The sequence below is a fragment of the Pseudonocardia sp. OZ21 genome (genome assembly GCF_059359135.1).
In genome coordinates this window covers 54,889-112,366 of the sequence record NZ_JCADBN010000003.1, presented here as the reverse complement: position 1 = coordinate 112,366, position 57,478 = coordinate 54,889, and the positions used below count along the sequence as shown (strand labels likewise).

Here is a 57,478-nt window from a genome sequence, read left to right as displayed (position 1 = left end):
GACCCCTACAAGGCGGCGCTGCAGACCGCGATCGGGTCGCCGAACGCTCCCGACATCTTCTACAACTGGGGCGGCGGCAACCTGAAGGGCTACGTCGACGCGGGGCAGGTCGCCGACCTGACCGCGGCGCTCGACGCGAAGCCCGACGTCAAGGACGCCTTCCTGCCCAGCGTGATGCAGGTCGGCACGATCGACGGCAAGATCTACGGCGTCCCGATGCAGGGTGTGCAGCCGGTGTCGTTCTTCTACAACAAGGACGCCTTCGCCACGGCCGGCATCGCCGCGTTCCCCACCACGTGGCAGGGCTTCCTCGAGACCGTCGACAAGCTCAAGGCGGCAGGGATCCAGCCGATCTCGCTGGCCGGCTCGCAGCCGTGGACCGAGCTGATGTACCTGGAGTACCTGCTCGACCGCAACGGTGGCCCGGACAAGTTCCAGGCGATCGCCGACGGCAAGCCCGGCGCGTGGAGCGACCCCGCCGTGATCACGTCGCTGACGCAGATCAAGGACCTCGTCGACCGGGGCGCGTTCGGCAGCAACTTCTCGGCCGTGAACTACGACAACCAGGGCTCGCAGGCGCTGCTCACCAGCGGTCGTGCGGCGATGGAGCTCATGGGGTCGTGGGAGGTCACGAGCCTCAACGACAACTTCCCCGACTTCCTGAAGGCCGACAAGCTCGGCTGGGCCGACTTCCCGGCCGTCGAGGGCGGCACGGGCGACCCGAAGAACCTCGTCGGTAACCCGAGCAACTTCTACTCGGTGGCCGCGGGCTCGAAGGACGTCGCGGCGGCGACCCGGTTCATCGTCGACAACATGACCAGCCCGGCCTACGTCAAGGGCATGATCGACGTCGGCCAGGTGCCGGCGATCAAGGGTCTGGACCAGCAGGTCGCCACCGGGCAGTTCGCGGCCTTCAACCAGTACTCGTACTCCGCGGTGCAGAACGCGCCGACCTTCACGCAATCCTGGGACCAGGCGCTCGCGGCCGACGTCTCGCAGGCGATGCTGACCAACCTCTCGCAGGTGTTCCTGGGCAGCATGACCCCTGAGCAGTTCGGCCAGGCCATGGACGCGGCCTCGAAGTGAGTCGTTCGACCTCGCACGTCGATGTGGCGCGGCCCGGCTTCGGCTGGGTCGCGCCCGCGCTGGTGTTCTTCGGGCTGTTCGCCCTGATCCCGATGCTGGCCCTGATCTACCTCAGCTTCACGTCCTACGACGGGCTGAACCCGCCGGTGTTCGTGGGTCTGCAGAACTGGCAGACGCTGGCCGGGGACCAGCTGTTCCTCGACTCGCTGCGGCTGTCCGGGATGCTCACCCTGCTCTCGTGGCTGCTGCAGACAGCTGTCGCGCTGCCGCTGGGGGTCTACCTGGCAGGCAAGCAGCGCACGCGGGCCGTGCTCGCGGCGATCTTCTTCGTGCCGCAGCTGATGTCGGGCGCGGCGATCGCGGTGCTGTGGGGCACGCTGTTCGACCCGAACTTCGGGCTGGCGAGCGTGCTGGGCCCGCTGGTCGGGGTGCCGGACGGCAACTTCATCGGCAGCCCGTCGCTGGCGTTCTACGTGGTCCTGTTCGTGATCTCGTGGCAGTTCATGCCGTTCCACACCCTGCTCTACCAGGGCGCGACCCGCGCGATCCCGGAGTCGCTCTACGAGGCGGCCACGTTGGACGGTGCGGGCCGGTGGCGGCAGTTCCGGTCGATCACGGTGCCCCAGCTGCGGGCCACGATCATCACCTCCGGTGTGCTGATCGTCGTCGGGTCACTGACGTACTTCGAGATCGTGCTGATCCTGACCAACGGCGGCCCCGGTACGGCCACGCGGATCCTGCCGCTGCACATGTACGTCGAGGGCTTCCGCAGCTTCCAGATGGGCTACTCCGCCGCGCTCGCCGTGGTGCTGCTCGTGATCGGCACGGCCCTTTCGCTCGTGATCACCCGCGTCACCGGATATCGGCAGATGGCCAGTCAGCGGGAGGGCCTGTGACAGCGACGACACCCTCGACCGAGCGGCCTGCCGCTCCGCCGAGCACTTCCAGCGGGCCTGCGGAGCCGGCGCGCAAGCGGTCCCGGAGGTCGGTCGCCTACCGGCGGCCCAACGTGGTCGGCGGCCTGGGCGCCGGCGTCTGGTTCGTGATCGTCGCGGTGCCGCTGTACTTCCTGGCGGTCACGAGCTTCCGCGCGTCCGGGGCGTACCTCACCGACGGTCCGTTGGCGCTCCCGTCGAGCCTCACCGCCGACAACTACATCACCGTCCTGACGTCGCAGTTCCCGCGCTACTTCCTCAACAACCTGCTGGTGACGGTGGCGTGCGTCGCGATCGTGATCGCACTGGCGCTCCCGGCGGCGTACGCGATCGTGCGCAGCCGCAGCAGGCTCGTCTCCACCGGGTTCTCGGTCGTCCTGCTCGGGCTGGCGGTGCCGGCCCAGGCGGTGATCGTGCCGCTGTACCTGATGATCACCCAGCTGCGGCTCTACGACTCGCTGCTCGCGATCATCCTGCCGACGGCGGCGTTCGCGCTGCCGCTGTCGATCGTGGTGCTGACCTCGAGCCTGCGCGACGTCCCGAAGGAGCTGTACGAGGCGATCACCATCGACGGGGCGGGCACGGTACGCACGCTCTTCTCGCTGGTGCTCCCGCTGTCCCGCTCCGGGCTGGCGACGATCGGCATCTTCACCGCGCTACAGGCCTGGAACGGGTTCCTGTTCCCGCTGGTGCTGACCCAGAACCCCGACGTCAGGGTGCTCACGCTCGGCCTGTGGGACTTCCAGGGCCAGTACGGCACGAACGTCCCGCTGGTGACGGCCGCGGTGACGCTCTCCCTGCTCCCTCTGCTGGTGGTCTACCTGCTGGCCCGCCGCTTCCTGCTCGCGGGCCTCACGGCGGGCGCCGGCAAGTGAACCGCCCCGAACGCCGAACTTCCGAAAGGACGTCATGAGTACCGACGTGTCCAGCACGAGCGCGGCGACGCGCAGCGACGACCCCCGGGTCGCCGAGCTCGTCGCCCGCATGACGCTGGAGGAGAAGCTCGCCCAGCTGGTGGGGCTGTGGGAAGGGCGAGGCGGCTCCGGGGAGGGCGGCGACGTCGCCCCGATGCAGGACGCGATGCAGGACGAGCAGAGCGAGTTCGAGGCGTTCGCCGAGCACGGGCTCGGGCAGCTGACGCGCGTGTTCGGCACCACGCCGATCGACCCGGTGCAGGGCGCCAGGACCCTGGCGGCGAAGCAGCGCTGGCTCACCGAGAACACCCGGCTGGGCATCCCGGCGCTGGTGCACGAGGAGTGCCTCACCGGGCTCGCGGCGTGGAAGGCCACCACCTTCCCCGCGCCGCTGTCCTGGGGCGCGAGCTTCCACCCCGAGCTGGTGCAGGAGATGGGCGCGGCGATCGGGCGCTCCATGGCGGGCCTCGGCGTCCACCAGGGCCTCGCCCCCGTGCTCGACGTCGTCCGTGACGCCCGCTGGGGCCGGGTCGAGGAGTGCATCTCCGAGGACCCCTACGTGGTGGGCACCATCGCCACCGCGTACGTCCGCGGCGTCCAGAGCACCGGCGTGGTCGCCACGCTCAAACACTTCGTCGGGTACTCGAACTCCCGCGCAGGGCGCAACCTCGCGCCGGTGCACGCCGGGCCGCGCGAGGTCACCGACGTCCTGCTGCCCCCGTTCGAGATGGCCGTGCTCGACGGCGGCGTCGGTTCGGTGATGAACTCCTACGCCGAGATCGACGGCATCCCGGTCGCCGCCGATGCCGGGCTGCTGACGGGTGTGCTGCGGGATCGGTGGGGTTTCGAGGGCACGGTGGTGGCCGACTACTTCGCGGTCGCCTTCCTGCACACCCTGCACGGTGTGGCTGCCGACCTGGGTGACGCGGCTGCGCAGGCCCTCGCGGCCGGTATCGACGTCGAGCTGCCCACGGGCACCGCCTACCTGGCCCCGCTGGCCGCGAAGGTGCGCGCAGGCGAGCTGCCCGAGGAACTGGTCGACCGCGCCGTGCACCGCGTGCTGGCCCAGAAGGCCCGGCTCGGCCTCCTCGACGCGGTCTTCGACGAGACCAGCGTGGACGCCGAGATCGACCTCGACCCGCCGGAGCACCGGGCACTGGCCGCCCGGCTGGCGGAGGAGTCGGTGGTGCTGCTCGGCAACAACGGCATCCTGCCGCTGGACCCGGGAACCGCCGCCCGGATCGCCGTGGTCGGCCCGAACGCCGACGACACGGCGGCGCTGTTCGGGTGCTACAGCTTCGTCAACCACGTGATCGCCCTGCACCCCGGCACGGAGCTGGGCTTCGACGTCACCACGGTGCTCGACGCGCTGCGGGCCGAGCTGCCGTCGGCGACCGTCGACCACACCCGGGGCAGCGACGTCGACACCGCCGACACCACCGGGTTCGCCGCCGCCGTGGCCGCAGCCCGTGACGCGGAGCTGTGCGTTGCCGTGGTCGGCGACCGGGCCGGCCTGTTCGGCCGGGGCACGTCGGGCGAGGGCTGCGACGCCGAGTCGCTCGACCTGCCCGGCGTGCAGCGTCAGCTCGTGGAGGCGCTGCTGGACACCGGCACCCCGGTCGTCCTCGTGCTCCTGACGGGCAGGCCGTACGCCGTCGGATGGGCGCTGGACCGGTGTGCCGCCGTCGTCCAGGCGTTCTTCCCGGGTGAGGAGGGCGCGGCCGCGATCACCGGGGTGCTCTCCGGGCGGGTCAACCCGTCGGGGCGGCTCCCTGTCACCCTGCCGCGCTCGGTCGGTGCCCAGCCCTACAGCTACCTGCACCCGAAGCTCGGGGGCGCCAGCTCGGTGAGCAACATCGACACCGAACCGGTGCGCCCGTTCGGCTACGGGCTGTCCTACACCTCGTTCGAGCACACCGACCTGCGCGTCGCCGCGCAGCAGGTGCCGACCGACGGGGCGATCGAGGCCACCTGCCGGGTCACCAACACCGGCGACCGGGCGGGCACCGAGATCGTCCAGCTCTACGCCACGGACGTCGTCGCTGCGGTGACGCGCCCCGTGGTGCAGCTGCTCGGCTACGCCCGAGTCGACCTCGAGCCGGGGGAGAGCGTCGAGGTGACGTTCGACGTCCCCACCCAGCGGCTCGCGTTCAGCGACCGGCGCATGGTGCGGGTGGTCGAGCCCGGTGCGATCGACCTCTTCGTCGGCACCAGCTGCGAGGAGCCGGTGCTGACGGGTGCGGTGGAGCTGACCGGCCCGGTGCACGAGGTGACCACGGCCGACCGCAGGCTGGTCGAGGTCGCGATCACCCGCAGCTGATCAGGCTCCCCTGATCCACGTCCGCTCCCCCGGGCGCGGCGGCGGCTCGCCTCAGAAGCGGCCGCCGCCGCCACGGCGGCCCCGCGTCGCGGACCCACCGAAGCTGGCCGGACGCCGGTTGCCGCCTCCACCGCGGCTGCCTCTACCGGGGCCACCCCCACCACGGTGGCCACCGCTCGCTCCGGCCAGGATTCCGCCGAGGATCAGGCTGCCCAGGTCGAGGCCGCCCGCTCCGGTCATCGACGGTGACGGCGCGGACCAGCGGGAGACGTCGGCCTGGGCGAGCCGCAGGGCTTCCTGCGCGAGCGCGTCGGCCTGCTGCGCCTCGCGGAGCGCGACAACGGGATCACCGCCGCTCGCCTGCTGCAGGTGTCGCTGCGCCTCGGCGAGCCGGGTGCGCGCCTCCGTGCCGACTGCGCCCCGGCGGGTGGCGATGAAGTCGCCTGCTGCCGCCACGGCGGATCGGGCGGTGAGCAGGGTCTGGTCGAGAGCGGCAGCGGCCCGGCGGGCCCGTTCCTCGGCCATGCGTGCCTGGTCGAGTCCCTGGTCCAGCGCCGTGCCTGCTTCGTCGAGCAACCGGAGCGCGGAGATCGGGTCGGGTTCAGCGGCGTTCGCCGTCTGGTCGGCGGCGGCCACCGTGGCCTCGGCCCTGGCGACTATCGCCGCCAGCCCTCCGGCCGTGGCCGTGGCGGCGAGCGCCCTGGCCTCGGCGAGATCCTGCATCACCTCCACCCGGGCGGCCGGAACGCGCGCCGCCGCACCGGTGAGCTCGGCCTCCAGCCGCCCGATCCCGTCGAGCAGGGTCTCGGCCTGGGTGACCGCATCCTCGGCGGCGCGGCCGGACACCACAGCGGCAGCGGGCCCGGGCGGCCCGGCGAGCTCGGTGTTCGCCTCGTCGAGCTCCGCTCCCGCGGCGGCGAGCAGCTGTCGGGCCTGGTCGAGGTTGCCGGCCACGGGGGTCAGCGCGGACGGCGCATAGCGTCCCTGCAGATCGGTCCAGGCCGTCTCGGTGCCGGGCAGCCGCGCGGTCACGGCGTCGAGGCGGCCGCCCAGCCCGGCGACGTACTCCGGCGCCTTCGCCTCGAGGTCGCGCAGCCGGTCGAAGGCCTCGACCTGGGCGTCCAGCCGCTCGTCCGCGGTACGGCAGCCCCTGATGATGGCCGCGTACATCGTGCGCTTCGCGGCCTCGGCCTCCGGCTGGTCGTCGTCGAGCCGCTGGCGGATCTCGAACGCCGCCAGCATCTCTGCGCGCGACTGCTCCAACGCCGACGAGAACGCGGCCACCGCGGCGTCGCCGAAGTGGGCGCGGGCGGCCGACAGCTCCTGCTCCGAGGTGCGCACCGCGTCGTCCACCTCGATGAGTGCGGTGCTGGCGCGGTAGGCGAGGTCGTCGGTGGGGACGTTCCCGAACTCGTCGTCGCGCGGCACGGGCGGTGCTCCGGGCGCCGGCGCGGCGGCCGGGGTCCTCCTCCGTCGCCGGGCCAGTGCGTACGCGCCGCCGCCGACCACGACGGCGCCGCCGACGACCAGCAGGCCGACCGGCACCCCGCCGCCGGCCGAGGAGTCCGCGGTGCGCAGCCCGTCCGCGAGAGCGACCGCGGCCCCCGCCCAGTCGTTCGCGGCGAGGCGCGGCTCCACGTCCGTCCTGCGGACGCTGTCCGTCGTGGACTCCGACAGCGGGAACCCGTCGGCGATCGAGACGTAGTAGGCGCGGTCGCCGGTGGCCACCGCGAGGAGGACGTCCTCCGGGCCGAACTGGGACAGCTGCGCGGTTTCGTCCGCCCAGTCCTGTGGTGCGGCACCGTCGAACGAGTCGACGTAGACCACGAAGAGATCGATGCCGTCCTGGGAGCGCAACTGCTCGATCGCCCCCGCGACCTGCGCCGTCTGCTCCGGAGTGAGCGCCGCCGCCTCGTCCGTGACGCGGTCGACCAGACGGAACGGAGGCTCGGCCAGCGCCACGCCTGCGCCGGCGATCAGCAGCGCGACGAGCACTGCCGGGATAGCGAACAACCTGCGCACGGCGACCTCCGCGGCTCGGGGACGTTGCCATCATGTCGCGTCACCTCGACCCAGCACGGTCCACTCGCCGTGGATTGGCCATGGTCGCTGCTGCTGAACCACACAGGATGGAGGTCATGGCCGTCGTCGATCTCCGTCCGCTCCCCGTCCGTCGGCAGCCGGCACGGCGTATCCCGCAGTTGCTGATCGGGCTGACCCTCTACGCCACGAGCATGGCGATGCAGATCCGTGGGGCGCTCGGGCTCAACCCCTGGGACGTGCTGCACCAAGGGCTCACCGAGCAGACGCCGATCGGCTTCGGTGCCATGACCGCGGTCACGGGCGTGCTGGTGCTGCTGCTGTGGATCCCGCTGCGCCAGCGTCCCGGGTTCGGCACGGTGGCGAACGTCGTGGTGATCGCGGTCGTCGTCGACGTGGCACTGGCGGTGATCCCGGCGCCGTCGGCGCTGCCGGCCCGGATCGGGCTGCTGGTGGGCGGCGTCGTCCTCAACGGGGTGGCGACCGCGGCGTACGTGGGCGCGCGGCTGGGCCCCGGTCCGCGGGACGGGCTGATGACGGGGCTGGCGGCCCGAACCGGCTGGTCGGTACGTCTGGTTCGTTCTGCGATCGAGGTGACGGTGCTCACAGCAGGCTGGCTGCTCGGCGGCACCGTCGGAGTGGGCACCGTGCTGTACGCGCTGGCGATCGGCCCTCTCACCCAGGCGTTCCTGCCGCTCCTGGCGGTGCGGGAGGGTCGCGGGACGGCCGATACCTCCTGATCGGGCCCGGGTGTGGCCTCGGCGGACGCCCCGGAGGTGGCCTCTACGCTTTTGTTGAAGGCTCAGCGATGGCCTGCCAAGGGCCGCAAGGCACCGGACACGCCGACCTTCGACCCTCTCAGCGATCGCCAAGGAGATCTGTATGAAGATCGGTTTTGGGCTTCCGAACCAGGTCCGCAACGTCCGCCCCGAGACGATTCCGCAGTTCGCGTCCGCCGCGGAGGAGGCCGGATTTTCCACGCTCGGCACCGTGGGCCGCTACGCCTACCCGGGCGTGAGCGACACGATCACCCTCGCCGCGGCGGCCGGCGCCACGAAGACCATCGGCCTGTTCAGCCACGTCATGCTCGCGCCGGTGTGGCCCGGTGAGCTGCTGGCCAAGGAGCTCGCCGGCATCGACGGCGTGTCCGGTCACCGGCTCACCGTCGGGATCGGCGTCGGCGGGCGTGCGGACGACTTCGCCGTGGACGGTTTCGGCATGGGCGGTCGGGGCAAGCGGATGGACCGCGACCTCGAGGTCTACCGGAGCGTCTGGAAGGGCGAGCCGGTCGGCGGTGGCCCCAACCCCGCCGTGCCCGCGGGCACCCGTGAGATCCCGCTGATCTTCGGCGGCATGAGCCCGGTGGCGTACGCCCGGATGGCGCGCGAGGGAGTCGGGTACGTCGGTGGCTCGGCGCCGGTTTCGATGGTCGCGCCGTCCTTCGAGGGCGCCCGCGCAGCCTGGAAGGAGGCGGGGCGCTCCGGCGAGCCGCGGATCATCGCGATCGGCTACTTCAACCTCCTCGCCGAGGACGAGGGCCGCAAGAACGTCAAGGACTACTACAGCTTCCTCGGCGACGACATGTCGAACGGGATGGCGGGCGCCGTGAGCGCCTCGCCGGAGGCGATCAGGGAGGTCGTCAAGGCGTACGAGGACCTCGGGGCCGACGAGTTCATCCTCATCGCGACCACGGACGACACCGACGAGGTGAGCCGGCTGGCCGAGATCGTCTTCTGACGGTCCCGCCGGGCGCAGCCAGGTTCAGGAAAGCCACTTTCAGGCCCTCACAGGGCAGGAAAGTGGCTTTCCTGAACTTCGGTCAGTGCACGACCACCACGGCTTCGGCTGCTGTCGACGGCTCCATGTCCTCCAGGCGCCACGGCCGCACGACGGTGACGAGGACGACCAGCGACAGCACCAGGCCGCCCGCGACGACGAGGCTCATCCCCACGGCGTTGTTTCCGAGCACGCCCACCAGTGGCGAGACGAGCGCGCCGACTCCGAACTGCACCGCGCCCAGCAGGGCGGCGGCGGTGCCTGCGGTCTCGCCGTGGCGCGACAGCGCGACGGCCGGAGCGTTGGGCAGCGCGAGCCCGACCGCGAACAGCACCAGCCACAGCGCGAGCAGCACACCGAGGAGCCCGTCGAGGTCGAGCAGGGCCACCGCGAGCAGGAGCAGCCCGGCCCCCGCGCCCGCGGCCACCGCGGTGAGCAGCAACTGCCGGGGCTCGAAGCGGCGCAGCAGCACGGGGTTCAGCTGAGTGGCGGCGATCAGCCAGATCGCGCCGCTGCCGAAGATCAGTCCGAACTGCTGCTGGCTGACGCCGTACTGCTCCTGGAAGACGAACGACGCGCCGGAGACGTAGGCCAGCACTGCCGACAGCGCGAGCCCGGCGACGAGCACGAGACCGACGAACGTCCGGTCGCGGAACAGCCCTCCGTAGGTGCGCAGCGTCCCGACCACGCCTTCGATCTGTCGGTTTTCCGGCGGGAGCGTCTCCGGCAGGGCGCGGGCCGCAACGGCGATGAGCACCAGCCCGAGTATCGCCAGCAGCGCGAAGATCCCGCGCCACGAGGTGAAATGCAGGATGAACCCGCCGAGGGTCGGTGCGATCACCGGCGACACCCCCATCACCAGGATCAGCCGGGACAGCAGGGTCGCCGCGGCGCGGCCGGAGTAGAGGTCGCGCACCATCGCCAGCGCGATGACGGCGCCCGCAGCCGCGCCGAGGCCTTGGAGCAGGCGCAGGCCGCCCAGCACCTCGATGGTGGGTGCGATCAGCGAGAGCGCCGAGGCGAGCACGTGCACCGCGGTGCCGATCAGCAGTGGGGTGCGCCTGCCGTACCGGTCCGACAGCGGGCCGACGACGAGTTGGCCGAGCCCGAGCCCGAGCAGCGTGCCGGTGAGCGTCAGCTGGACGATGGTCGACGTCGCGTGCAGCTCGGCGCCGATGGTCGGCAGCGCGGGCAGGTACATGTCGATGGTGAGGGGTCCGAGCGCGGTGAACGCGCCCAGAACCAGGACGAGCCGAAGCCGCTTCCCCCGGGTGTCCGGTACGGCCGTCGGGACACGATCGGGAGCTGGTGTCACGGAGTGCTGAAATGCCCCGGGCGGAACGACTGTTCCCACTCGGAGATCAGGTGTGATTCACCTCATGGCGGTCAGTAGCGCCAGCGCAGCCCGGCCAGCACGTCGTCGGGGGAACGGCCGTCGGCGGCCGCGGCATCGGAGCGCCGGACGGCGAGGAACGCGCCCAGCAGCTCGTCGCCGAGCACGGCCGTGATGCGCGGGTTGGTGCGGAGCGCGTCCTCCTGCTCCGCCTGAGTGGACGGGAGCGCGGCGACCCCTCGGGCGGCGCGATCCTCGGGACTCCACGACCCCGGATCGGACTGGACGGGAGGGTCGAGCCGCAGCCCTTCGGCCACCCCGGCCGCCCCCGCCGCGAGCAGCGCGGCCACCGCGAGGTGGGGGTTGGCCGACGCGTCGGAGGTCTTCAGCTCGATGTTGGCGTGGTCGGTCCCGAGCAGCGGGGTGCCCGGCACGTAGCGCAGCGGCGCCTCCCTGTTCTCGACGCCCCACACCGCGTACGCCCCCGCGAAGAACCCGGGGCGCAGCCGGGCCAGTGACCCGACGCTGGGAGCGCTGATCGCCGCGATGGCGGGCAGGTCCCGCAGGAGACCGGCGACGTAGGCGGCGCCGTCGGCGCCGGGGCCCTCAGCCGTGCCGGCGAGGAGGTTGTGCCCGTCGCGCCACAGGGAGCTGTGGATGTGCCAGCCGTTGCCGGCAGCGGCCGTCGCCGTGAGCGGCGCGAAGCTCAGCCGCACCCCGTGGCGCCGGGCGGCTGCACGCAGTGTCTGGCGGGCGAGCAGCTGCCGGTCGGCTGCGGTGACGGGGTCGGTGGCGGCCAGGGACAGCTCCATCTGGGCGGGCCCGTACTCGGCGTGCAGCTGCCCGATCTCCAGCCCGTTGGCGGCGAAGTCGCGCAGCACGTCCGCCACGAACCCGTCGACCGCGACGAGCGCGTGCGGGCTGTACGCCGGACCGGGATGGGCGGGCTCCAGCTCGTCGGGACCGCCCTCGGCGTAGACCCCGAACTCCATCTCGTACCCGACGAGAGCGGTCAGCCCGGCTGCCGCGAGCGCCTCGACCTGCCGCTCCAGCACCCCCCGCTGGTCGTAGGGCCACGGGCTGCCGTCGGCGTTGACCAACCGTCCCGGGGTCCAGGCCAGCGCGGGCTGCCCGACGAGCCGCACCAGCCTCTCGAGCACCGGCACGAGCCGCACGTCCCCCGACGGTGAGGACAGGCCCTCGTGGGCGAACGTGATCGCGTCGGAGCTGTCGAACACCGCGAACAGCGTGGTGACACCCACGCCCACCTCGGCCACCCGGGGCAGCGCCGCGACGGGCACGATGCGCGCTCGCGGGATGCCGTTGTTGTCCGCCCAGCTGATCATCACGCCCGCGACGCCTGCGTCGGACAGTGCCGCGGTGACGCCTCGGACGTCGAGCGGTGCGTCGGTGGAGGTCATGACGGCAGAGTCCTCCGCCGTCGCGCAGCGCGCCACTAACGTGGCGATCATGCGGATCGACGAGCTCCCCACACCCGCGTTGCTGGTCGAGCGGGCGGCGCTGGACGCCAACCTCGACACGATGAGTGCCGCGCTCCCCGGGGCCCGGCTGCGCCCGCACGTGAAGGCACACAAGTGCACGGCGCTGGCCCACCGGCAGCATGCCAACGGCCACGCCGGGTTCACCTGCGCCACGGTGCGCGAGTGCGAGGTGATGGCCGCCGCGGGCCTCGGTGCCGACCTGCTGCTGGCCAACGAGGTGCTCGACGCGCGCAGGCTCGGAGCGCTCGTGCGCGAGGGGGCGCGGGTCACCGTCGCCGTCGACTCGCCGGAGACGGTCGCCGCGGCAGCGGCGGGCGGGGTGCGCGAGGTGCTGGTCGACGTGAACGTCGGCCTGCCCCGGTGCGGCTGCCCGCCGGAACGGGCGGGTGAGCTGGCCGACGCCGCCCGCCGCGCCGGGCTCGAGGTGCGCGGGGTCATGGGCTACGAGGGCCACCTCATGCTGGTGGCCGATCCGGCCGACCGGGCGCGGATGACCGGGGACGCCATGGCTCTGCTGGTGGCTGCCGCCGCCGACGTGGGCGGGGAGATCATCAGTGCCGGCGGTACCGGCACGTACGTGGACAACACCTGGGCCACCGAGATCCAGGCCGGCTCCTACGCGCTCATGGACACGGCGTACGGGGCCGTCGTGCCGTTCGGGCAGGCGCTGTCGGTGCTCGGCACGGTCGTGTCCGTGGCGGCCACGCATGCCGTGGTCGACGTGGGGCTCAAATCCCTCGGCATGGACCACGGTCTGCCCACCATCGCCGACGCCCAGGTGTGGTTCTGCTCCGACGAGCACACGACGTTCGCCCCTGCGACACCCGTGCGGGTCGGTGACCGCGTCCGGGTGCTCCCGGCGCACGTCGACCCGACCGTTGTCCTGCACGAGCGGATGCACCTCGTGGACGGTGACGAGATCGTGGAGACCTGGGCCGTCGACATGCGGGGCTGGTGACAGCCGGGCGCTATACCGTGGGGGGATGCTGGTCGAGCGGATGCGGGCCCACACGTCCACGATCTTCGCCGAGATGTCGGCGCTCGCATTGCGGACCGGGGCGATCAACCTCGGCCAGGGATTCCCCGACACCGACGGTCCGCCGTCGCTGCTCAGCGACGCCGCGGCCAACATCCGGGGCGGGCTCAACCAGTACCCGCCGGGCATCGGTGTCCCCGAACTGCGCTCCGCGGTGGCCGAGCACCAACGCCGGTTCTACGGCCTCGACGTCGACCCCGACACGGTGCTCATCACCACCGGCGCCACCGAGGCGATCGCCGCCGCCGTGCTCGCGCTGTGCGGGCCCGGCGACGAGGTGGTGACGTTCCAGCCCTACTACGACTCGTACGCGGCCACCATCGCGCTGGCCGGGGCCGAGCTCCGGGCGGTGGCGCTGCGGCCTCCGACGTTCGGCTTCGATCCCGACGAGCTGCGCGCCGCGTTCTCCAGCCGCACCCGTCTCGTGCTCGTGAACACCCCGCACAACCCCACCGGCGCGGTGTTCGACCGCGAGCAGCTCACCCTGATCGGCGAGCTCGCCGCCGAGCACGACGCCGTCGTCGTCACCGACGAGGTGTACGAGCACATGGTCTACGACGGCCGCGAGCACGTGCCGATGGCGACGCTGCCGGGCCTGGCCGACCGCACGCTGACCATCTCGTCGGTCGGCAAGACGTTCTCGGTCACCGGGTGGAAGGTCGGGTGGATCAACGGGCCGGCCGAGCTGGTCCACGCCGTCCGCGCGGTGAAGCAGTTCCTCACCTACGTCAGCGGTGCGCCGTTCCAGCCCGCGATCGCCGCCGCGCTCGCGCTGCCCGACTCCTTCTACACCGGGCTGGCCACCGATCTGCAACGCAAGCGCGACCTGCTCTCCGACGGGCTGCGGGAGGCCGGGTTCACCGTGTTCGACACGGCGGGCACCTACTTCGTGGTCACCGACGTCACGGCGCTCGGCTTCACCGACGGCGCCGAGTTCTGCTGGACCCTGCCCGAGCGGATCGGCGTGGCCGCGGTACCGGTGTCGGTGTTCTGCGCCGACCCCGATCTGGGGCGGTCACTGGTGCGCTTCGCGTTCTGCAAACGCGACGAGGTGCTCGAGGAAGCGGTCTCCCGGCTGGCCGCGCTGCGCACGGAGGTGCGGGCATGAAGGCGTACGGGTTCACCGCGTTCGGCGGCCCCGGGAACGAGACGATGCTCGACGTGCCGGTGCCCGTACCCGGGCCGGGCGAGCTGCTGGTCCGCGTGCGGGCCGCCGGGGTCAACCCGGGCGACTGGAAGCTGCGCGACGGCGGCTACGGCGACATCACGCTGCCTGCCGTGCTCGGCCGCGAGGTCGCCGGCACCGTCGTGGAGACCGGTCCGGACGTCGACGGTTTCGCCGTCGGCGACGAGGTGTTCGGCGGCAACCCCGGCATGGTCGGCGGATGGGCCGAGTTCGCGCTCGTCACGGCGTCGTTCGCTGCGCACCGTCCCGAAGGCGTGACCCCTGCCGACGCCGCGGCACTCCCGGTGGCCGCGGCCACCGGCTACGACGCACTGACCGGGCTCGACCTGCCACCCGGCTCGACCTTGCTGGTCAACGGTGCAGGCGGCGGGGTGGGGGTGCCGACCCTGCAGCTCGCCCGCGCCCGCGGGCTCGTCGTCGTCGGCACGGCGAGCCCGGGCAAGCACGACCTCGTGGCCTCCTACGGCGCCGTCCCCGTGGCGTACGGGGACGGGGTCGCCGAGCGCGTCCGCGCCGCCGCACCCCAGGGCCTCGACGCGGTGTTCGACACCGTCGGCGGAGACGCGTTGCGTGCGGTGGCCGAACTGCTCCTCGACCGCTCCAAGCTGGTCACGATCGCCGACCGGCCGCTCGCGGCGCAGCTGGGGGGAAGCGGCGTGGAGCGGGACCGCAGCACTGCCGTGCTCACCGCGCTCGTGCGGCTCGTCGCCGACAGGGAGCTCGACCCGCTCGTCAAGGAGATCCGCCCCCTCGACGAGGCCGGTGCCGCACTCGCGATGGTCGAGTCCGGGCACACCACCGGCAAGGTCGTGATCTCGGTCGGCTGAGGGCCGGCCGGAAGGGGCGGAGGCACGAGTTCCGCCCCTCGGCCGCTTCATGATCGGCCGGATGGAGCTGTTCCGGAGCCAGGACGCACCGTAGGGTTCGCTCGCTCGGTGTGATCGGCTCGGGAAGGGTTGGATGCGCGACTCGCACGGCCGTGCGGGGTGTTCGTGGCCACCCTGGTGACCGCCGCCGCCCTGTGTTGCCCGACCGGTCCCGCGGACCGCTGCCGCCGGGCTCCCTCCCCAACGCGTGCTCCCGTTGGACGGTCCGCGCTCGCCGCGCCGTCCCCGCTCGCCGATCACCACGGGCGCGCGGCTTTTCCTCGACGACCCCGAACCCGGAGGACCACACGTGCCCACCGACCAGCTGACCATGCGTGAGCGGGCCGCCCTGCTGGCCCTGATGGCCGAGGCCCGTGAGCTGACGAACGCGGAGCTGCGCACCGTGGCCGGCTTCACCCTGGACGGGACGCCCCGCCGCCGGCTGAACGAGCAGAAGCTGGTGACCTCCCGCAAGGTCGGCCGCAGCTTCGCCCACGAGCTGACCGACGACGGCTGGGCGTGGTGCACCGCGGAGCTGTCCGCGCAGCGCCCGGATCGAGCGGGCTACCTGGGTGGGGCGTGCTACGCCCTGCTGGCCGGGCTGAGCCGGCGGTTCGCCCGGTCCGGGCAGCAGCTCTCCGACATCTTCCAGCCGGATGCCGAGAAGCAGATCCGCAGCGCGTACCTCCGCCTCGCGAAGGGTCCAGGAGCCTGGGTCGGTCTCGCCGAGCTGCGGGAGGAGCTGCTGGACGTGTCCCGCGAGGCCGTCGATGCCGAGCTCGAACGGATGGCGAGCACCCCCGGCGTGCACGTCCAGGCCGAGTCCAACCAGAAGGCGCTCGCCGAGGCCGACCGCGCCGCCGCCGTCCGCTTCGGCGGCGACGAGCGCCACCTGCTCATGATCGAGGCCGAATGACCGACGAGGAGCGGATGGCGCTCGCCGCCGTCCAGTTCAACTGGGCGGTCGCCCCGGACGACGTCTGGAGCCCCGTCACCCACCACGTAGAGGGCCTGCACGAGCGGGTTGCGGAGTCGGTGCTGAACTCCGTGCAGGCCGCGCGTGCGAGCACCGGAGCGAGCCCGATCGGTGTCGTACTGCAGGGCGAGCGCGGTGTGGGCAAGACGCACCTGCTGCGCTGGGTGCGCCAGCAGGTGCAGGAGAGCGACGGCTACTTCTTCCTGGTCAAGCTGCTGGAGGGGCACGAGTTCTGGCGCAGTGCCGTCCACGGGATCATCGACGGCTTCGACGCGGGCCAGGTCGACCAGCTCACCCCGTTGCTGCGCAGGCTGGCGGCGCTCGCCGGGATGTCGCCGCTGGGACAGGCGCGCATCGGGGGGACCATCCCGGTGTCCCGGGCCGACCTCGACGAGCTGGTGGCCGGTCTGCGCAAGGTCGACCGGCAGATCTGGTCGGACTGCCAGAACACCCTCCGGGCGCTCGTGCTGTTCCGCGCCGACCACCCGGACGTGCAGGAGATCGGTTACGGCTACCTGACCCTCGACGGTGACGTCGAGGAGGCCGCGCGCGAGGAGTGGTGCTTCCGGCCCGGAACCCGGCCGCGCCAGCTCGTGCTGCGCGACCTGTCCCGGCTGCTGGCGCTCACCGGGCCGACCGTGATCGCGGTCGACCAGATCGACGGGCTGATCAACCAGTCCGACGAGGCCACGGGAGTCGCCGCCGACACGAGGGCGAAGCGGAACGCTCTGGTCGGTGAGATCGCCGACGGCTTGATGGAGCTACGGGAGGCGACGCGCCGCACGCTGTCGATCGTCGCGTGCATCCCGGCGTCCTGGGAGATCATCAGGGGCCACACCGTCAACTCCGCATCCGACCGGTTCCGGGTGTCGGTGCTGCAGGGCGCGATGCCCGACGCGGACGTCGCCACGGCGCTGGTCGCGCAGCACCTCAGCAGCTGGTACGCCGAGGTCGGATTCACCCCGCCGTACGAGACGTGGCCGGTCCGGCCGGCGGCCTTCGCCGTCCCGAGCGCGCGGAACTTCACACCCCGGCGCCTGCTGCAGCGCGTCGACTCCCACATCCGCGACTGCCTCGACTCCGGCGAGGTGCGCGAGCTGGATGAGCTCACCGAGCGGATCATCGGTCCCGGCCCGGTAGGGCCTGCTGACGATGCGGTCCTGCTGGCGATGGACGACTGGTTCGCCCGGCTGCGCGAGGAGGCCGATGTCGCGCGTCCGCTGGACCAGGACAGCGAGGACGAACGGATGCCGGCCCTGCTCACAGCGGGCCTGAGCGCGTACATCGCGGAGTTCGGGGAGAGCGGGCAGCTGCTCGTGGTGGACCAGGCGCGCGGGCGCAAGCCTGCGCTGCACGCCCGGCTCCGGCGCACCCTCGACGAACAGACGGAGGACGAGACCCACGTCGCGTTCCGGGCGATCGCCCACCAGCATCCCCGCGCCGTGCAGAGCCGCATCGGCTCGGCGCGGACCGAATCCGGCCTGGGGGCGGGCGGGGACAAGCGCACGCTCGTGGTGATCCGCAACGCCTCCTGGCCGAGCGGCCCGGTGACGGCCCGGGTCGTCGCCGAACTGGAGGAGCTGGGCGGGATCGTCGTCCCGATCAGCGAGGCCGACCTGCGCACCTTCGCGGCGCTGGAGGTGATGCAGCGCCCCCAGAAGCCGGGGTTCCTGGAATGGCTCGCCGCCCGCAGGCCCGCCGGATCGACCGAGCTGTTCCGGCGGACGCTGGCCGACGCCGCACCTCCGGATGCCGCCGCCGTCCCGTCGGAGGTCACCGCCGCGCCCGTCCCGTCGGAGGTCGCACCCGCACCCGCGCCTCCGGATGCCGCCGAGCCGCTGCACGAGCAGGGCGCCGCGAGCCAGGATGCGACCGGTGAGCGGCCGGAACCCCCGGCGGCGTGGCGCCCCAGCCCGGTGCCCCGGCCCCGGGTACCGACCGTGCCGGTCGGCCGGTCCGCCGCCGACCAGCGCGACGTGCACGTGCCGCTCGAGTCGCTGCGCAAGCACACCGTCGTCTTCGCCGGATCGGGGTCGGGAAAGACGGTGCTGTTGCGGCGGCTGGTCGAGGAGTGCGCGCTGCACGGGGTGTCGGCGATCGTGCTCGACCCCAACAACGACCTGGCCCGGCTGGGCGACGCGTGGCCGGAGCCGCCGGCCAACTGGCGCGACGGTGACGGGGAGAAGGCCGCCGCCTACCTCGACCAGACCGAGGTGGTCGTGTGGACACCCGGTCGTTCGAAGGGGCGGCCGCTGTCGTTCCAGCCGCTCCCGGACTTCGCCGCCGTCCTCGGTGACGACGACGAGTTCGCCATCGCGGTCGGTGCGGCCGTCGCGAGCCTCGCTCCCCGGGCGCAGCTCACCGGGCGGAAGGTCGAGTCGGGCCGGGCGGTCCTCCGGGAGGTCCTCACCTACTACGCAGGCCACGGCGCCTCGTCCCTCGGCGGGTTCATCGACCTGCTCGGTGACCTGCCCGAGGGCATCAGCGGGCTGCGCAACGGCCAGAAGCTCGCCGCGGAGATGGCGGAAGCGCTGACGGCAGCCATGATCAACGATCCGCTGTTCGGCGGTTCCGGGGAGAAGGCCGACCCGTCGGTGCTGCTCACACCGCGGGAGGGCAAGAGAGCGCGCATCTCGGTGATCAGCTTCGTCGGCCTGCCGTCCGACGAGCAGCGCCAGAGCTTCGTCAACCAGCTTCAGATGGCGCTGTTCTCGTGGGTGAAGGCGAACCCGGCGGGCGACCGGCCGCTCGGTGGGCTCTTCGTGATGGACGAGGCGCAGACGTTCGCGCCGTCAGGGGCGATGACCGCCTGCACCGAGAGCACCATCTCGCTGGCCTCGCAGGCGCGGAAGTACGGGCTCGGGCTGGTGTTCGCCACGCAGGCGCCCAAGGGCCTGCACAACCGCATCCCGGGCAACGCCGCCACGCAGTTCTTCGGGTTCCTCAACTCCGGCGCCCAGATCAACGCGGCCACCGAGCTCGCCAGGGCCAAGGGCGGCCACGTGAGCGACATCTCGCGGCTCACGTCCGGCCAGTTCTACGTGGCAGGGGAGGGTCTGGCGTTCGAGAAGGTGCAGGAGCCGATGTGCCTGAGCCACCACCCGTCGAGCGCGCTCACCGTGGAGGAGGTCATCGCTCGCGCCGCGGTGGGGGTGGGGTGATCGTCAGACCGCCTGAGCGTCCGGCTCCTCCGACATCGGCGCTGCCGCGACCACCAGAGCGTCCATCGACAGGCCCAACGCCCCGGCCAGCGCCGAGACCGTGAAGAACGCGGGGGTGGGGATGCGGCCCGTCTCGATCTTGCGGAGGGTCTCCGCCGAGATCCCGGCGGCACCGGCCACGTCGGCGAGGCTGCGCTCCCCCCTGGCTGCGCGGAGCAGGCGGCCGAGCCGCTCGCCACGCTCGCGGTCGGCCGGGGTCAGGGGGACACGCACCATGGCGCCGATAGTAATACCGGTATAGTTATCTGCATGATTGCAATGAAGACCCCGGCCGAAGTGGACGCCGTCGAGGCTGCCGGGAAGATCGTGGCCGACGTGCTCACCGCCGTGCGCGAGCATGCCGCCCCCGGTGTCACGCCGCGAGAGCTCGACGCGCTCGCCGCCGAGCGGATCTCCGCCGCGGGTGCGCGCCCGACCTTCCTGGGATACCACCCGCGGTTCGCCCCGTCCCCCTACCCCGCCGTGATCTGCGCGAGCGTGAACGACGCGGTGGTGCACGGGATCCCGTCGGAGCAACCGTTGCGGCCAGGGGACCTGCTCAGCGTCGACCTCGCCGTGCACCTCGACGGATGGTGCGCCGACGCCGCTTTCAGCACGGTGGTGGGTCCGGCCGACCCGCAGGACCTCGCGCTCATCGAGACCACGGAGCGGGCCCTCGCCGCCGGCATCGCCGCCGCGCTGCCCGGAGCCCGCATGGGCGACGTCGCCCACGCGATCGGCTCCGTCGGCCGCTCGGGCGGGTACGGGCTGCTGGAGGGCCACGGCGGCCACGGCGTGGGGCGGGAGATGCACGAGGCGCCGCACGTCCCCAACGAGGGCCGGGCCGGGCGCGGTCTCGTCCTGCAGCCCGGGCTGGTGATCGCGGTGGAGCCGATGTTCCACGCGGGCGGGTCCGACGCCTACCGCCCCGACCCCGACGGCTGGACGCTCCGCACCGCCGACGGGAGCCGGGCGGCCCACACCGAGCACACCATCGCGATCACCGACGACGGACCCCGGGTGCTCACCGCAGGCCGCCCCACCAGCTGACCCCGCGAGTCGCCCGTTTCGCGTGCGCGAGTCGCCCGCTCCGGTCCCGCGAGTCGCCCGTTTCCAGCCCGCGAGTCGCCCGTCCGGTTCCCGCGAGTCGCCGGATTCCTGCGCGCGAGTCGCCCGCGGGCGACCCGCCGTGACGTCACCGCCACCGACGCCGGGCGACCACCGGGTGTCAGCCCAGCGCCGCGACCACGGCGTCGCGCAGGCCGGTGCCCGGCCGCCCGAGCAGCTTCTCCAGGTCGTCGGACGGCTGCGCGAACAGGCCCGACGCGATGAGCCGGTGCACGAACGCGGCCGGCCCGAGGTCGTCGGCGGGCACCGCCCGGTAGGTCACGGGGCGCCCGGAGACCTCGCTGAGGGTGTGGGCGAGGTCGGGCACCGTCCAGAGTGGGCCGCGCACCTCGTACACCGTGCCCTCGTGGCCCGGGCCGGTGAGCGTGGCCGAGGCGGCGAGGGCCAGGTCGGCGATCGTCACGAAGTTCACCGGCTGCCCGCCGTCGGCCGCGAGCAGCTCCCCGGACTCGGCGGCCGCCCGCAGCCCCGGGTTGACGAGCGCCTCCATGTAGAACGTGTTGCGCAGCAGGGTGTGCGGCACGCCCGACTCGCGGAGCAGCTTCTCGGTGGCGGTGTGGTCGGCGAGGAACCCGACGCCGTCCTGCGCCCCGATGGCGCTGGTGTAGACGATCCGGCCGACCCCGGCCGCGCGTGCCGCGTCGATCACATTGCCGTGCTGGCGCGGCCGGGTGCCCGGGGTGATGTCGGGCGACGAGACGAACAGCAGGACGTCGGCGCCCGCGAAGGCGGACCGGAGCGACTCGGGGTCCTCGTAGTCCCCGGCGCGGACCTCGACACCCTGGTCGGCGAGGGCGGCGGCCTTCTGCGGGGTTCGCGCGACAGCGACGAGATCGGTGGCCGGCACGCGCGTGAGCAGGTCCTTCGCGACGAGCCCGCCCAGCTTGCCGGTGACTCCGGTGACGACGATCATCCGCACTCCTTCTACAACGCTGACGGCGACGGACCGACGGTAGGCCTCCGGCTGCCGGTGACCTGCGAGGTGGTCACTCCCCACCGGCGCCGCCGGGGGCAGGGCCGGTGCTGCCCCGCACTTCCAGCCGCGGCCGGTAGGTCACGTTGTGCTGCGGCGGTCCACCCTGGAGCAGCGCCCAGAGCCGTTGCCATGCCTGCTCGCCGAGGTCGAACTGCGGAACGGAGGCGGTGGTGAGCGGGGGCGTGGTGAAGCGGGCGAACGGGATGTCGTCGAAGCCGACCACCGAGATCTGCTCCGGGACCGCGATCCCCAGCTCGTGCAGCCCGCTGAGCGCGCCGAAGGCCATCAGGTCGTTGTAGGCGACCACTCCGCTGGCGCCGCAGGCGACGACGGCGGGGACGGCGGCCTGACCGTCGGCGAAGCCCGATCCGCAGCGCAGCTCCACCAGTTCCGCACCGGCGGTGTCGCACACGGCGGCGCGCAGCCCGTGCAGCCGTTCCTGGTCCGAGGCGCTGGCCTGCGGGCCCGCCAGGTAGACCAGACGGCTGTGGCCCAGCCCGAACAGGTGCGTGGCCAGCACGCGGACGCCGGCGTGGTGGTCGACCGAGAGCGACGGCACGTCGAGCCCCGGCACCTCGCGGTTCACCAGTACGACCGGCTCGAGCCGGGGAACCAGCTCGGCGAGCTCGTCGTCCGGGAGCCGGGAGGCGGCCAGGACGATGCCGTCCACCCGGCGGCGGATCTCCACGGCGAGCAGCGCCTCCTCGGCCGGGTTCTCGTGGGTGGTGCGTACCCGCGGGAGTACGGCGACCGCGGCGCGTCCAATCGATCAGCTGTGTGCCGCAGGGCGCGGCCACACGGGTAGTCGACGCCACGCCGCTGGTACTCGCCGCCGGCCACACCCCCGGGCAAGCCGCGCCTGCCGGCTCGTGGCGCCGCAGCCGCTACTCGGAGTGGATCGCGTCGGTCCTGACCCGTCAGCGGACGGACGCCGAACCCCGAAGAACACCCACCTGCCGAGCGGGCACAACCGGCAGACCGACCAGCTGCCGGTCTACCTGCCCGGTAACGGCGGGCTGCTGGCAACGGTGGCGCTGATGGCTGCCGGGTGGGACGGCGGGCCGCCGGGCCAGGCGCCGGGGTTCTCGGACGACGGGAGCTGGACCGTCCGGTGGGAGGGAATCGCGCGCTCGCCGTGACCCGACGTTCCTGGAGATCAGGACAGGAGCTGACCGCAGAGGTGGCCACGATCGTCGGGTGACCGAGACGAAACAGCCCCACGCCGATCTGCACGCTCTCTTCGGCTATCGCGACGCTCCGGCCGCCATCACGTGGCTCCAGCGGGCCTTCGGGTTCGAGACGACCATGTCGTTCCCCGACGAGCGCGGGGGCATCGCCCACGCCGAACTCCGGCTGGGCGACGCCGTGGTCGTGGTGTTCAGCGACCACGACGGCTACGAGCGCCCGCCGCGCAAGGGCGACACGATGGGCTACGGGGTCTACCTCAGCGTCCCCGTCCCCGCTGACGTCGACGCGCTGTACGCCCACGCGGTGGAGGCAGGCGCGACCACGATCTGGCCCCCGGAGTCGACGGAGTGGGGCAACTACCGCTCCCGGGTGGTCGACCCCGAGGGCTTCGAGTGGTCGTTCGGGGTGCACCGTCCCGGCGAGCCCCAGGACGAGTGGACCGAGGACGGGTGATCCCCCGGGCGACTCGCGCACGAGAAGCGGGCGACTCGCGGACCGGAAACGGGCGACTCGCGGGGGGTTCCGCGAGTCGCCCGGTTGTGGGGGGCGAGTCGCCCGGTTTCGGGGGGTGAGTTGCCCGGGGGCGGGTCGGGGTCAGCCCACCGAGGCCAGGTCGGTCGGCTCCTCCAGAGACGGTGACGGGTCGGTCGGGGCGGCGTGGCTGTCCCGTTCGCCGTCGAGCAGCGGGCAGTCGAGCCAGGCCTCCGGGATGCCGAACCCGTCGACCAGGGTCCTGGCCTGCGGCCGCAGCTGACCGCAGAGCGTGTTGACGGCCTGGGTGACGGCCTTGGCCCGGCGCCGGCTGATGTACCCGTGCTCGATGAAGAACGCGCGGTCGCCCTCGATCACCGAGAGCGCGTACAGCTCGCGCACCTGCTCCAGCAGGCCGCGCACGGCCGGGCTCTCCACCCGGTCGACGGCTGCGGCGAAGGAGTCGAAGACGATGCGGTCGACGTGGGCCCGCGCGGCCACCAGCACGTGGTCCTGGGTGCCGTTGAAGATCGCGAACCGGTCGGCTCCGGGAGCCAGGGCCCTGCGCATCCGGCGGGCGGCCGCGGCCAGGAGGTGCTCCTCGCGCTCGACGAGCAGCCACCGCTGGCAGGCGCGGTCGCGCACGTCCCCGCGCCGGACGACGGCCCGCAGGCCGGTGCGCTCGGCCGCCGAACCGGCCACGAGGCCGGCGGCGAACCGGGCCTTGCCCACCAGATCGAGCTGCCCGACCCGGCGGCCGTAGTCCGAGAGCAGCGTCTTCGCCACCAACTGCAGCAGGACGGTGTTGTCCCCCTCGAAGGTGGTGAACACGTCCGTGTCGGCCTTGAGCTGCGGAAGCAGGTTCTCCGCGAGGTAGCCGGCGCCGCCACACGCCTCGCGGCAGGTCTGGATCGTGGCGGTGGCGTGCCAGGTGGCCACCGCCTTGATGCCCGCCGCCCTCGTCTCCAGGTCCCGCTGTTCCGCCTCGATGTCGCGGTCCGAGCCGGGCTCCCCGGCGAACGACTGCAGGTCGTGCATGTCCGACACGAGATCGGCCTGGGCGAAGTGCAGCGCGTACGTCTTCGCGAGGGCGGGGAGCAGCTTGCGCTGGTGGACGAGGTAGTCGAGCACCACCACCTCCTCGCCGGTCTCGGGGTCGGCGAACTGGCGCCGCGTGGCGCCGTAGCGGATGGCCAGTGCGAGTGCCTTCTGCGTGGCGGTGCCCGCGCCGCCCGCCACGCTGATGCGGCCGCGGACGAGCGTGCCGAGCATCGTGAAGAACCGGCGGGACGCGCTCGTGATCGGGCTGGAGTAGCTGCCGTCCTCGGCGACGTCGGCGAAGTGGTTGAGCAGGTTCTCCCGCGGCACCCGCACGTGGTCGAAGGCGAGCCTGCCGTTGTCGACGCCGTTGAGGCCCGCCTTGCGGCCGCAGTCGCCGATCGTGACGCCGGGCAGCGCCGTGCCGTCGTCGGAGCGGATGGGGACGAGCAGGGCGTGGACCCCGTGCGAGACGCCGCCGGTGATCAGCTGGGCGAAGACGACGGCCATTCGCCCGTCGCGCGCGGCGTTGCCGATGTAGTCCTTGCGCGCGCCGGCGTCGGGCGTGTGGATCTCGAACTCCTGCGTGGCCGGGTCGTAGGTGGCCGTGGTGCGCAGGTGCTGGACGTCGGAGCCGTGGCCGGTCTCGGTCATCGCGAAGCATCCGAGCAGGTCGCCGTCCATGATCGCCCGCAGGTACTTGTCATGATGACGAGAAGTGCCCAGTATCTGGACGGCGCCACCGAAGAGCCCCCACTGCACACCGGCCTTCACCAGTAGCGAGAGGTCGCCGTAGCCGAGCGCGGCGAACGCCGTGACCACGCCTCCGACGTCGCCCCCGCCGCCGTAGGCCGGGTCGAAGCCCTGGTGCGGGCGCCCGCTCTCGGCCAGCCGCCGCAGGTTGTCGGTGGTGAGTGCGCGGTACTCCTCGGTGCTCAGATCGGCCCCGGGTGTGAGCCGCAGCTCCCCGAGCTGCGCGCGAACCTCGGCGCGGACGTCGGCCCACCGGCCGTCCAGGACGCGCTGGAGCTCGCGGGGGTCGGACGTCATGCGGGTTCCTCCTTGTGGGAAGCCTGGCGGGGAGCCACGACGCCGGAGAGTCCGGACCAGGCCAGATCGGTGAGCTGGGCGGCAAGCTCGTCGCGGGTCGTTCCCGTGGGGCGGGCCAGCCAGTTGTCGGCCGCCGCCCGCACGAGCCCGACGATGCCGTGGCCCCACGACGCCGCGGCGCCGGTGTCGGAACCCGCGCGGCGGAGCTGTGCGGCGATCACGGCGGCGGCCTCGTCTCCGATGAGCGAGACGAGGTCGGCCACCGGGTCGGCGTCGAGGGCGCTGTCGACGAGTGGGCGGTGCACGACGAACCGGTAGACCTCCGGGTCGTGCTCGATCAGCCGCAGGTAGGCCGCGATGGCGGCGGCCGTCTTCGCGCGGGGGCTCTCGCTGCTGGCCATCGCGGCGCGCACCTGCGCCACCAGCACCTCGGCCACCCGTTCGCAGACGGCGACGTAGAGCTGGGTGCGGTCGGTGAAGTGGCGGTAGACCACGGTCTTGCTGGTGCCGGCCCCGGCCGCGACGTCGTCCATCCCGACGCCGGCACCGTGGGCGCGGATCGCGGCGATCGCGGCGTCGGTCAGCTCGGCACGGCGGGCGCGCCGGTGGGCGTCCCACCGGCTCGTTCGCTTGTCCCGGACCATCTTCACGGCACCGAGAGTACCGTGTACTTTGAGTATCGGCTACTGACGGGTAACACCCATCCTGAAGCCCAGACCCCGGGAGGAACCTGTGCCGGAGACCCGGAAGGCCGCCGTGATCGGCGGCAACCGCATCCCCTTCGCCCGCGCGAACGGCGCGTACGCCCGCGCGTCCAACCTCGACATGCTCACAGCCACCCTCGACGGGCTCGCCGCCCGTTTCGGGCTGGCGGGCGAGCGGATCGGTGAGGTGGCGGGCGGCGCGGTGCTCAAGCACAGCCGCGACCGCGACCTCACCCGCGAGGCCGTGCTCGGCAGCACGCTCTCGCCCACCACCCCCGCCTACGACGTGCAGCAGGCCTGCGGCACCGGCCTGGAGACCGCGATCCTCGTCGCCAACAAGATCGCACTCGGGCAGATCGAGAGCGGTGTCGCCGCCGGCGTCGACACGGCCAGCGACGCGCCGGTCGCGCTGAACGACGGCCTGCGCCGGGTGCTGATGGAGCTCAACGGGGCGCGCTCGCTGGGCGCCCGGCTCACGGCGCTGCGCGGGCTGCGGCCCGGGCAGGTCGTCCCGGAGGTCCCCCGCAACGCCGAGCCGCGCACGGGGCTGTCGATGGGCGAGCACGCCGCGCTCACCGCCCTCGAGTGGCACGTCCGGCGCGAGGAGCAGGACGAGCTGACCGTCGCGAGCCACCGCAACCTGGCCGCCGCCTACGACCGCGGCTTCTTCGACGACCTGGTCACGCCCTACCTAGGGCTGACCCGCGACCAGAACCTGCGGCCCGACACCTCCGTGGAGAAGCTTGCGAAGCTCAAGCCCGTGTTCGGCCGGGGCGAGGGCGCCACCATGACGGCAGGCAACTCCACGCCGCTCACCGACGGCGCGGCGGCCGTCCTCCTCGGGTCGGACGAGTGGGCGGCGCAGCACCGGCTGCCGGTGCTCGCGCACGTGGTCGACGCGGAGACCGCGGCGGTCGACTTCGTGCTCGGGTCCGACGGCCTGCTCACCGCGCCGCTGTACGCCGTGCCGCGGCTGCTCGAGCGCAACGGCCTCACCTTGCAGGACTTCGACTTCTACGAGATCCACGAGGCGTTCGCGTCCACGGTGCTCGCCACGCTCACGGCGTGGGAGGACCCGGCGTTCGCGAAGGAGCGGCTCGGGCTGGACGGCCCGCTCGGCGCGATCGACCGCTCGAAGCTGAACGTGACGGGGTCCTCGCTGGCCACCGGCCACCCCTTCGCCGCCACGGGCGGGCGCATCGTCGCGACGCTGGCGAAGCTGCTGCACGAGAAGGGCAGCGTGGGCGGGCGGAAGAGCCGGGGCCTGATCAGCATCTGCGCCGCGGGCGGCCAGGGCGTCGTCGCGATCCTCGAGGGGAACTGACATGTCCAACGACACGCTGCGCGATCTCTCGCAGAACCAGCTGGTCCGGCGGCTCGGCGTGCCGCGCATCCCGGTGCTGCGCCGCTACTCGCCCGGTCAGCCGCTGCTCGACGGGCCTGCGCTCGTGGGGGCCGTCGGCGCCGGCCGGTACGCGGAACAGATCCGTGCCCTGCTGAAGGACGCCGACGTCGCCGACGCGGCGGGGGACGGCAAGGTCGCCGCAGCCGTCCTCGACGCCACCGGCGTCCGCACGCTCGACGACCTCGCCGCCGTGCGGGAGTTCCTGACGCCCGCGGTCCGGCGGCTCGCCCCGTCGGGGCGGTTGGTGCTGCTGGGCCCGGAGCCCGGCACGGGCGACGTGGAGGCCGCCGCCGCAGCCCAGGCTCTCGACGGGCTGGTGCGGTCGGCGGCCAAGGAGGTGCGCGCGGGCGCTACCGCCAACCTGCTCGTCGTGCCCCCCGACGCGCCGCCCGCGGCCACCGACTCCGCGGTGCGCTTCTTCCTCTCGGCCCGCTCGGCATACGTCGACGGGCAGGTCGTGCGGGTCGGCGTGCCCGTCGGGCCGGCTCAGGACCCGATCGGCATGGACGCACCCGACGAGGTCGTGCGGCCACTGGCCGGGCGGGTCGCCGTGGTCACCGGCGCGGCCAGGGGCATCGGTGCGGCCATCGCCGACACCCTCGCCCGCGACGGCGCCACGGTCGTCGCGGTCGACATCCCGGCCACGGGCGAGGCGCTCTCGCGCGTGGCGAACCGCGTCGGCGGCACCGCGCTGCAACTCGACATCACCGCACCCGACGCCGCCGATCGGCTGCTCGGGCACGTGCGGGAACGGCACGGCAGGCTCGACGTGGTGGTGCACAACGCGGGCGTCACCCGCGACAAGCTGCTCGCCAACATGGACGCCGATCGCTGGGAGGCCGTGCTGGCCGTCAACCTGCGGGCGCAGCTCGCGATCAACGAGTCGCTGCTCGCCGGTGACCTGCTCAGCGACACCGGGCGCATCGTGTGCATCGCCTCCACCAGCGGGATCGCCGGAAACCGTGGCCAGACCAACTACGCCGCGAGCAAGGCGGGCGTGATCGGGATGGTGCGGGCACTCGCGCCCCGGTTCGCCGAGCGGGGCGTCACGGTCAACGCGGTGGCTCCGGGCTTCATCGAGACCGAGATGACCGGGAAGATGCCGCTGGGCACCCGCGAAGCCGGGCGCCGGATCAACAGCCTCCGCCAGGGCGGGCTGCCGGTGGACGTCGCCGAGATGGTCGGCTGGCTCGCCGAGGCCGAGACCGGTGGGGTCACCGGACAGGTCGTGCGGGTGTGCGGGCAGAGCATCCTGGGGGCGTGATGGAACTGGGCCCGCTCTACCTCAAGGCCGCGGTCGGGTCGATCGGGCGGCGCGCGTCGGTGCTCCCGGACGGCGAGCTGTCGCGGGAGGGCGTGTCCGTGGACCGCGCGCACCTCGCGGCGTACGCGCGGGTCTGCGGCTTCGCGGTGGACGACGTTCTCCCGCCGACGTATCCGCACGTGCTGGCGTTCCCGCTGCAGGTCGAGCTGATGGCGGACCGGGCGTTCCCGCTGCCGCTGCCGGGCCTGGTGCACGTCCGCAACACGATCACCGTCCACCGGGGGATCGACGCCGCCGAGCCCTTCGACATCCGGGTGCACGCCGAGCGTTTCGTCGCGCACCCGAAGGGCGCGCAGGTTGATCTCGTCGCGCGGGTCGACGCGGGCACCGAGCCGGTGTGGCACGGGCGCAGCACGTATCTCGCCCGGGGCGCCACGGCTCCCGCGGCCGACGGTGATCCGGCGCCGGCCCCGCCGCCGGGAGTGTCCGGCGGAGCCCTTGCCGCGGTCTGGCGGGTGGACGCCGGCACCGGCCGTCGCTACGCGGCCGTCAGCGGCGACGTCAACCCGATCCACCTGCACCCGCTGACCGCACGGGCCTTCGGCTTCCCGCGGGCCATCGCCCACGGGATGTGGACGGCCGGACGCGCGCTGGCCGCGCTGCAGGGCCGCCTCCCCGCCGCGCTCACCTACGACGTCGCGTTCGGGAAGCCGCTGCTGCTGCCCAGCACGGTCGAGCTGCACGCCGCCCCGGCCGTGGACGGCTGGAACCTCGACGTGCGCAAGCACGTGGGGGCCGTACACCTCACCGCGACCGTCCGCAGCTGACCCGTCGGCCTCGGATGGGGCGACTCGCGCACGGAAATCGGGCGACTCGCGCACCGGAAACGGGCGACTCGCGGGTGGGTGCGCCCGAGATCCGCTTTTCGGCCCTCGCGGGGGCGGAACCGTGGATCTCGTGGTGATCAGGGCGACTCGGGGGCCCGGAGCGGGCGACTCGCGCACTCAGAACGGGCGACTCGCGGGTGGGGGGCGCTGCGCTACCGCGACACGTGGCCATGTCGCGATCGGGAGCGCCGCCCTACGCTGCCCGATCATGGCGCGGTCCGTGCTCGACCTGCCGACGCGGATCGCGCTCGCCGTGGTCGTGGTGGTCGCCAACGTGGCCGGCGCCGGTGTGGTGCTCGTGCTCGCGGCGTGGGTGCTGCCCGAAGGACCGCTCGCGGATCCGGCCACCGTGCGGCTGCTGAACCTCGTGACGTTCGGCGGCTACCTGCTGCTGGCGGTGCCGATCGGGCTGCTGTGGGGAGCCCGGCGGTTCCGGCTGCGCACTCCCGGGTCCGACGGTGCCCAGCTGACGGAGCAGCGCTTGGTGCTCCACGGCCCGCTGCGGCTGGTCACCGTGCAGGCCGTGCTCTGGGCGGTGGCCGCCGCCCTGTTCGCCTGCCTGAACGCCCGCTGGTCACTGCGGCTCGCCGTCTCGGTGGGGGAGACGATCGTGCTGGGCGGCATCACCACCTGCGCGCTGTCCTACCTGCTCAGCGAGCGGATCCTGCGGCGCACGGCCGCGCGCGTGCTGGCGGCGCAGGATCCACGGCGGCGGGCGCTGCCCGGGGTCGTGGTCAGGGCGCTGCTGTTCTGGGCGCTCGGCACGGCCGTGCCGGTGGTCGGGTTGCTGCTCTCCGCGGTGTCCGTGCTGATCTACGGCGACGTGTCCGCCGACCGGTTCGCGGTGATCGTGCTGGCCGTCGGGGCCACCGCGCTGGTCGCGGGCCTGCTGGTGACCGTGGGAGCGGCGAGCGCGGTGGCCGACCCCGTGAACGCGGTGCGCCGGGCGATGCGGCGGGTGGAGGGCGGCGACCTCGACGCGAGCGTCACGGTCTACGACGGCACGGAGCTCGGGCAGCTGCAGTCCGGCTTCAACACGATGATCAGCGGCCTGCGGGAGCGGGAGCGCATCCGGGACCTCTTCGGCCGGCACGTCGGCCGTGACGTCGCCCGGGTGGCGGCGGCCACCGACGAGGTGCGGCTCGGCGGCGAGGTGCGCCGGGTGGCCGTGCTCTTCGTCGATCTCGTCGGCTCGACGGCCCTGGCGGCGAAGCGGCCGCCCACCGAGGTGGTCGGGCTGCTCAACCGCCTGTTCGCCGTGGTCGTCGAGGTGGTGGAGGAGCACGGCGGCTGGGTCAACAAGTTCGAGGGCGACGCGGCGCTGGCCGTGTTCGGCGCGCCGGTCGACGCCGCCGACCCGGCGGGTTCCGCACTGGCAGCCGGCCGGGTGCTCGCTGCGCGGCTGGCCGCCGAGCTGCCGGAGGCCACCGCGGGGATCGGCGTCTCCGCCGGGGACGCCGTGGCCGGGAACGTGGGTGACGTGCGGCGCTACGAGTACACCGTGATCGGCGACCCGGTGAACGAGGCCGCACGGCTCACCGAGCTGGCCAAGACGGTGCCCGGGCGGGTGCTCGCCACCGGCGCCGCCGTCGGGCTGGCGGACGAGGCGGAGGCCGCCCGCTGGACGCTCGGCGACTCGACGGTGCTGCGGGGCCGCGGCGCGCCCACGCGCCTCGCGACGCCGCGCGAGCCGTCAGGATCTCGGCGCGTAATGGCCGAAATCCGCGTGGATCAGGGGGAAGCCCGGAGCTAGCGTCGACCCGTGACCCAGCAGGCGACCCCGGCCACTCCCGCTGTCCCCACCTCCCGCTACCGGTGGAGCGCGGTGGCCGCCGTGGTGGTCACGGTCTGCGCGTGGGCGTCGGCGTTCGTCGCCATCCGCGCCGTCGGGGAGTCCTACAACCCCGGTCCGCTGGCGTTGGGACGGCTGCTCATCGGGTCGCTCGCGCTGGGTGCGGGAATGCTGGTCGCCAGGCGCTGGGTCACCCCCACCGCGCGGGAGTGGGCGCTGATCGCGCTCTGCGGGATCGCCTGGTTCGGCGTCTACAACGTGGCGCTCAACGCGGCCGAGCAACGGGTCGACGCCGGTACCGCCGCCATGGTGGTGAACGTCGGACCGATCCTGATCGCGCTGTTCGCCGGGCTGCTCCTCGGTGAGGGTTTCCCGCGGTGGCTGGTGGTGGGGGCGCTGGTCGCGTTCGGCGGCGCCGTGCTCGTCGGCGCGTCGACGGCGCACCTGGACCGGTCCGACATCCTCGGTGTGCTGCTCTGTCTCGTGGCGGCGGTCACCTACGCGGTCGGCGTGCTGGCTCAGAAATTCGTGCTGCGGCGGCTGCCCGGGCTCCAGGTCACCTGGCTGGCCTGCACGATCGGCGCCGTCGCCTGCCTGCCGTTCACCCCTGCGCTGCTCACCGACGTCGCCGCAGCCCCGGCAGGCGCCACGGCCGGGCTGCTCTACCTCGGCATCGTGCCCACCGCGCTGGCCTTCAGCACCTGGGCCTACGCCCTGGCCAGGATGGACGCCGGCCGGCTGGGCGTGAGCACGTACCTGGTGCCGCCGATCACGATCGTGATGTCCGGGCTGCTGCTCGGTGAGGTGCCGGCGCTGCTGGCGCTCGTCGGGGGCGTGATCTGCCTGGTCGGCGTCGCGCTGTCCCGGCGCCGGTAGCCGTCCGGCGCGTCAGTTCTCGTCCTTCCACGGCGGCGGCACGAGGACGAACCGCACGGTCTGGCCGGGCCGTACCTGCGCCGCCCGGTCGACGTCGGCGTCGAGCACCACGGCGCCCACGGGGTACCCACCGGTCACCGGGTGGTCGGCCAGGAACAGCACCGGCTCCCCGCCGGGCGGCACCTGGATCGCCCCGCGCACCATGCCTTCCGTCGGCAGCTCGCCGGAACCGGCGCGCTCCAGCTGCGCACCCTCCAGGCGCATCCCGACGCGGTCGCTGCGGCTCGAAGCAGTCCAGGCGGTGCGGGCGAGCGCAGCGGGGTCGGCGAGCCGGTCCGACCGGGGTCCCATGATCACCCGCAGCGTGACGGCACCACCGGGCGGCACCGCCACCGGCGCCACGTCCACCAGCGGGAGCTCGGTCGGCTCCGGGCCGACGGGGAGCACCTGGCCCGCTTCGAGCTTCGGCGGCCCCAGCCCGGCGAGCACGTCCGTGCTGCGTGAGCCGAGCACCGGCTCGACGGCGATGCCGCCGCGCACCGCGAGGTAGGTGCGCAGGCCGGTGGGCGGAATCCCGAGCCGCAGCACCTGCCCTGGACGCACCGTCACCAGTGCGTGATGGCCGACCGGGGCGCCGTCGACGTCGGCCGGGGCCGGGGCGCCGCTGAGTGCCACGGTGAGCGGCAACCGGTTGTCGGGCGAGGCGCGAACGGCCAGGCCGCCGAACACGACCTCGATCCCCGCCGCGTCCTCGGGGTTGGCCACCAGCCGGTTGGCCAGGCGGAGCGCGCTGCGGTCGGCGGCCCCCGAGCGTCCGACGCCGGACGCCCCGAGCCCTGGCCGTCCGAGGTCCTCGACGAGCGCCAACGCTCCGGTCGCCAGCACCTCCAACGCGCGGGTGCTCACGGGGCCTCCACGAACCGCACGATGCCACCCGGCTCCAGCAGAGCACCGTTGTCGACGTCCCACAGCACCGCGTCGGTGTGGCCGATCAGCTGCCAGCCGCCCGGGGACGCGCGCGGGTAGATGCCGCTGAACTCACCGGCCAGCCCGACGGCCCCGGCGGGTACGGACGTCCGCGGCTCGGACCGGCGCTCGACGTCCAGGCGCGGGTCACCCCCTGCGAGGTAGGCGAAGCCAGGGGCGAACCCGCCGAACGCGACGCGCCACGGCGTGCCCGTGTGGGCCTTGACCACCTCGGCCGCGTCGAGGCCGGTGAGCCGCCCCACCTCGTCGAGGTCGGGCCCGTCGTAGATCACGGAGATCTCGATCGTCTTCCCGTCCGGTGGTGATGATCCCGGCTCCACGGTCAGCGCCAGCACCTCCCGGCGCACCGCGCCGAGGTCGGTGCGCGGGGGGAAGGTGAGCAGTACCGTCCGTGCCGCCGGGACGATGTCGAGCACGCCCGCCGGTGGAGCCGCGCGCACGGCGTCGGCGAGCGCGAGCACCTCGGGCAGGCCGTCCACCTCGATGAGCAGGCCCGTGTCCCCGAACGGAAGAACGTTCACCCGGCCCGCTCCCCGGCGAACGGCGCCAGTGCGACGCCGGCGCGGTCGAGGCCCGCCCGCACGGCCGTGGCCATCGCGACAGCTCCCGGTGAGTCGCCGTGCACGCACGCGGACTCCGCGCTCACGCGCACGTCGGTGCCGTCAACGGCCGTCACGACGCCGTCGTCGATCATCCGCAGCAGCCGGGCCGTGACCTCCTCCGGGTCGTGCAGCAGCGCTCCCGGCTGGGAGCGGGGCACGAGGGTGGCCTCCGGCGTGTACCCGCGGTCGACGAAGAACTCGCGCACCGTCCGCAGTCCTGCTGCCTCGGCGGCACGCAGCAGCGCCGATCCGGGCAGGCCGAGCACGGGTAGCGAAGGGTCGTACGCCCGTACCGCGGCCACGATCGCTTCGGCCTGCGCCTCGTGGTGCACCGCGGTGTTGTAGAGCGCTCCGTGCGGCTTGACGTAGCGCACCGCGGTGCCGTTCACGCGGCACATGCCGTCGAGCGCGCCGATCTGGTAGATGATGTCGTCGGCCAGCTGCCCGGGTTCCACGTCGATGAACCGGCGGCCGAATCCCGCCAGGTCCCGGTAGCTGACCTGCGCGCCCACCACCACGCCGGTGTCGGCGGCCTTGGCGCAGGTCCGGCGCAGGGTCGAGGGGTCGCCGGCATGGAAGCCGCAGGCCACGTTGGCCGAGGTGACCAGATCGAGCATTGCGTCGTCGTCGCCGAGCACCCACCGGCCGAACGACTCGCCGAGATCAGAGTTGAGGTCCACTCTCACAGCTTGTCCAATCCGCGGGGCCCGCTCTTCGCCGACCAGGATATTTGAGCGTAAGGATCGTTGAACAATCCGGCAAGACGGGAGACGCGGTTCACTCCGCCGCCCACGCGGGCAGGATCGACGTCATGGCCAACGACTTCCCAGCCGCCCTCGTCACCGGCGGCGGCAGCGGTATCGGCAGGGCAACGGCGCAGCGGCTGGTCCAGGACGGATGGCGGGTCGTGCTCGCCGATCTCAACACCGCCAACGGCGCCGAAGCGGCCGCCGAACTCGGTGCGGCCGTCCGGTTCGTCCGTGCCGACGTCGCTCAGGAACCCGACGTCGAGGCGGCGGTGGCCACGTGCGTCGAGGAGTTCGGGCGGATCGACTGTGTGGTGAACAACGCAGGCGTCGGAGGCGCCTTCGGGCGGCTCACCGACATCGAGGTCAGCGACTGGGACTACACCTTCGCGGTGCTCGTGCGCGGAGTGTTCCTCGGGATCAAGCACGGTGCGGCCGCCATGAGGGCGGCGGGGCGGGGTGGGTCCATCGTCAACGTCGCCTCGATCGCCGGGTTCTCGGCGGGAGCAGGGCCGCAGGCCTACTCGGCGGCGAAGGCGGCGGTGATCAACCTCGGCCGGGTTGCCGCCACCGAGCTCGGGCCGGACCGGATCCGGGTCAACACCGTCTGCCCGGGGCTCGTGGCGACGCCGCTGGTGGCAGGCGGCGCGGCCACCGCCGCCGACGTGATGGCGCAGGCGCAGCCGTGGCCGGACCTCGGGCGCCCCGAGGACATCGCGGACGTCATCGCCTTCCTGGCCGGCCCCGCCGCGCCGTTCCTGACGGGCGAGGACATCACGGTGGACGGAGGCCTGCGGGCGTCCGGACCCCGTGTGCAGGCGGCCTACGGTGGCGACGCGGCCGCCCGCGGGTTCGTGGGCGTGAACCGCGGCAGCACGGGCGAGGCGCCGACCGTCCACCGCCGCCCGTGAGGAGACCCGGGCCGGCACGTCAGCCGGTGTTGCGCAGGCCCGCCGCGATGCCGTTGATCGTCAGGAGTAGTGCGCGGTGCAGGTCCGGATCCGGGTACTCGGTCTGGCGGCGCTGGGCCAGCAGCTCGACCTGCAGGTGGTGCAGCGGCTCCAGGTAGGCCGCGCGCACCGCGAGGGTGTTGCGCAGCACCGGGTGGCGCGCCAGCAGGGTGGTGCTCCCGGTGAGCTTCAGTACCTCGCGCAGGGTGCGCTCGTGCTCGGCGACGATGTCGTCGAAGATCGGGTGCAGGTCGGGCTCCACCAGTTCCGAGACGTAGAACCCGGCGATGCGCAGGTCGGTCTTCGTCAGCGTCATCTCGACGTTGCCGAGCAGGTTGGTGAAGAACGCCCAGTCCCGCATCTCGTCGAGCACCTCGCCGTAGCCCGCCGCGCGGGCCGCGCGCAGCCCCGAGCCGAGCCCGTACCAGCCGGGCACCACCATCCGGGTCTGCGTCCAGCCGAACACCCACGGGATGGCGCGCAGGTCGTCGAGGGTGGGGGCACCGCGGCCGGGCCGCCTGGACGGGCGGGAGCCGACGTTGAGCCGCCCGAGCTCGTCCACCGGCGTGGCCGAGGAGAAGAACTCGGGCAGGCCCGGACGCCCGACGAGCCCGCGGTAGGCCTCGCGGGCGGCGTCGCTGACCACGTCCATGGCCTCGTCCCAGCGGTCCAGCTTGCTGTCGCCCCAGCGGGCGGACTGGTGCAGCAGCGTGGCCTCCAGGACGGCGGACAGCATGATCTCGAGGTTGTCGTGGGCCAGCGCGGGCAACGAGTACTTGTCGGAGATGACTTCGCCCTGCTCGGTGACCTTCATCGTGGCGTCGACCGACCCGAACGGCGCCGACGCGACCGCCTCGGCCGACGGGCCACCGCCGCGTCCGACCGACCCGCCGCGGCCGTGGAACAGCCGCAGCCGGATCCCGTGCTTGGCGCTGATGTCGCGCAGCTGGCGCTGCGCGCGCTGGATCTCCCACTGCGACGTGGTGATGCCGGCGCCCTTGTTGGAGTCGGAGTACCCGAGCATCACCTCCTGGAGGTCGCCGCGGTTGCGTACGTGCTGCCGGTAGCCCGGAACGGACAGCAGGCCGTCGAGCAGCGCCCCGGCCTGGGAGAGCTCCTCGACGGTCTCGAACAGGGGCACCAGGTCGATGGACGAGCGCGGGTCGCGGTGCAGCTCCACCATGAACGCCTCGCGGGCGAGGACGGCGACGGCCAGCACGTCGTCGACGCCCTGGCACATGGAGACGATGTAGGTGCGCGCCACCTCCTGGCCGTACTCGTGCTGGACGTCGTGGAGCATGTCGAAGGTCGCCAGGACGTCCACGGCCGCCGCGGGGAGCCCGTAGTGCCTGCGCACCAGCGGGCGCCCGCCCTCGAGCTCGCGCGCGAGCAGGTGCGTGCGCTCCTCGCGGGACAGCTCCGCGTACGGCTTCGGCAGCTCGCCGAGCGCGTCGTAGACCGCGCCGAGGGCCTCGTGGTGGCGCTCGCTGTGCTCGCGGACGTCGAGCTCCGCGAGGTGCAGGCCGAGCGCCCGCGCGGTGCGCAGGGCCCGGGCGAGGGTGCCGTCGGCGATCCGGCCACCGAGGTGGGCACGCAGGGAACGGTCGATCACGGCCAGGTCCGCGATGTAGCCGTGTGGGCCCAGGTAGTCGACCCCCGGCCGGTGCTCGCCGTGGAGCTTGATGCGCTCGCGCGTGTTGGCCAGCCGCGCCTGGATGTAGGAGAGCTTGAGCCGGTAGGGCTCGTGGGCGTTGAGCCGGATGAACCGGTCGTGGATCCCGGGGAGGGCCCGGCGGTCGCGGGCCAGGGAGCCGCGCAGCTCCTCCGACACCCCGATCACGCGGGTGGAGACGCTCAGCTCACCGACCAGTTCCTCGACCAGGCCGTCGTGGATGCGGATGGCGCGCTCGGAGTACAGCTCGAGGACCTCGCGGGTGACGGCCGGGGTGACGTTCGGGTTGCCGTCGCGGTCACCGCCGACCCAGCAGCCCAGCACGAGCGGGCGTGCGCCGTCGGGCACGGTGAACCCGGCTGCGCGCACCTCGCGCTCGAACTCGCCGAGCAGTTCGGGTACCGCGGTGCGGCCGAGCTGTTCCATGTACCAGCCGATGGCCCGGGCCTCGTCGGCGACGGTGGGCTTGTCGGGGCGCAGCTCGTCGGTCTGCCACAGCAGGTCGACCAGCGCGCCGAGCGACTCGTCGGACGCCCCCCGGTCCAGCCCGTCGGCCACCCGGCGCAGGATCGCGAGCACCGACTGGCGCGAGGACTCCGTGGGGTGCGCCGTGAACACCGGCCTGAGCTCGGTGCGGGCCAGCACGGCCTCGACCTCGGCGCGGCCGGGCCCGCCGTCGTCGGCGGACTCGGCGAGCTGCTCCATGAGCCGGCGCAGGGGGCCGCGGCCCCCGGGGTCGGAAGCGGCGAGCTCCCTGGCCCGGTGACGCTGCTCGGCGATGTTGGCCAGCTGGAAGTACTGAGAGAACGCCCTGGCCAGCGACACCGCGGTGCCCGCGTCGAGGCCGGAGAGCAGCCGCGTGATCTCCGCGTCGCCGTCACCGCCCGCCTCGATCGCCGACCGGGAGAGCCTGCGGACCTGCTCCACCAGCTCCAGCAGTTCGGGGCCGCCGTGGTGGGCGAGGGTCTGGCCGAGCATCGTCGAGAGCCGCCGGATGTCGGCCCGCAGCGCTTCGTGGCCGGACTCGGAGGTGACGCCGGCGTGGGCGGCGACGTCCCGAGGTGCGCCCGCGCCACGGGCAGCAGGCGGATCGGGTGTCAGCACGCCCGGTACGGAGCTGTGGAGCATCGGCGTCGCACGGTCGCTCACTGGCGCCTCCGGTTCGGCGGTTGGGGGCCGCTCGCGCCGGTGGGAACGACAGGACCAGCGGACATCGTCTCCTGTCGAGGGTCCCGCGCGCCAGCCCCCTGGCGCCGCGCCGGCGTCAGCGGGGCAGGTCCATGAGCGCCGCGAGCGCCATCCGGGACAGCAGCGCCGCGGCGGCGGCCGGCTGCCCGTCACTGCGGCCCGGTGCGCTGTGCGGAGTGGAGTTGAGCAGGCCGAACGCGCCGTGCGCGGCGATCCGGGCCGACTCGGCGGTCAGGCCCGGGTGTACCCGCTGCAGCGTGTCGACCCAGATCTCGACGTAGGTGCGCTGCAGCCTGCGCACCCGCCTGCGTGCCTCCGCCGGCAGGTTCGCCAGGTCGCGGTCCTGCACCACGATCAGCTCCGGCTCGCGCAGGGCGAACTCGGCCTGGAACTCGACGAGCGCCGCCAGCACCTTCCGCGGGTCGTCCGACGCGCAGAGCCGGGCCTGCCCACCGGAGAGCAGGTGCTCGCTGATGCCGACGAGCATCTCGGCGAGCAGCGCCTCCTTGCTCGGGAAGTGCCGGTACAGAGCCGGTCCGCTGACCCCGACCGCGGCACCCAGGTCGGCGATGCTCACGCCGTGGAAGCCGTGCTTGGCGAACAGCTGCGCCGCGACCGCGAGGATCTGCTCCCGCCTGCTGCCGCCTGTGCCCGCCACCGGGGACGCCGCCATCAGGGCAGCGTAGCGCCCCGGTTAACGCCTGCTAACCGCTCCGCGGCACCCTCAGCGACCTCACAGCGCCGATCGTTACGCTCGCGATGTGGCCGGTCTACGCAGGGCGATCCGCGCGCGTCTCGGCGTACGCGCCGCGTCGGCCCTGTCGGCCGCGGTGGTGGTGACCATAGCGCTGATCGTCGCGGGAGCCGCGCTGGTCCTGCTCGTCGGCCAGTCGCTGCGCGCCACGGTGCAGGTCACCGCCGAGGGGCGGGCGCAGCAGCTCGTCGAGCGGGTCGCCGGCAACTTCGAGGGCTCGGCCAACGAGAACGCCCGGGAGGCGATCACGGTCCTCGCCGACACCCCGGACGACCTGGCCCAGGTGCTCGTCCGGTACGAGTCGGACGACGACGAGGACGACGTCACCGTGATCGAGGGCGGCAGCGAGACCGCCGGACGCTCACAGCCGCTGTCGACACTCTGGCCTCAGGACGGGCAACGGGTGGTGCTGCCGAAGACCGAGGTGAGGCGCGCCGACGGCACCGCCGTCCCGGCCGTGCTGGTGGCCACGGGAACCGTGTCGGCGGAGAACCACGTCGTGGTCTACATGGCGCTGCCGCTGACGAGCGTCGAGGCCGCCACCGACACCGTGCTCTTCTACCTGCTCTTCGGCGTGCCGATCCTCATCCTGGTCACCGGGCTCACCACGTACTTCTTCGCGGGCCGCGCGCTGCGGCCGGTGGAGGCGATCCGCGCCCGGGTGGCCGAGATGAGCGAGAAGGACCTGGCCCAACGCGTTCCCGTGCCCGGCGCACGCGACGAGGTCGGCCGCCTCGCCGAGACGATGAACGCGATGATCGGCAGGCTGCAGGACTCCCAGGGCGTCCAGCGCAGGTTCGTCGCCGATGCCAGCCACGAGCTGCGCAGCCCGCTCGCCACGATCGCCACCGGGCTCGAGCTCATGCAGCGCGGCCCCACCGACCCGGGCACCGTCACGGCGCTGCGCGGCGAGACCGAGCGGCTCAACCGGCTGGTCGACGCGCTGTTGCTGCTCGCGAGGGCCGACGAGCGCGGCCTGCAGCCGCGCCGCGAGGAGGTCGACCTCGATGAGGTCGCCGAGAGCGAGCGCGGCCGTCCGTCCGACAGCCGGGTGGTGGCCGAGGTGCACGCCGAACCCGTGCGCGTGATCGGCGACCGCGGGCAGCTGGCCAGGGTGGTGCGCAACCTCGTCGACAACGCGCGCCGGCACGCGCGTTCGCGGGTGATCGTCACGGTCACGCGCGAGGAGAGCACCGCCGTGATCGAGGTCTCGGACGACGGGCCGGGCGTGCCGGCCGAGGATCGCGGTCGGGTGTTCGAACGGTTCGTGCGGCTCGACTCGGCCCGGGCCCGGGCCGACGGCGGCTCGGGGCTGGGCCTGGCGATCGTCGCCGAGGTCGTGGCCGCGCACGGGGGCAGCGTGGCCGTGGACGACGCGCCGGGGGGCGGGGCCCGCTTCCGCGTGCGGCTGCCGGCGACCCTGCCCCAGGAGCCACTCGCCGAGGGGACGCCTGCGGCCCCGTGGGGGCCGGTGCTCCCCGCTCCGCCCACGGCGTACGCCCAGCGGCCGGTGCGTGACGAGGACGCGAAGCGTGATCCGGAGACCAGGCCGTGGGGGATTCCGGCGGTGCCCGCCGGTGAGGAGACGAGCCCGTGGGGCACTCCGGGGGTGCCTCAGACCGATCCGAACGGCCTGCCGGTGCCCCGCCAGTGGAGGGGCGGTTCAGGGGTGGCGGACGATCAGCGCGGGTCGATCATCCGGTAGCCGACCCCGCGCACCGTCTCGATGGTGCTCGTGCCGAACGGGGCGTCGATCTTGCGGCGCAGGTAGCCGACGTACACCTCGACGACGTTGACCTCGCCCTCGTAGTGGGCGTCCCAGACCGCGCGCAGGATGTCGGTCTTCGTGACCACCTCGCCCGCGTGGCGCATCAGGTGCTCCAGCACGCCGAACTCCCGGGGGGTCAGCGTGATCTCCGTGTCGCCGCGGTGCACGCGGTGCCTGGCCGGGTCGAGGCTCAGCGACCCGACGGTCAGGACGGTGGGTCTCGCCTCCCCCGAGCGCCGCAGGAGGGCCCGCAGCCTGGCGAGGAGCACGACGAAGGAGAACGGCTTGACCAGGTAGTCGTCGGCGCCGAGGTCGAACGCGTCGGCCTCGTCGTACTCGCCGTCCTTGGCGGTGAGCATGAGCACCGGGGTCCAGATGTCGGCGGCCCGCATCCGTTCGAGCACGCGGTAGCCGGACAGGCCGGGCAGCATGATGTCGAGCACCACGACGTCGTGCTGGCGGGTGCTCGCGGCCGCGAGACCCGAAAGACCGTCGTGCACGACGTGCACGGAGTGGCCCTCGTGCGCGAGCCCGCGCCGCACCATCTCGGCCAGCGGCACCTCGTCCTCGACCAGCAGCACCCGCACGACCAGACCGTAGCGGGGGCGGATCACGGGGTCAGGCGCCCCCACGCTTCCGGGGCCCGATGGTTCCGAGTACTGGCACCGCGGGGTTAATGAGCGTTAACATCGGCCCAGTCCACGGAGGGGGTCCGCATGCCCGTCGCCACGTCCGGTCCGTCGCTGCGCAGCGCGGTCGACCCGTCCGGTCCGGACGCCGCGCGCCACGCCGCGGCGCATCGCGATCTGGTCGCCGGTCTGCGCCGCAAGCTGGCCGCGGCGCGCCTCGGGGGCCCCGAGCGGGCCCGGCAGCGGCACGTCGAGCGCGGCAAGATGCTGCCGCGCGAGCGCGTCGACTCGCTGGTGGACCCGTCGAGCCCGTTCCTCGAGCTGTCGCCGCTGGCGGCCGACGGCATGTACGGCGACGAGGCCCCGGGAGCCGGGATGATCACCGGCGTCGGGCGGGTGGCCGGGCGCGAGTGTGTGATCGTCGCGAACGACGCCACCGTCAAGGGCGGCACCTACTACCCGATGACGGTGAAGAAGCACCTCCGTGCCCAGGAGGTGGCGCTGCACAACCGGCTGCCGTGCATCTACCTCGTCGACTCCGGGGGCGCGTACCTGCCCGAGCAGGACGACGTCTTCCCCGACCGCGAGCACTTCGGCCGGATCTTCTACAACCAGGCCACGATGTCCGGGCTCGGCATCCCGCAGATCGCCGCGGTGCTCGGCTCCTGCACGGCGGGTGGCGCGTACGTCCCGGCGATGAGCGACGAGGCCGTGATCGTCCGCAACCAGGGCACGATCTTCCTGGGCGGCCCGCCGCTCGTGAAGGCCGCGACCGGCGAGGTGGTCACGGCCGAGGAGTTGGGCGGCGGCGACCTGCACTCGCGGATCTCCGGGGTCACCGACCACCTCGCGAACGACGACGCCCACGCACTGCGGATCGTCCGGTCGATCGTCGGCACGCTCGGCCCGCGCGCGCCGCGGCCGTGGGACGTGCTCCCCACGGAGGAACCCGCCGTCGACCCGGCGACGCTCTACGACGCGGTGCCCACCGACTCCCGGACCCCGTACGACGTGCGCGAGGTGATCGCCCGGATCGTCGACGGTTCGCGTTTCCACGAGTTCAAGGCCGAGTACGGCACCACCCTCGTCACGGGATTCGCGCGGCTGCACGGGCACCCCGTCGGCATCGTGGCGAACAACGGGATCCTGTTCTCCGAGTCGGCGCTCAAGGGCGCCCATTTCATCGAGCTGTGCGACCAGCGCGGGATCCCGCTGGTGTTCCTGCAGAACGTCTCGGGCTTCATGGTCGGCCGCGAGTACGAGGCGGGGGGAATCGCGAAGAACGGCGCGAAGATGGTGACGGCTGTGGCCTCGACGCGGGTGCCGAAGCTGACCGTGATCATCGGAGGCTCGTTCGGTGCGGGCAACTACTCGATGTGCGGGCGGGCCTATTCGCCGCGCTTCCTGTTCATGTGGCCCAATGCCCGCATCTCCGTCATGGGCGGCGAGCAGGCCGCCACCGTGCTCTCCGCCGTACGCGGCAACGGGAACGGGGAGTCCGACGAGGACTTCAAGAACCGCATCCGCGCCCAGTACGAGCACCAGGGCCACCCGTACTACTCCACGGCGAGAATCTGGGACGACGGCGTGATCGACCCCTTGGACACGAGAACGGTCCTCGGTCTCGCGCTGAGTACCGCGGCCAACGCCCCACTGGAGGCGCCGCACTTCGGCGTCTTCCGGATGTGATGGCCGTGTATCCGTCGGGATCGGGCGGCTCCCGTGTTTGACACCGTGCTCGTCGCGAACCGGGGTGAGATCGCCGTGCGCGTGCTGCGGACATTGCGGCTCATGGGGGTGCGGTCCGTCGCCGTGTACTCCGATGCCGACGCCGGCTCCCCGCACGTCGCCCTCGCCGACGTCGCGGTCCGGATCGGGCCTGCGGCTGCCGCGCAGAGCTACCTGTCCATCCCTGCCGTGATCGAGGCGGCGCGGGCCACCGGTGCGCAGGCGATCCACCCCGGCTACGGGTTCCTCAGCGAGAACACGGCCTTCGCCGCGGCCTGCGAGGAGGCCGGCATCACGTTCGTCGGGCCGCCTGCTGCCGCGATCGAGGCGATGGGCGACAAGATCCGCGCCAAGCAGACCGTCGCCAAGGCGGGAGTGCCCGTCGTCCCGGGTTCGGACGGCGCCGGTCTGTCCGACGACGACCTGGCGGCCGCCGCCCGGCAGATCGGGTACCCGGTGCTGCTCAAGCCCAGCGCGGGCGGCGGTGGCAAGGGCATGCGCGAGGTGTACCGCCCCGAACAGCTTGCCGACGCCATCGCGTCGGCACGGCGGGAGGCCCGCGGCTCCTTCGGCGACGACACGCTGCTCGTGGAGCGGCTCGTCGGCACACCGCGGCACATCGAGATCCAGATCGTGGCCGACGCGCACGGCAACGTCGTGCACCTCGGCGAGCGCGAGTGCAGCCTGCAGCGGCGGCACCAGAAGATCGTCGAGGAGGCCCCGTCGGCGCTCCTCACCGGGGAGCAGCGCGCCGCGATGGGCGCCGCGGCCGTCGAGGCAGCCCGGGCGGTGGGGTACTCCGGCGCGGGCACCGTGGAGTTCATCGTGGAGGGCGACCGGGCAGGCGACGGCGCCTTCTACTTCATGGAGATGAACACCCGGCTCCAGGTGGAGCACCCGGTCACCGAGATGGTCACCGGGCTCGACCTCGTCGAGCTCCAGCTGCGGGTGGCCGCAGGGGAGCCGCTGCCCGTCGCCCAGGAGGACGTCCGCCTCACCGGGCACGCCGTCGAGGCGCGGGTCTACGCCGAGGACCCGGCGGCCGGCTTCCTGCCGACCGGCGGCCCCGTACTGGCGCTGCACGAACCGGCCGGTCCGGGGGTCCGGGTCGACTCGGGGATGGCCGAGGGCGTCGTGGTCGGGTCGGACTACGACCCCATGCTCGCGAAGGTCGTCGCCCACGGCGCCGACCGCGCCGAGGCCATCCGCAGGCTCGACACCGCGCTGCGCGACACGGTGGTGCTCGGCCTCGACACCAACATCGGCTTCCTGCGCGCCCTCCTCGCCGACGACGACGTCCGGGCGGCGCGGCTGGACACCGGGCTCGTCGGGCGCCGGGGAGCCGCCTGGACCGCGTCCGAGCTGCCGGCCGACGTGCTCGCGGCGGCCGCGGCCCACGCCATGCTGGAGCTCGAGCCCACCGGGCCGGTGGTCGACCCGTTCGACGTGCCCGGTGGCTGGCGCATCGGCGACCCGGCGTCGACCACGTGGCAGATGCTCGTCACCGGTCATGAGCCCGTGGTCGTCAGGGTGAGCGGCCGCGCGTCGTCCGCCGAGTGCGTGGTCGGCGACGGCGCTCCGATGTCGCTGCGCGCGCAGCGCCCGGGTCTGCTCGAGGTCACCCTGGACGGCGTCACCCGCCGCTACCACTGGGCAGGCGGCGACACGTTGTGGCTCGGGCGAGACGGCCGGGCCTGGGGCATCCGCGAGCAGGCCCCGCTGGAGGCGGCGGCCTCCGCGGAGGAGGGCGCAGGCGGGCCGGTGCTCTCGCCGATGCCCGGCACGGTCACCGTCGTCGAGGTCGCCGAGGGGCAGCAGGTCGCCGCCGGCGACCGCCTCGTCGTCGTCGAGGCGATGAAGATGGAGCACGTGCTCACCGCACCCGTCGACGGGGTGGTCCGTGAGCTCCGGGCCCGTGCGGGCGCCACCGTCGCGCGCGACGCCGTGCTCCTGGTCGTCGAACCCACCACGGAAGAGGGATGACATGGACCTCACGCTGAGCCCCGAGCACGAGGCGCTGCGGGCGACGGTCGAGGACTTCGCCCGCAAGGAGGTCGCTCCGGTCATCGGGGAGCTCTACGAGCGTGGCGAGTTCCCGTACGAGATCGTGGCGAAGATGGGGGCGATGGGCCTGTTCGGCCTGCCCTTCGACGAGTCCTACGGCGGCATGGGCGGCGACTACTTCGCCCTGTGCCTCGCGCTGGAGGAGCTCGCGCGCGTCGACTCGTCGGTGGCGATCACCCTGGAGGCGGGGGTGTCGCTGGGTTCGATGCCGATCTACCGGTTCGGCACCGAGGAGCAGAAGCGCGAGTGGCTCCCCGCCCTCACGGCCGGGGAGCGGCTCGGCGCGTTCGGGCTCACCGAACCCGGTGGCGGTTCGGACGCGGGTGCCACCCGCACCACCGCGCGGCTCGACGGCGACGAGTGGGTGATCAACGGTTCGAAGGCGTTCATCACCAACTCCGGCACCGACATCACGTCGGTCGTCACGGTCACGGCGCTCACCGGTGGCGCGGACGCCTCGGGGCGCCGGGAGATCTCGGCGATCATGGTGCCGGCCGGGACGCCGGGGTTCCGGGTGTCGAAGAAGTACTCGAAGGTCGGCTGGTCGGCCTCCGACACCCGCGAGCTCTTCTTCGACGACTGCCGGGTGCCGGCCGCCAACCTCCTCGGCGAGCGGGGGCGGGGCTACGCGCAGTTCCTGTCGATCCTCGACGAGGGCCGGGTGGCGATCGCCGCGCTGTCGGTCGGGCTCGCGCAGGGCTGCGTGGACGAGTCGGTGCGCTACGCCCACGAGCGCGTGGCCTTCGGCAACCCGATCGGCAGCTACCAGAGCATCCAGTTCAAGATCGCCGACATGGAGGCGCGGGCGCACACCGCGCGGCTGGCGTACTACGCCGCGGCGGCGAAGATGCTCGCCGGCGAGCCGTTCAAGAAGGAGGCGGCGATCGCGAAGCTGGTGGCGTCGAACGCGGCGATGGACAACGCCCGCGACGCCACCCAGGTCTTCGGCGGCTACGGGTTCATGAACGAGTATCCGGTTGGCCGCTTCTACCGGGATGCGAAGATCCTGGAGATCGGCGAAGGCACCTCCGAAGTTCAACGCATGTTGATCGCCCGGCAGCTCGGTTTGTAGCACCCCGCTGGCGCCGCGGCAGGCGGCCACCGGAGGATGGTGGGGTGAACGCCCTGTTCGCCCGGATAGTCGTGGTTGTGAGCGGTGCCGCAATCCTGGTGGTGGAGACGCTCTCCACCCGGCTCGTGGCGCCTTACGTCGGTCTGACCCTCGAGTCGACGACGGCGGTGATCGGGGTCGCGCTGGCCGGGATCGCCGCAGGCGCCTCGCTCGGGGGGCGCTGGTCCGACGTGCTGCCACCACGCTGGGTGGCCGCGGGCGCGCTCGCCGTCGGGGGCCTGGGGGTGCTGGTGGTGCGCCCGCTGATCCGGCTGCTCGGTCCGGCGCTCGGCCCCGGCCCCTACGCCGCGGTGGTGCTGGTGGCGGTGTCCACATTGGTGTCGGTCACCGCGCTGGCGATGGTCACGCCCGCCGTCACGCGCGCCTCTCTGTCGAGCGTGGACGGTTCCGGCGCGGTGATCGGGCGGTTGTCCGCGGCCGGCACGCTCGGGTCGCTCGCCGGGGTGTTCCTCACCGGGTTCCTGCTGGTGTCGCTGTTGCCTGTCACTGCGATCCTGCTGGTCACGGCCGCCTCCTGCCTGTTGCTGGCGGCGGTCACGGCCACGGTCCGAGCGCCGACCACCGTCATCGGGATCGCCGTCGCCGCGGTGGTGGCAGGCACCGTGCTCGTGGCCGTGCCAGGGCGCTGCGACGTCGACACCGTGTACTACTGCGCCCGCATCGAGACCGACGCCGACCGGCCCGGCACCCGGATCCTCGTGCTCGACGACCTGCGCCACTCGGCGGTCGACCTCTCCGACCCGACACACCTGGAGTTCGCCTACACGCAGCGGTTCGCCGACGCGATCGACACGGTCTTCCCCGCCGGTCGTCCGGTGGACGCCGTGCACATCGGCGGCGGCGGCTTCACGATGCCGCACTGGCTGGCCGCCACCCGCCCGGGCAGCACCTCGACCGTGCTGGAGGTGGACGCCGGCGTGGTCGACCTGGCGCGCCGCGAGCTCGGCGCGGCCGACATCCCGGGCACCACCGTGCAGATCGGCGACGCCAGAACCACGCTCGCCGGTCTGCAGACCGCCTCCGCAGACCTGGTGGTCGGCGACGCGTTCGGTGCGCGGTCCGTGCCGTGGCACCTCTCCACCGCCGAGTTCGTCGCCGACGTGAACCGGGTGCTGCGGGTCGACGGCCTCTTCGTGCTGAACGTGATCGACCGGCAGCCGTGGCGGCTGCTGGCGGCGGAGGTGGCCACGGTGGCCACCAGGTTCCCGAACGTCGTGCTGCTGGTCCGCCCGGACCAGCTCGGGCCGGGCGGCGGGGGCAACGCGGTGATCGTGGCGTCCGACCTGCCACTCGACCTCGCCGGGCTGGCCGCCAGAGCGGCCGCGCGGGGCGAACCGGGCTCGGTGCTCGGAGACGACCGCACCCGCGAGTTCGCCGGTGCGGCCGAGGTGCTCACCGATGACTGGGCACCGGTCGACCAGCTCAGAGGCTGAGCGCGGTACGGTCCGCTCGACCGAGGAGAGGCGGGGTTGTGGCCAGCTGGGACGATCTGATGTCCTTCGTCCGCGTGCGCTACGAGATCATGCGGCAGGTGGAGGACGAGCTGTGGTTCAACCTCCCCACGTCCGGCGAGCGCACCCAGCTCGTCGCGGTGCGGCTGGTCACGGGGGAGGACGGGCACCCGTGGGCGCAGATCACGTCACCGGTCGGGCGGGTGGGCGAGGTCGACCTCGCCGCGATGCTCACCCTCGCGGGTGAGTCGCTCGCGGGCGGCGCCGTCGTCAACGACGGGCTGGTGCTGTTCCGCCACTCGATCCCGCTCGGGGACACCGCGCTCGACGGGTTCGACCGCTCGTTCCGGCTGGTGGTCGAGGCGGCCGACCGGCTGGAACACGAGCTCACCGGCGCCGACGAGCACTGACGTGCACCGCCGGCGCCGTTGCGGGGGGCGGGGCTAGCCCGCCCGCCTGCTCGGTGCCACGCGGTCCAGCACACCGGGCCGCTCCGACACCGACTGCAGCTCGGTGAGCGTCGGATGCCCGGCGGTGAGCAGCGCGAGGTCGGTGCCGGGTTCCGGGGCCGACGTCATCTCCTCGACCACGCTGTGGAGCGCCTCCCCCTGCTCCGCGGTGCGCACGTCCACGCGCACCTGCACGGCTCCGAACGCCGACAGCCGCGCCTCGCGCAGCTCGCCGATCTCGGCAGCGGGCAGGTTGGGCACGTTGAGCGACAGGGCGGTGCCGTCGGGGGCGGCGAGCAGCACGTCCAGCACCTCGGGCAGGACCGCCAGCACCGTCTCCCAGCGGGGGCGCTCCGAGCCCTGCTCCGGGACGTCGAGCGACACGGCCAGCCCGCGCCAGCCGTGCAGCGACCCGGCCAGCACCGCGCCCACCGTGCCGGAGTGCAGCACCGCGTGGCCGAGGTTCGCGCCGCGGTTGATCCCGGACAGCACGACGTCCGGCTCGGGGTCGAGCCAGCCGCGCCCGGCGGAGTGCGTGATGAACGCCGGGTGCCCCTCCACGGCGTAGGCGGGGATCCCGGGCAGTTCGGCGAGCTCCCGGCGGTGCAGGAGGGTGCGGTTGCCCTCCCGGACCGACAGCACCGATGCTCCGACGCCGCTGGCGTCCACGTGGGGGGCGGCGACGACCACGTCGAAGCCGGCGTCACGCGCTCCGGCGGCGAGGGCCCACAGCCCTGGTGAGTCGATTCCGTCGTCGTTGGTGATCAATGCGCGGAGACGTCGGGAAGAAGCCACCCAGCCACCGTATGCGAGGTAGGTGGACGTCGGGCGACGCGCCGATGACCCCCACCGGTCCCGTGCGCCGCGCACGTAGGCTCCCGAAGTGGTCACGCGCATCCCCATGCCCCCGACGGGCGAGCAGTTCGAGATCGCCGCAGGCGGCGTCCGCGCCGTCGTCACGGAGGTCGGTGCCGGTCTCCGGTCCTTCGAGTCCGGCGGCCGCCCGTACATCGAGACGTTCGACGAGACCGCGCGTCCCCCACGGGGTTCGGGCACCGTCCTCGTCCCGTGGCCGAACCGCACCGCGCGGGGCCGCTGGACGTGGAACGGGCAGCCGCAGCAGCTCGTGCTGAGCGAGCCCGCAGCGGGAAACGCCATCCACGGGCTGCTCCGGCACACCCTCTACCGGCCGGCTGAGCGCACGGCGGAGTCGATCACGCTGCACGCGGTGATCCCCCCGCAGCCGGGCTGGCCGGTGCCGCTCGACACCAGCGTCCGGTTCGGCGTCGGGGACGAGGGGCTCACCGTCACCCACACCGTGCGCAACGTGGGGGCCGACCCGGTGCCGTTCGGGGTGGGGGCACACCCGTACCTGAGGGCAGGGGCGGAGGCCACGGACGACTGCGCGCTCACCCTGTCCGCGGCATCCACGCTGCCGCTGTCCGGTGGCCTGCCCACGGGCCCGGCCACCCCGGCCGAGGGAGACCTCGACTTCCGTGGCGGGCGCCCGCTGCGCGGTGTGACCCTCGACCACGCCTTCGGCGACTGCGCCCCGGCCGACGGCGACTCGGTCATCCGGCACCGGCTGGTCGGGCCCGGTGCCGGCGTCGAGCTGTGGGCCGACCCCGACTTCGGCTGGGTGCAGGTCTTCACCCCCGACGACCATCCCGGGCGGGGACGGGCCGTCGCCGTCGAGCCCATGACCTGCCCTCCGGACGCGCTGAACACCGGCACCGGGCTGCTCGTCGTCGAGCCGGGTGAGACGTGGACCGGCAGCTGGGGCATCCGGCCGCTGGGGTGATCGCCGCGCGGGGGAGCTACGCGACGTGGCCCGGGAACGGGCGACTCGCGCACTCGGATCGGGCGACTCGCGGGCGGGGAACGGGCGACTCGCGCACCCGGAACGGGCGACTCGCGCACCCGGAACGGGCGACTCGCGGGTGGGGGCGTGCTCAGTTGAGGTGCGCGCGCAGGGTGCGGGCCGCGGTCCGCAGGATCTCGGCCCGCTCCGGCGGCGCGCCGGGGACCTGCTCCTCCAGCAGGCGGGCGCCGTCGATCCAGCGGGCCTGGTCGCCGAGCGTGCCGGCCAGCTCGAGCAGGTCGGGGAGCCCGGCGCCGGGCAGCGCGAGGCGCATCCGCACGACCCACTCGAGATCGGCCGGACGCTGCCGGGACCGGTAGATGAGCCGCAGGTTCTCGAGCATCCGCAGCAGGATGAAGCGCGTCGGGGCCGTGGCCAGCAGGTGCGGGCCGAAGGGCACGTCGGGGCCCGCGCCGGTGGCGGTCCGGAACAGGGCCTCGCACGCGGTGGCGTCGAGCACGGCGCCCCCGTGGAAGACGTCGAGGAGCGTCTCCGTCCCGACCGGCCGGACCAGGAAGTGCCCGGGCATCCCGACCCCTTCCAGCGCGATCCCCGCCCGCCTGCCCACCTCGATCGTGACGACGGCCAGGGTGATCGGGATGCCGAGCCTGCGCCTCAGCACGTGGGGGAGGAGGGAGTTGCGCGGGTCGTGGTAGTCGTCGACGTTGCCCCGGAAGTCCTCCTCCGCGAACAGCCGGTCCAGCAGCCCGTCGAGTGAGGTGACGCCCGAGGCGAGCCGGTCCAGCTCGGCCAGCCACGGTGCCGGGCCGAGGGTGGCGTCGGCGCCCGCGGCGAGGGCGAGCGCGGCGCGGTCCAGTGGCGGGTCGGGATGCCCGACCAGCTCGGCGAAGTGCGCCACGGCATCCATCCGGTCATCGTGGCCCCCACCCGCCTGGCCCGTCGACGGCGGATCAGGTGTCGCCACGACGTGGTTCTGGTCCGGTCGGTGGACGCCGCATCAGGCGCTCATCCGTACCCGGATGACGGTGTCGCGCGGCTCGCTCCACACCTCGAGCGCGTCGGCCAGCTCCGCGGCGAGCCAGAGTCCGCGGCCGCGGGCGCCTGCCGGTGGCGGCATCCTCATGCCGGGGAACGGCACGGTCATCCGGCTGGCGTCCGCCACCTCGGCCACGACGTCGGCGCCGGAGTCGGCGCTGGTCCACAGGCGCAGCCTGCCCCATCCCGGCCCGTGCTCCACGCTGTTCGACGCCAGCTCGTTGACCGCCAGCACCAGGTCCGCGACGCGGTCGGGGTCGAGGCTGGTCGAACCGGCGACCCGGCTGACGAGGTGACGCAGGTCGACCAGGTCGTCGGGCACGAAGGTGAGCTCCGCGGCCGGTGTGCCCAGGTCGGGCGGCGGAGGCGGCGGATAGTCCAGCACGGACTCCTCCGGCTCCCGGTAGAACCGGCTGGGCTCGGAACCGGTGGTCGTGCCCAGCAACGGATGGGTCGCCTGCACCACGGGCAGGTGGGCGATGCCGTGCTCGAAGGGGCACAGCACCGTGACGGGGAGCCCGGCTGTGGCGACGTTCACACCGATGTCGAGGCGCGCCCAGTGGTGCGGGCCGCCGGCGATCGTGTCCAGCTGCTGGCTCACCACGAGCGCCCGCCCGCCGGGAGCGGTGATCAGCCTGCTCGTCCTGGCCCACTGCAGCGCGACGGTGAAGGCCGGCATCCGGTGCACCTGGAGAGGGTCCTGGAAGTCGACGCCGGACGAGTCGGCGCCGAGCGCGTCGCGCAGTTGGCCGCCGGTGGCCTCGTCGAGCACCGCGACGACCGGATCGCCCGCTGACACCGCTGCCGCCACCTGGGGAGCCAGCCGTTCGATGAGCTGCCCTGCCGAGAAGTACGGCAGGGCCTCGTGCCACGCACCATCGCGTCGCGGCGCCTGCGCCGTCTCCGCTGCGGTATCCATGAGGCCCGTCCCCTGCTCGACTGCTGTCAACTGCGCATACCCGCTCGGAGCAGGGCGAATCACCGGAGCCCGTATGGCAGGGTTAATCGGCGGTGGAGATCCGCCTGTGCAACGGTGGATCAGCGGATCGAAGATCAGGAGTACCGATGCGAGTCTTCAGCGGTGTCGACGAGCTGCGGGCGGCCGTGGGTGACCAGATCGGGGTGAGCGACTGGGTCACGATCGACCAGGCCCGGATCGACACGTTCGCCGACGCCACCGGCGACCACCAGTGGATCCACGTCGACGAGGAGAGGGCGAAGGCAGGCCCGTTCGGCACCACGATCGCCCACGGGTTCCTGACGCTCTCGCTCCTGCCCGCGCTGATCTCGCAGATCTACCGGATCGAGAACGTGAAGATGGGCATCAACTACGGCCTGAACCGCGTGAGGTTCACCTCGCCCGTCCCCGTGGGGAGCAAGGTCAGGGGCAGCATCGAACTGGTCGATGTCGCCGACGTGGCCGGTGGGGTGCAGATCACCAACAAGGTCACGGTGGAGATCGACGGATCCGACCGGCCCGCGCTCGTGGCGGAGTGGCTGACCCGCCAGCACGTGTAGGGCACGGAACTGCAGGGACGACGAGGGAGACGAACCTGATGCGCGACGCGGTCATCTGCGAGCCACTGCGGACACCGGTGGGCGGTTTCGGCGGCTCGTTGCGGGACGTGCCCGCCCACGAGCTCGCGGCAATCGTGATCCGGGGTCTCATGGACCGCACCGGGCTGCCGCCGGACTCGGTGGACGACGTGCTGCTCGGGCACTGCTACCCGACGATGGACGCCCCCGCGATCGGCCGGGTTGCCGCGCTGGACGCCGGCCTGCCCGTCACCGTCAACGGGCTGCAGATCGACCGGCGCTGCGGCTCCGGCCTGCAGGCCGTCCTGTACGCCGCGATGCAGGTGCAGGCGGGCGCCTCCGAGGTGGTGCTGGCGGGCGGGGCCGAGTCGATGTCGGGCGCGCCGTTCTACTCCACGGCCATGCGCTGGGGCGCCAAGGGTGGTCCCGGCGTGATGTTGCACGACGCTCTGGCGCGGGGCCGCGTCACGGCGGGCGGGATCAACTTCCCGGTGCCGGGCGGGATGCTCGAGACCGCGGAGAACCTGCGCAGGGAGTACTCGATCCCGCGCGAGGAGCAGGACGAGTTCGCCGTCCGCTCCCACCGGCGCGCCGCCGCCGCCCGTGACGAGGGCCGGTTCGCCGACGAGATCGTGCCGGTCACGGTGAAGGGCCGGAAGGGCGACACGGTGGTCGACACCGACGAGCACATCCGTGCCGACTCGTCCGTGGAGAAGCTGGCCGGGCTGCGTCCCGTTCTCGGCCGGGACGACCCGGAGGCCACGGTCACCGCGGGCAACGCCAGCGGGCAGAACGACGGCGCGTCCATCTGTGTGGTCACCTCCCCGGAGAAGGCGGCGGAGCTGGGTCTGCGACCGCTGGTCCGGCTGGTCTCGTGGGGTGTCGGCGGGGTGCCGCCCGCCACGATGGGCATCGGGCCCGTGCCTGCCGTCGCGAAGGCGCTGGACGCGGCCGAGCTCACACTCGCCGACATGGACCTGATCGAGCTGAACGAGGCGTTCGCGGCGCAGGTGCTGGCCGTCACCCGCGAATGGAAGTTCGCGCCGGAGGACTTCGACCGGGTCAACGTCAACGGCTCGGGCATCTCGCTCGGCCACCCCGTCGGCGCCACCGGGGGGCGCATCCTGGCCACCCTGGCGAGGGAGATGGACCGCCGCTCGGTCCGTTACGGCCTGGAGACGATGTGCATCGGCGGAGGCCAGGGCCTGGCTGCGGTGTTCGAACGGGTCTCCTGACTCGCACACATCACACCCGGCCGGGTTGCCGAGACGACACGCTGAGGTACATCCTTGTATGAGTCAACTTTTTGCGTGACACACGCAAGCCGACAATTCCGCAGGGGGCTACCACCGTGCCGTCCCAGGACGAGCTCGCCATTGCCGACGAGGTCGGCAGCCAGCTCATCCGGCTGGTTCGCCTGATCGAGCGCAAGCAGGTGCAGTACCAGGCCGAGCACCCGGACGCCGTGGAGCGGGCCACCTACCACCTGCTCGTCCACCTCGTGAAGGACGGGCCGCGCCGGGCCGGGTCGCTGGCCGAGGCCGTGTACTCCGACCCGTCCACGATCAGCCGCCAGATCGGCCACCTGGTGCGCCTTGGTCTCGTCGAGCGCACGGCCGACCCGGTCGACGGGCGCGCCACGCTGCTCGCCGCCACCACGGAGGGCAGGCGGGTGTTCGAGGAGAACCGGCGCATCCGCAACCAGCGGATCGCGGAGATGCTCGAGAGCTGGTCCGGCGACGATCGGCGGGCGCTGGCCGACCTGCTGGCCCGCTTCACCACCGACTTCGAGAGTGATACGTCACGTCCCACCGAGTCTGCCGCCGCTCCGATCGACGTGGCGGCAGCGCGGCACTGAGGGGGTCTCGTGTCCGTGCCCGCAGCCGGCTCCGCCGGTGCCCGGCCAGACATCCCCCCGGAGGGTCTTCCCACAGAGGGTCTGCTCAGCCACCGGCAGATCCTGACGATCTTCGCCGGCCTGATGATCGGCCTGTTCCTCGGCGCGCTCGACCAGACGATCGTGGCCACCTCGATCAGGACGATCGCCGACGACCTCGACGGGCTCAGCCTGCAGGCCTGGGCCACCACCGCCTACCTGGTCACCGCGACGATCACGACCCCGCTCTACGGCAAGCTCTCGGACATCTTCGGGCGCAAGCCGCTCTTCCTCTGGGCGATCTCGATCTTCCTCGTCGGCTCGGTCGCCTGCGCCTTCGCCACGTCGATGTACCAGCTCGCGGCCTTCCGCGGGATCCAGGGACTCGGCGCCGGTGGGCTGTTCTCCCTGGCTCTGACGATCGTCGGCGACATCGTGGCGCCGCGGGAACGGGCCAGGTACCAGGGCTACTTCGTTGCGGTCTTCGGCACGTCGAGCGTGCTCGGGCCGCTGGCAGGCGGTTTCTTCGCCGGTCAGCCGGAGCTGCTGGGCATCACCGGATGGCGCTGGGTCTTCCTGGTCAACGTCCCGCTCGGGATCATCGCGCTGATCGTGGTCACGAAGGTGCTGAACGTCCCGCACAGCCCGCGGGAGCACCGCATCGACTGGCCGGGGGCGATCGCGCTGACTGTCGCGCTCGTGCCGCTGCTGATCGTCGCCGAGCAGGGCCGGACCTGGGGATGGGGCTCGCCGCTCGCGCTCGCCTGCTACGCGATCGGTGTGGCGGGTCTCGGTGCGTTCCTGGTGCTCGAGCGGCGGATCGGTGACGACGCGCTGCTCCCGTTGCGGTTCTTCCGTGGCGGCGTGTTCCGGTGGGGCGTGATCGCGTCGTTCATCGCCGGCACCGGGATGTTCGCGGTGCTCGCGGTGCTGCCGCTGTACCTGCAGATCGTGAAGGGCTCCTCGCCGACCGAGGCCGGTCTGCAGACCCTGCCGCTGGTGCTCGGCATCATGTCGATGTCGGTGTTCTCCGGTCAGCTGATCGCCCGCACCGGGCGGTACAAGATCTGGCCGGTCATCGGGCTCTCGCTGATGGTCGTCGGCGCTGCGCTGCTCTCGCGGATCGGTGTCGACACCCCCTACTGGCAGACCGCGCTGATCATGGTGGTGATCGGATGGGGCCTGGGCGGCAACATGCAGCCGCTCACCCTCGCGGTGCAGAACGCGATGCCGCCCCGGGACATGGGCGTGGCCACCGCGTCCGCCACGTTCTTCCGGCAGATGGGCGGCACGCTCGGCACGGCCGTGTTCCTGTCGATCCTGTTCGACCGGCTGGGCGGCCGGGTGGCCGACAACTTCCGGGCCGCGTCCGACACCCCGCGGTTCCGGGCGGCCCTCGCCGATCCGGCGGTGACCGCCAACCCGGCCAACGCGCCGATCCTCGGCGCCGTGGACGACGGATCCGACCTGTCGCTCGACGACTCCTCGTTCCTGTCCGCCGCCGACCCGGTGCTGAGCAGACCGATCCTGGACGGGTTCGCGAGCTCCATGAGCACCGTGTTCCTGGCGGCCTCGGCGGTGCTCGTGATCGGGCTCTTCGCCGTGATCATGATGAAGGAGCTACCGCTGCGCGCGCAGTCCGGCGTCGACGCGCGACGTGACGAGGAACTCGGCCCGCTGGCGACGCTGGCGCCGTCGGCAGCGCCCATCACCGTCCCGGCCGAGGCCGTCCGAGCCCCGGTCACTGGCGGCGCCGGCGCGGCCAGGGACCGGTTGCTCACCACGCTGCTGCCCGACCCCCAGCAGACACTCCCCGTCGTGCGCGCAGCAGAGGCCGCCCGCGACGCGGTGCGTTCGGCCCGCCGCGAGCTGGAGCGGCGCACCGCCGAACTGGACGCCGCGGCGGACGAACTCGTCGCCCAGGGACTCAGCCCGGCTCAGGTGCGGGAGATCCTCGGGCTACGCGCCGACGAGGATCTGCCGGGTCGCTGACCGAACAGACCGAACGGACCGGCCTCCCCGCAGGCCGCCTGCTCAGTGCTCGGACTCGGCCTCCTCGGCCTCCGCGGCCTCCGCGGCCTCGGCGTCCCTCGCCCGCTGCCACGACACCTTGATCTCGCGCTCGGCGTCGGCCCGCCCCACCCAGGTGGCGCCCTCGACGCTCTTGCCCGGCTCCAGCGTCTTGTAGATCTCGAAGAAGTGCTGGATCTCGGCCCGGTCGAACTCGGGCAGGTGATGAATATCGCGCAGGTGCTCCTGGCGCGGATCGTCACTCGGGACGCAGAGGACCTTGTCGTCCCCGCCCTTCTCGTCCTTCATGCGGAACATGCCGATGGCGCGGGCCCGGATGAGACAGCCGGGGAACGTGGGCTCCTGCACGAGCACGAGGGCATCGAGCGGGTCACCGTCCTCACCGAGGCTGTCCTCGATGAACCCGTAGTCGGCCGGGTACTGGGTGGCGGTGAAGAGCGTCCGGTCCAGCCGGATCCTCCCCGTCTTGTGGTCCACCTCGTACTTGTTGCGACCCCCCTTGGGGATCTCGATCGTGACGTCGAAGTCCACTGGCGCTCTCCTGCGTGCTCAGAAGCGGGCATCTACAGAGCCGATGCCGGTCGGGCGACCGGCTCCGGCGCCTGCCTCTAGTGTGGGGGACCGCGTCTGCCGGGTCGTGACCGGCCGACCAGTGCTGTTGTCGCGCGCTATGCGGGAGGAGGCGACGTGGGCATCGGGCGCCGTATCGGTGACACTCTGCGTCTGCCGGGTCGCGGAGCGCGACGCGGACTGATCGTTCTCGTGGTGCTCGCCGTCGCCGGGGCTTCCGGCGGCGCCGTGGCGCTCACCGGCCCCACCCTGGTGCAACGGCTGGGGCTGGCTCAGGCCGAGGCAGCGGAGACGCCCCCGTCGCCGCCTGCCGTGCTCGGGCCGCTCCCGGCGAACGCGCCCCGGCCCACCGCGGCCGGGCTGTCCGTGGCCCTGGACGGGGCCGCCGACGCGATGCCGGGGACGTTCACCGGTGTCGTCGTCGACCCGTCCACCGGCAACACCCTCTGGCAGCACACGCCGGAGAAGGCACTGGTCCCCGGCTCCACGGGGAAGCTGCTCACCGTCTCCGCAGCCCTGCTCACGCTCAACCCCACCGA

The 57,478-nt window shown here is 73.0% G+C and carries 50 protein-coding genes (2 of these 50 running past the window's edge); 32 read left to right on the top strand and 18 right to left on the bottom strand.

Annotated elements, in window-relative coordinates; translation table 11 throughout:
- The 4 genes in view from AC5L35_RS07365 to AC5L35_RS07350 are tightly spaced (at most 34 nt apart) and all read left to right on the top strand, a layout consistent with a single transcriptional unit that may run on beyond the window.
- Positions 1 to 1,086, top strand: the 3' portion of a protein-coding gene (locus tag AC5L35_RS07365; protein ID WP_495058801.1) for an extracellular solute-binding protein. It extends 228 nt beyond the left edge of the window; 1,086 of the gene's 1,314 nt are visible here — the last part of the coding sequence; its start codon lies beyond the left edge, outside the window; it ends in the stop codon at positions 1,084 to 1,086.
- Positions 1,083 to 1,982: a carbohydrate ABC transporter permease gene (locus AC5L35_RS07360; protein WP_495058800.1), complete on the top strand. Its 900-nt coding sequence runs from the start codon at positions 1,083 to 1,085 to the stop codon at positions 1,980 to 1,982. Before AC5L35_RS07365 ends, AC5L35_RS07360 begins: the two co-directional genes overlap by 4 nt.
- Entirely contained in the window at positions 1,979 to 2,896 is a 918-nt protein-coding gene (locus AC5L35_RS07355; RefSeq protein ID WP_495058799.1) for a carbohydrate ABC transporter permease, read from the top strand. The genes AC5L35_RS07360 and AC5L35_RS07355 overlap by 4 nt, the downstream gene beginning before the upstream one ends.
- Before the next feature lie 34 nt (positions 2,897 to 2,930).
- Entirely contained in the window at positions 2,931 to 5,255 is a 2,325-nt protein-coding gene (locus AC5L35_RS07350) for a beta-xylosidase/alpha-l-arabinosidase (protein ID WP_495058798.1), read from the top strand.
- Positions 5,256 to 5,306: 51 nt separating this feature from the next.
- Here the strand turns inward: AC5L35_RS07350 and AC5L35_RS07345 are convergent, their stop codons facing one another.
- Positions 5,307 to 7,277, bottom strand: coding sequence for a TPM domain-containing protein (locus AC5L35_RS07345; RefSeq protein ID WP_495058797.1), 1,971 nt, complete (start codon positions 7,275 to 7,277; stop codon positions 5,307 to 5,309).
- Between the two features lie 116 nt (positions 7,278 to 7,393).
- Here AC5L35_RS07345 and yczE point away from each other — a divergent pair, with 116 nt between their 5' ends.
- Both yczE and AC5L35_RS07335 read left to right on the top strand, forming a co-directional pair.
- Positions 7,394 to 8,035, top strand: a complete 642-nt coding sequence (gene yczE / locus AC5L35_RS07340) for a membrane protein YczE (RefSeq protein WP_495058796.1) — start codon at positions 7,394 to 7,396, stop codon at positions 8,033 to 8,035.
- Positions 8,036 to 8,177: 142 nt separating this feature from the next.
- Positions 8,178 to 9,032, top strand: coding sequence for an LLM class flavin-dependent oxidoreductase (locus AC5L35_RS07335; RefSeq protein ID WP_495058795.1), 855 nt, complete (start codon positions 8,178 to 8,180; stop codon positions 9,030 to 9,032).
- An 82-nt stretch (positions 9,033 to 9,114) separates the two neighbouring features.
- Here the strand turns inward: AC5L35_RS07335 and AC5L35_RS07330 are convergent, their stop codons facing one another.
- Positions 9,115 to 10,386 (bottom strand): Bcr/CflA family efflux MFS transporter, encoded by a 1,272-nt coding sequence (locus tag AC5L35_RS07330; protein ID WP_495058794.1) that lies wholly within the window; start codon positions 10,384 to 10,386, stop codon positions 9,115 to 9,117.
- Positions 10,387 to 10,457: 71 nt separating this feature from the next.
- Positions 10,458 to 11,825 carry a type I glutamate--ammonia ligase gene (locus tag AC5L35_RS07325; RefSeq protein ID WP_495058793.1) on the bottom strand — a complete coding sequence of 456 codons (1,368 nt, stop codon included), beginning with the start codon at positions 11,823 to 11,825 and terminating at the stop codon, positions 10,458 to 10,460.
- Between AC5L35_RS07325 and AC5L35_RS07320 the strand changes: the two genes are divergently transcribed.
- From AC5L35_RS07320 to AC5L35_RS07300, 5 genes are all read left to right on the top strand, one after another.
- Positions 11,824 to 12,864, top strand: coding sequence for an alanine racemase (locus tag AC5L35_RS07320; RefSeq protein WP_495058792.1), 1,041 nt, complete (start codon positions 11,824 to 11,826; stop codon positions 12,862 to 12,864). The two genes, AC5L35_RS07325 and AC5L35_RS07320, sit on opposite strands and share 2 nt — an antisense overlap.
- Before the next feature lie 25 nt (positions 12,865 to 12,889).
- Positions 12,890 to 14,050, top strand: a complete 1,161-nt coding sequence (locus AC5L35_RS07315; RefSeq protein WP_495058791.1) for a pyridoxal phosphate-dependent aminotransferase — start codon at positions 12,890 to 12,892, stop codon at positions 14,048 to 14,050.
- Positions 14,047 to 14,955 carry an NADP-dependent oxidoreductase gene (locus tag AC5L35_RS07310; protein WP_495058790.1) on the top strand — a complete coding sequence of 303 codons (909 nt, stop codon included), beginning with the start codon at positions 14,047 to 14,049 and terminating at the stop codon, positions 14,953 to 14,955. Before AC5L35_RS07315 ends, AC5L35_RS07310 begins: the two co-directional genes overlap by 4 nt.
- Before the next feature lie 349 nt (positions 14,956 to 15,304).
- Complete coding sequence (locus AC5L35_RS07305; RefSeq protein ID WP_495058789.1) at positions 15,305 to 15,910, top strand: hypothetical protein; 606 nt, start codon at positions 15,305 to 15,307, stop codon at positions 15,908 to 15,910.
- Positions 15,907 to 19,131, top strand: a complete 3,225-nt coding sequence (locus AC5L35_RS07300; RefSeq protein ID WP_495058788.1) for an ATP-binding protein — start codon at positions 15,907 to 15,909, stop codon at positions 19,129 to 19,131. The genes AC5L35_RS07305 and AC5L35_RS07300 overlap by 4 nt, the downstream gene beginning before the upstream one ends.
- Before the next feature lie 3 nt (positions 19,132 to 19,134).
- On the opposite strand, the gene AC5L35_RS07295 is transcribed toward AC5L35_RS07300, so the two are convergent.
- Positions 19,135 to 19,407: a helix-turn-helix domain-containing protein gene (locus AC5L35_RS07295; RefSeq protein WP_495058787.1), complete on the bottom strand. Its 273-nt coding sequence runs from the start codon at positions 19,405 to 19,407 to the stop codon at positions 19,135 to 19,137.
- 33 nt (positions 19,408 to 19,440) lie between these two features.
- On the opposite strand from AC5L35_RS07295, the gene map reads away from it, so the two are divergent.
- A complete protein-coding gene (map, locus tag AC5L35_RS07290; RefSeq protein ID WP_495058786.1) occupies positions 19,441 to 20,220 on the top strand; it encodes a type I methionyl aminopeptidase in 780 nt (259 codons plus the stop codon).
- Between the two features lie 178 nt (positions 20,221 to 20,398).
- Here map and AC5L35_RS07285 read toward each other — a convergent pair whose 3' ends face one another.
- Positions 20,399 to 21,211 carry an SDR family oxidoreductase gene (locus tag AC5L35_RS07285; RefSeq protein WP_495058785.1) on the bottom strand — a complete coding sequence of 271 codons (813 nt, stop codon included), beginning with the start codon at positions 21,209 to 21,211 and terminating at the stop codon, positions 20,399 to 20,401.
- Positions 21,212 to 21,284: 73 nt separating this feature from the next.
- Positions 21,285 to 21,962, bottom strand: coding sequence for a LacI family DNA-binding transcriptional regulator (locus AC5L35_RS07280; protein WP_495058784.1), 678 nt, complete (start codon positions 21,960 to 21,962; stop codon positions 21,285 to 21,287).
- Between the two features lie 205 nt (positions 21,963 to 22,167).
- Between AC5L35_RS07280 and AC5L35_RS07275 the strand changes: the two genes are divergently transcribed.
- Entirely contained in the window at positions 22,168 to 22,413 is a 246-nt protein-coding gene (locus tag AC5L35_RS07275; RefSeq protein ID WP_495058783.1) for a hypothetical protein, read from the top strand.
- Positions 22,414 to 22,471: 58 nt separating this feature from the next.
- Positions 22,472 to 22,915 carry a VOC family protein gene (locus AC5L35_RS07270; protein ID WP_495058782.1) on the top strand — a complete coding sequence of 148 codons (444 nt, stop codon included), beginning with the start codon at positions 22,472 to 22,474 and terminating at the stop codon, positions 22,913 to 22,915.
- Between the two features lie 141 nt (positions 22,916 to 23,056).
- Here the strand turns inward: AC5L35_RS07270 and AC5L35_RS07265 are convergent, their stop codons facing one another.
- Together AC5L35_RS07265 and AC5L35_RS07260 are read right to left on the bottom strand one after the other, a co-directional pair.
- A complete protein-coding gene (locus AC5L35_RS07265) occupies positions 23,057 to 25,021 on the bottom strand; it encodes an acyl-CoA dehydrogenase family protein (protein WP_495058781.1) in 1,965 nt (654 codons plus the stop codon).
- A complete protein-coding gene (locus AC5L35_RS07260; protein ID WP_495059247.1) occupies positions 25,018 to 25,665 on the bottom strand; it encodes a TetR family transcriptional regulator in 648 nt (215 codons plus the stop codon). Before AC5L35_RS07260 ends, AC5L35_RS07265 begins: the two co-directional genes overlap by 4 nt.
- 88 nt (positions 25,666 to 25,753) lie before the next feature.
- On the opposite strand from AC5L35_RS07260, the gene AC5L35_RS07255 reads away from it, so the two are divergent.
- The 5 genes from AC5L35_RS07255 to AC5L35_RS07235 all read left to right on the top strand — a co-directional run bounded on the left by AC5L35_RS07255 (position 25,754) and on the right by AC5L35_RS07235 (position 31,949).
- Positions 25,754 to 27,049, top strand: a complete 1,296-nt coding sequence (locus tag AC5L35_RS07255; RefSeq protein ID WP_495058780.1) for an acetyl-CoA C-acetyltransferase — start codon at positions 25,754 to 25,756, stop codon at positions 27,047 to 27,049.
- A 1-nt stretch (position 27,050) separates the two neighbouring features.
- Positions 27,051 to 28,394: a 3-oxoacyl-ACP reductase gene (locus AC5L35_RS07250; RefSeq protein ID WP_495058779.1), complete on the top strand. Its 1,344-nt coding sequence runs from the start codon at positions 27,051 to 27,053 to the stop codon at positions 28,392 to 28,394.
- On the top strand, positions 28,394 to 29,221 hold the full coding sequence (locus AC5L35_RS07245; protein WP_495059246.1) for a MaoC family dehydratase: 828 nt from the start codon (positions 28,394 to 28,396) through the stop codon (positions 29,219 to 29,221). Before AC5L35_RS07250 ends, AC5L35_RS07245 begins: the two co-directional genes overlap by 1 nt.
- Before the next feature lie 268 nt (positions 29,222 to 29,489).
- On the top strand, positions 29,490 to 31,034 hold the full coding sequence (locus tag AC5L35_RS07240; protein ID WP_495058778.1) for an adenylate/guanylate cyclase domain-containing protein: 1,545 nt from the start codon (positions 29,490 to 29,492) through the stop codon (positions 31,032 to 31,034).
- A 9-nt stretch (positions 31,035 to 31,043) separates the two neighbouring features.
- A complete protein-coding gene (locus AC5L35_RS07235) occupies positions 31,044 to 31,949 on the top strand; it encodes a DMT family transporter (protein ID WP_495058777.1) in 906 nt (301 codons plus the stop codon).
- 12 nt (positions 31,950 to 31,961) lie between these two features.
- Here AC5L35_RS07235 and AC5L35_RS07230 read toward each other — a convergent pair whose 3' ends face one another.
- From AC5L35_RS07230 to AC5L35_RS07220, 3 genes are read right to left on the bottom strand one after another with little or no spacing between them, the layout of a single operon-like run.
- Positions 31,962 to 32,855: a 5-oxoprolinase subunit C family protein gene (locus AC5L35_RS07230; RefSeq protein WP_495058776.1), complete on the bottom strand. Its 894-nt coding sequence runs from the start codon at positions 32,853 to 32,855 to the stop codon at positions 31,962 to 31,964.
- Positions 32,852 to 33,457 carry a 5-oxoprolinase subunit B family protein gene (locus AC5L35_RS07225; protein ID WP_495058775.1) on the bottom strand — a complete coding sequence of 202 codons (606 nt, stop codon included), beginning with the start codon at positions 33,455 to 33,457 and terminating at the stop codon, positions 32,852 to 32,854. Before AC5L35_RS07225 ends, AC5L35_RS07230 begins: the two co-directional genes overlap by 4 nt.
- On the bottom strand, positions 33,454 to 34,224 hold the full coding sequence (locus tag AC5L35_RS07220) for a LamB/YcsF family protein (protein WP_495058774.1): 771 nt from the start codon (positions 34,222 to 34,224) through the stop codon (positions 33,454 to 33,456). The genes AC5L35_RS07225 and AC5L35_RS07220 overlap by 4 nt, the downstream gene beginning before the upstream one ends.
- 125 nt (positions 34,225 to 34,349) lie before the next feature.
- On the opposite strand from AC5L35_RS07220, the gene AC5L35_RS07215 reads away from it, so the two are divergent.
- A complete protein-coding gene (locus AC5L35_RS07215; protein ID WP_495058773.1) occupies positions 34,350 to 35,195 on the top strand; it encodes an SDR family NAD(P)-dependent oxidoreductase in 846 nt (281 codons plus the stop codon).
- A 19-nt stretch (positions 35,196 to 35,214) separates the two neighbouring features.
- On the opposite strand, the gene ppc is transcribed toward AC5L35_RS07215, so the two are convergent.
- Together ppc and AC5L35_RS07205 are read right to left on the bottom strand one after the other, a co-directional pair.
- The gene (gene ppc, locus AC5L35_RS07210; RefSeq protein ID WP_495058772.1) at positions 35,215 to 38,055 is read right to left on the bottom strand and encodes a phosphoenolpyruvate carboxylase; all 2,841 of its coding nucleotides are present in this window, start codon (positions 38,053 to 38,055) and stop codon (positions 35,215 to 35,217) included.
- Positions 38,056 to 38,170: 115 nt separating this feature from the next.
- Positions 38,171 to 38,767 carry an SACE_7040 family transcriptional regulator gene (locus AC5L35_RS07205; protein ID WP_495058771.1) on the bottom strand — a complete coding sequence of 199 codons (597 nt, stop codon included), beginning with the start codon at positions 38,765 to 38,767 and terminating at the stop codon, positions 38,171 to 38,173.
- Between the two features lie 88 nt (positions 38,768 to 38,855).
- Here AC5L35_RS07205 and AC5L35_RS07200 point away from each other — a divergent pair, with 88 nt between their 5' ends.
- Positions 38,856 to 40,553, top strand: coding sequence for a sensor histidine kinase (locus AC5L35_RS07200; protein ID WP_495058770.1), 1,698 nt, complete (start codon positions 38,856 to 38,858; stop codon positions 40,551 to 40,553).
- Here the strand turns inward: AC5L35_RS07200 and AC5L35_RS07195 are convergent.
- Complete coding sequence (locus AC5L35_RS07195) at positions 40,529 to 41,203, bottom strand: response regulator transcription factor (protein WP_495058769.1); 675 nt, start codon at positions 41,201 to 41,203, stop codon at positions 40,529 to 40,531. The genes AC5L35_RS07200 and AC5L35_RS07195 overlap by 25 nt on opposite strands.
- Before the next feature lie 129 nt (positions 41,204 to 41,332).
- Here AC5L35_RS07195 and AC5L35_RS07190 point away from each other — a divergent pair, with 129 nt between their 5' ends.
- From AC5L35_RS07190 to AC5L35_RS07170, 5 genes are read left to right on the top strand one after another with little or no spacing between them, the layout of a single operon-like run.
- Positions 41,333 to 42,934 (top strand): carboxyl transferase domain-containing protein, encoded by a 1,602-nt coding sequence (locus AC5L35_RS07190; protein WP_495058768.1) that lies wholly within the window; start codon positions 41,333 to 41,335, stop codon positions 42,932 to 42,934.
- A 33-nt stretch (positions 42,935 to 42,967) separates the two neighbouring features.
- Entirely contained in the window at positions 42,968 to 44,956 is a 1,989-nt protein-coding gene (locus AC5L35_RS07185; RefSeq protein ID WP_495058767.1) for an acetyl/propionyl/methylcrotonyl-CoA carboxylase subunit alpha, read from the top strand.
- Position 44,957: 1 nt separating this feature from the next.
- Positions 44,958 to 46,109, top strand: a complete 1,152-nt coding sequence (locus AC5L35_RS07180) for an acyl-CoA dehydrogenase family protein (RefSeq protein WP_495058766.1) — start codon at positions 44,958 to 44,960, stop codon at positions 46,107 to 46,109.
- A gap of 44 nt (positions 46,110 to 46,153) precedes the next feature.
- Positions 46,154 to 47,602, top strand: coding sequence for a fused MFS/spermidine synthase (locus tag AC5L35_RS07175; protein ID WP_495058765.1), 1,449 nt, complete (start codon positions 46,154 to 46,156; stop codon positions 47,600 to 47,602).
- A gap of 38 nt (positions 47,603 to 47,640) precedes the next feature.
- Entirely contained in the window at positions 47,641 to 48,030 is a 390-nt protein-coding gene (locus AC5L35_RS07170) for a hypothetical protein (protein ID WP_495058764.1), read from the top strand.
- A gap of 33 nt (positions 48,031 to 48,063) precedes the next feature.
- Here the strand turns inward: AC5L35_RS07170 and surE are convergent, their stop codons facing one another.
- Entirely contained in the window at positions 48,064 to 48,864 is an 801-nt protein-coding gene (gene surE / locus AC5L35_RS07165) for a 5'/3'-nucleotidase SurE (RefSeq protein ID WP_495058763.1), read from the bottom strand.
- A 106-nt stretch (positions 48,865 to 48,970) separates the two neighbouring features.
- On the opposite strand from surE, the gene AC5L35_RS07160 reads away from it, so the two are divergent.
- On the top strand, positions 48,971 to 49,870 hold the full coding sequence (locus AC5L35_RS07160; protein WP_495059245.1) for an aldose 1-epimerase family protein: 900 nt from the start codon (positions 48,971 to 48,973) through the stop codon (positions 49,868 to 49,870).
- Positions 49,871 to 50,021: 151 nt separating this feature from the next.
- Here the strand turns inward: AC5L35_RS07160 and AC5L35_RS07155 are convergent, their stop codons facing one another.
- On the bottom strand, positions 50,022 to 50,798 hold the full coding sequence (locus tag AC5L35_RS07155) for a transglutaminase family protein (protein ID WP_495058762.1): 777 nt from the start codon (positions 50,796 to 50,798) through the stop codon (positions 50,022 to 50,024).
- A 90-nt stretch (positions 50,799 to 50,888) separates the two neighbouring features.
- Positions 50,889 to 51,845 (bottom strand): ATP-binding protein, encoded by a 957-nt coding sequence (locus AC5L35_RS07150; protein WP_495058761.1) that lies wholly within the window; start codon positions 51,843 to 51,845, stop codon positions 50,889 to 50,891.
- Between the two features lie 146 nt (positions 51,846 to 51,991).
- Between AC5L35_RS07150 and AC5L35_RS07145 the strand changes: the two genes are divergently transcribed.
- From AC5L35_RS07145 to AC5L35_RS07130, 4 genes are all read left to right on the top strand, one after another.
- Positions 51,992 to 52,444 carry a MaoC family dehydratase gene (locus tag AC5L35_RS07145; protein WP_495058760.1) on the top strand — a complete coding sequence of 151 codons (453 nt, stop codon included), beginning with the start codon at positions 51,992 to 51,994 and terminating at the stop codon, positions 52,442 to 52,444.
- A 38-nt stretch (positions 52,445 to 52,482) separates the two neighbouring features.
- Positions 52,483 to 53,697 carry an acetyl-CoA C-acetyltransferase gene (locus AC5L35_RS07140; protein ID WP_495058759.1) on the top strand — a complete coding sequence of 405 codons (1,215 nt, stop codon included), beginning with the start codon at positions 52,483 to 52,485 and terminating at the stop codon, positions 53,695 to 53,697.
- Positions 53,698 to 53,813: 116 nt separating this feature from the next.
- Positions 53,814 to 54,320, top strand: a complete 507-nt coding sequence (locus tag AC5L35_RS07135; RefSeq protein ID WP_495058758.1) for a MarR family winged helix-turn-helix transcriptional regulator — start codon at positions 53,814 to 53,816, stop codon at positions 54,318 to 54,320.
- A 15-nt stretch (positions 54,321 to 54,335) separates the two neighbouring features.
- Positions 54,336 to 56,330 (top strand): MDR family MFS transporter, encoded by a 1,995-nt coding sequence (locus AC5L35_RS07130; protein WP_495059244.1) that lies wholly within the window; start codon positions 54,336 to 54,338, stop codon positions 56,328 to 56,330.
- Positions 56,331 to 56,372: 42 nt separating this feature from the next.
- On the opposite strand, the gene AC5L35_RS07125 is transcribed toward AC5L35_RS07130, so the two are convergent.
- Positions 56,373 to 56,900, bottom strand: a complete 528-nt coding sequence (locus AC5L35_RS07125) for an inorganic diphosphatase (RefSeq protein WP_495058757.1) — start codon at positions 56,898 to 56,900, stop codon at positions 56,373 to 56,375.
- A gap of 156 nt (positions 56,901 to 57,056) precedes the next feature.
- Between AC5L35_RS07125 and dacB the strand changes: the two genes are divergently transcribed.
- Positions 57,057 to 57,478, top strand: the 5' portion of a protein-coding gene (gene dacB / locus AC5L35_RS07120) for a D-alanyl-D-alanine carboxypeptidase/D-alanyl-D-alanine endopeptidase (protein ID WP_495058756.1). Its footprint extends 1,003 nt past the window's final position; 422 of the gene's 1,425 nt are visible here — the first part of the coding sequence; its start codon is at positions 57,057 to 57,059; its stop codon lies off the right edge, out of view.

Coding starts and splice junctions, on each gene's coding strand:
- AC5L35_RS07350 (WP_495058798.1), top strand. CDS start 2,931: ATGAGTACCGACGTGTCCAGCACGAGCGCGGCGACGCGCAGCGACGAC.
- yczE (WP_495058796.1), top strand. CDS start 7,394: ATGGCCGTCGTCGATCTCCGTCCGCTCCCCGTCCGTCGGCAGCCGGCA.
- AC5L35_RS07335 (WP_495058795.1), top strand. CDS start 8,178: ATGAAGATCGGTTTTGGGCTTCCGAACCAGGTCCGCAACGTCCGCCCC.
- AC5L35_RS07320 (WP_495058792.1), top strand. CDS start 11,824: ATGACGGCAGAGTCCTCCGCCGTCGCGCAGCGCGCCACTAACGTGGCG.
- AC5L35_RS07325 (WP_495058793.1), bottom strand. CDS start 11,825: ATGACCTCCACCGACGCACCGCTCGACGTCCGAGGCGTCACCGCGGCA.
- AC5L35_RS07315 (WP_495058791.1), top strand. CDS start 12,890: ATGCTGGTCGAGCGGATGCGGGCCCACACGTCCACGATCTTCGCCGAG.
- AC5L35_RS07310 (WP_495058790.1), top strand. CDS start 14,047: ATGAAGGCGTACGGGTTCACCGCGTTCGGCGGCCCCGGGAACGAGACG.
- AC5L35_RS07300 (WP_495058788.1), top strand. CDS start 15,907: ATGACCGACGAGGAGCGGATGGCGCTCGCCGCCGTCCAGTTCAACTGG.
- AC5L35_RS07295 (WP_495058787.1), bottom strand. CDS start 19,407: ATGGTGCGTGTCCCCCTGACCCCGGCCGACCGCGAGCGTGGCGAGCGG.
- map (WP_495058786.1), top strand. CDS start 19,441: ATGATTGCAATGAAGACCCCGGCCGAAGTGGACGCCGTCGAGGCTGCC.
- AC5L35_RS07285 (WP_495058785.1), bottom strand. CDS start 21,211: ATGATCGTCGTCACCGGAGTCACCGGCAAGCTGGGCGGGCTCGTCGCG.
- AC5L35_RS07265 (WP_495058781.1), bottom strand. CDS start 25,021: ATGACGTCCGACCCCCGCGAGCTCCAGCGCGTCCTGGACGGCCGGTGG.
- AC5L35_RS07260 (WP_495059247.1), bottom strand. CDS start 25,665: ATGGTCCGGGACAAGCGAACGAGCCGGTGGGACGCCCACCGGCGCGCC.
- AC5L35_RS07250 (WP_495058779.1), top strand. CDS start 27,051: ATGTCCAACGACACGCTGCGCGATCTCTCGCAGAACCAGCTGGTCCGG.
- AC5L35_RS07245 (WP_495059246.1), top strand. CDS start 28,394: ATGGAACTGGGCCCGCTCTACCTCAAGGCCGCGGTCGGGTCGATCGGG.
- AC5L35_RS07240 (WP_495058778.1), top strand. CDS start 29,490: ATGGCGCGGTCCGTGCTCGACCTGCCGACGCGGATCGCGCTCGCCGTG.
- AC5L35_RS07215 (WP_495058773.1), top strand. CDS start 34,350: ATGGCCAACGACTTCCCAGCCGCCCTCGTCACCGGCGGCGGCAGCGGT.
- AC5L35_RS07205 (WP_495058771.1), bottom strand. CDS start 38,767: ATGGCGGCGTCCCCGGTGGCGGGCACAGGCGGCAGCAGGCGGGAGCAG.
- AC5L35_RS07190 (WP_495058768.1), top strand. CDS start 41,333: ATGCCCGTCGCCACGTCCGGTCCGTCGCTGCGCAGCGCGGTCGACCCG.
- AC5L35_RS07180 (WP_495058766.1), top strand. CDS start 44,958: ATGGACCTCACGCTGAGCCCCGAGCACGAGGCGCTGCGGGCGACGGTC.
- AC5L35_RS07160 (WP_495059245.1), top strand. CDS start 48,971: ATGCCCCCGACGGGCGAGCAGTTCGAGATCGCCGCAGGCGGCGTCCGC.
- AC5L35_RS07155 (WP_495058762.1), bottom strand. CDS start 50,798: ATGGATGCCGTGGCGCACTTCGCCGAGCTGGTCGGGCATCCCGACCCG.
- AC5L35_RS07150 (WP_495058761.1), bottom strand. CDS start 51,845: ATGGATACCGCAGCGGAGACGGCGCAGGCGCCGCGACGCGATGGTGCG.
- AC5L35_RS07145 (WP_495058760.1), top strand. CDS start 51,992: ATGCGAGTCTTCAGCGGTGTCGACGAGCTGCGGGCGGCCGTGGGTGAC.
- AC5L35_RS07140 (WP_495058759.1), top strand. CDS start 52,483: ATGCGCGACGCGGTCATCTGCGAGCCACTGCGGACACCGGTGGGCGGT.